50 protein-coding genes and 2 tRNA genes (2 of these 52 running past the window's edge) are annotated in these 56,631 nt (G+C 72.4%); 28 read left to right on the top strand and 24 right to left on the bottom strand.

Going from position 1 to position 56,631, the window contains the following annotated elements; translation table 11 throughout:
• Together MJ604_RS03565 and MJ604_RS03570 are read right to left on the bottom strand one after the other, a co-directional pair.
• Positions 1-199 carry the start of a benzoate/H(+) symporter BenE family transporter gene (locus MJ604_RS03565; protein ID WP_243057376.1) on the bottom strand. Its footprint begins 968 nt before the window's first position, so the window shows 199 of its 1,167 coding nt (coding positions 1-199); its start codon is at positions 197-199; its stop codon lies beyond the left edge, outside the window.
• Complete coding sequence (locus MJ604_RS03570; protein ID WP_243056921.1) at positions 196-3,582, bottom strand: pyruvate carboxylase; 3,387 nt, start codon at positions 3,580-3,582, stop codon at positions 196-198. The genes MJ604_RS03565 and MJ604_RS03570 overlap by 4 nt, the downstream gene beginning before the upstream one ends.
• A gap of 259 nt (positions 3,583-3,841) precedes the next feature.
• Here MJ604_RS03570 and MJ604_RS03575 point away from each other — a divergent pair, with 259 nt between their 5' ends.
• The gene (locus MJ604_RS03575; protein WP_243056922.1) at positions 3,842-5,302 is read left to right on the top strand and encodes a hypothetical protein; all 1,461 of its coding nucleotides are present in this window, start codon (positions 3,842-3,844) and stop codon (positions 5,300-5,302) included.
• Here MJ604_RS03575 and MJ604_RS03580 read toward each other — a convergent pair.
• The 4 genes from MJ604_RS03580 to MJ604_RS03595 are packed head-to-tail and all read right to left on the bottom strand — an operon-like array spanning position 5,292 to position 9,363.
• Positions 5,292-7,013, bottom strand: coding sequence for a serine/threonine-protein kinase (locus tag MJ604_RS03580; RefSeq protein WP_243056923.1), 1,722 nt, complete (start codon positions 7,011-7,013; stop codon positions 5,292-5,294). The genes MJ604_RS03575 and MJ604_RS03580 overlap by 11 nt on opposite strands.
• 46 nt (positions 7,014-7,059) lie before the next feature.
• On the bottom strand, positions 7,060-7,368 hold the full coding sequence (locus MJ604_RS03585; RefSeq protein ID WP_243056924.1) for a PASTA domain-containing protein: 309 nt from the start codon (positions 7,366-7,368) through the stop codon (positions 7,060-7,062).
• A gap of 28 nt (positions 7,369-7,396) precedes the next feature.
• Complete coding sequence (locus MJ604_RS03590) at positions 7,397-8,887, bottom strand: PH domain-containing protein (protein ID WP_243056925.1); 1,491 nt, start codon at positions 8,885-8,887, stop codon at positions 7,397-7,399.
• On the bottom strand, positions 8,884-9,363 hold the full coding sequence (locus MJ604_RS03595) for a PH domain-containing protein (RefSeq protein ID WP_243056926.1): 480 nt from the start codon (positions 9,361-9,363) through the stop codon (positions 8,884-8,886). Before MJ604_RS03595 ends, MJ604_RS03590 begins: the two co-directional genes overlap by 4 nt.
• 34 nt (positions 9,364-9,397) lie before the next feature.
• Between MJ604_RS03595 and MJ604_RS03600 the strand changes: the two genes are divergently transcribed.
• Positions 9,398-10,687, top strand: coding sequence for a calcium-binding protein (locus MJ604_RS03600; protein WP_243056927.1), 1,290 nt, complete (start codon positions 9,398-9,400; stop codon positions 10,685-10,687).
• Here MJ604_RS03600 and MJ604_RS03605 read toward each other — a convergent pair.
• Positions 10,677-12,458 (bottom strand): biotin carboxylase N-terminal domain-containing protein, encoded by a 1,782-nt coding sequence (locus MJ604_RS03605; protein WP_243056928.1) that lies wholly within the window; start codon positions 12,456-12,458, stop codon positions 10,677-10,679. The genes MJ604_RS03600 and MJ604_RS03605 overlap by 11 nt on opposite strands.
• A 190-nt stretch (positions 12,459-12,648) precedes the next feature.
• On the opposite strand from MJ604_RS03605, the gene MJ604_RS03610 reads away from it, so the two are divergent.
• The 5 genes from MJ604_RS03610 to MJ604_RS03630 all read left to right on the top strand — a co-directional run bounded on the left by MJ604_RS03610 (position 12,649) and on the right by MJ604_RS03630 (position 18,646).
• Positions 12,649-14,373 (top strand): PAS domain-containing methyl-accepting chemotaxis protein, encoded by a 1,725-nt coding sequence (locus MJ604_RS03610; RefSeq protein WP_243056929.1) that lies wholly within the window; start codon positions 12,649-12,651, stop codon positions 14,371-14,373.
• Positions 14,374-14,377: 4 nt separating this feature from the next.
• Positions 14,378-15,814, top strand: coding sequence for a chemotaxis protein CheW (locus MJ604_RS24145; RefSeq protein ID WP_243056930.1), 1,437 nt, complete (start codon positions 14,378-14,380; stop codon positions 15,812-15,814).
• Positions 15,815-15,836: 22 nt separating this feature from the next.
• Entirely contained in the window at positions 15,837-16,697 is an 861-nt protein-coding gene (locus MJ604_RS03620; RefSeq protein WP_243056931.1) for a GAF domain-containing protein, read from the top strand.
• Between the two features lie 149 nt (positions 16,698-16,846).
• Positions 16,847-18,019 carry an acyl-CoA dehydrogenase family protein gene (locus tag MJ604_RS03625; RefSeq protein ID WP_243056932.1) on the top strand — a complete coding sequence of 391 codons (1,173 nt, stop codon included), beginning with the start codon at positions 16,847-16,849 and terminating at the stop codon, positions 18,017-18,019.
• Between the two features lie 42 nt (positions 18,020-18,061).
• Positions 18,062-18,646, top strand: coding sequence for a GtrA family protein (locus MJ604_RS03630; protein WP_243056933.1), 585 nt, complete (start codon positions 18,062-18,064; stop codon positions 18,644-18,646).
• On the opposite strand, the gene MJ604_RS03635 is transcribed toward MJ604_RS03630, so the two are convergent.
• Together MJ604_RS03635 and MJ604_RS03640 are read right to left on the bottom strand one after the other, a co-directional pair.
• Positions 18,588-19,187 (bottom strand): nucleoside triphosphate pyrophosphatase, encoded by a 600-nt coding sequence (locus MJ604_RS03635; RefSeq protein ID WP_243056934.1) that lies wholly within the window; start codon positions 19,185-19,187, stop codon positions 18,588-18,590. The two genes, MJ604_RS03630 and MJ604_RS03635, sit on opposite strands and share 59 nt — an antisense overlap.
• Positions 19,184-19,777, bottom strand: a complete 594-nt coding sequence (locus MJ604_RS03640) for a TetR/AcrR family transcriptional regulator (protein WP_243056935.1) — start codon at positions 19,775-19,777, stop codon at positions 19,184-19,186. Before MJ604_RS03640 ends, MJ604_RS03635 begins: the two co-directional genes overlap by 4 nt.
• 75 nt (positions 19,778-19,852) lie before the next feature.
• Between MJ604_RS03640 and MJ604_RS03645 the strand changes: the two genes are divergently transcribed.
• The 3 genes from MJ604_RS03645 (at position 19,853) to MJ604_RS03655 (ending at position 23,438) form a co-directional block, all read left to right on the top strand.
• Entirely contained in the window at positions 19,853-21,289 is a 1,437-nt protein-coding gene (locus MJ604_RS03645; protein WP_243056936.1) for a DHA2 family efflux MFS transporter permease subunit, read from the top strand.
• A gap of 7 nt (positions 21,290-21,296) precedes the next feature.
• Positions 21,297-22,295, top strand: coding sequence for a glycoside hydrolase family 6 protein (locus MJ604_RS03650; protein ID WP_243056937.1), 999 nt, complete (start codon positions 21,297-21,299; stop codon positions 22,293-22,295).
• 87 nt (positions 22,296-22,382) lie between these two features.
• Positions 22,383-23,438 carry a response regulator transcription factor gene (locus MJ604_RS03655; protein WP_243056938.1) on the top strand — a complete coding sequence of 352 codons (1,056 nt, stop codon included), beginning with the start codon at positions 22,383-22,385 and terminating at the stop codon, positions 23,436-23,438.
• 319 nt (positions 23,439-23,757) lie between these two features.
• Here the strand turns inward: MJ604_RS03655 and MJ604_RS03660 are convergent, their stop codons facing one another.
• The 4 genes from MJ604_RS03660 to MJ604_RS03675 all read right to left on the bottom strand — a co-directional run bounded on the left by MJ604_RS03660 (position 23,758) and on the right by MJ604_RS03675 (position 27,930).
• Positions 23,758-24,480 (bottom strand): hypothetical protein, encoded by a 723-nt coding sequence (locus tag MJ604_RS03660; protein ID WP_243056939.1) that lies wholly within the window; start codon positions 24,478-24,480, stop codon positions 23,758-23,760.
• Positions 24,481-24,510: 30 nt separating this feature from the next.
• On the bottom strand, positions 24,511-25,938 hold the full coding sequence (locus MJ604_RS03665; protein ID WP_243056940.1) for a glycosyltransferase: 1,428 nt from the start codon (positions 25,936-25,938) through the stop codon (positions 24,511-24,513).
• 178 nt (positions 25,939-26,116) lie between these two features.
• Entirely contained in the window at positions 26,117-26,350 is a 234-nt protein-coding gene (locus tag MJ604_RS03670) for an acyl-CoA carboxylase subunit epsilon (RefSeq protein ID WP_243056941.1), read from the bottom strand.
• The gene (locus tag MJ604_RS03675; RefSeq protein WP_243057377.1) at positions 26,347-27,930 is read right to left on the bottom strand and encodes an acyl-CoA carboxylase subunit beta; all 1,584 of its coding nucleotides are present in this window, start codon (positions 27,928-27,930) and stop codon (positions 26,347-26,349) included. Before MJ604_RS03675 ends, MJ604_RS03670 begins: the two co-directional genes overlap by 4 nt.
• A 105-nt stretch (positions 27,931-28,035) precedes the next feature.
• Between MJ604_RS03675 and MJ604_RS03680 the strand changes: the two genes are divergently transcribed.
• The 7 genes from MJ604_RS03680 (at position 28,036) to MJ604_RS03710 (ending at position 33,152) form a co-directional block, all read left to right on the top strand.
• Positions 28,036-28,836, top strand: a complete 801-nt coding sequence (locus MJ604_RS03680; RefSeq protein ID WP_243057378.1) for a biotin--[acetyl-CoA-carboxylase] ligase — start codon at positions 28,036-28,038, stop codon at positions 28,834-28,836.
• A gap of 25 nt (positions 28,837-28,861) precedes the next feature.
• Entirely contained in the window at positions 28,862-29,365 is a 504-nt protein-coding gene (locus tag MJ604_RS03685) for a PH domain-containing protein (RefSeq protein ID WP_243056942.1), read from the top strand.
• On the top strand, positions 29,352-30,311 hold the full coding sequence (locus MJ604_RS03690; protein WP_243056943.1) for an adenylate/guanylate cyclase domain-containing protein: 960 nt from the start codon (positions 29,352-29,354) through the stop codon (positions 30,309-30,311). Before MJ604_RS03685 ends, MJ604_RS03690 begins: the two co-directional genes overlap by 14 nt.
• 74 nt (positions 30,312-30,385) lie before the next feature.
• Positions 30,386-30,697, top strand: coding sequence for a winged helix-turn-helix domain-containing protein (locus tag MJ604_RS03695; RefSeq protein WP_243056944.1), 312 nt, complete (start codon positions 30,386-30,388; stop codon positions 30,695-30,697).
• Complete coding sequence (locus MJ604_RS03700; RefSeq protein WP_243056945.1) at positions 30,660-31,850, top strand: 5-(carboxyamino)imidazole ribonucleotide synthase; 1,191 nt, start codon at positions 30,660-30,662, stop codon at positions 31,848-31,850. The genes MJ604_RS03695 and MJ604_RS03700 overlap by 38 nt, the downstream gene beginning before the upstream one ends.
• A 1-nt stretch (position 31,851) precedes the next feature.
• A complete protein-coding gene (gene purE / locus MJ604_RS03705; RefSeq protein ID WP_243056946.1) occupies positions 31,852-32,361 on the top strand; it encodes a 5-(carboxyamino)imidazole ribonucleotide mutase in 510 nt (169 codons plus the stop codon).
• Positions 32,362-32,585: 224 nt separating this feature from the next.
• Positions 32,586-33,152 (top strand): histidine phosphatase family protein, encoded by a 567-nt coding sequence (locus MJ604_RS03710; protein ID WP_243056947.1) that lies wholly within the window; start codon positions 32,586-32,588, stop codon positions 33,150-33,152.
• Here the strand turns inward: MJ604_RS03710 and MJ604_RS03715 are convergent.
• Complete coding sequence (locus MJ604_RS03715) at positions 33,133-33,390, bottom strand: hypothetical protein (protein WP_243056948.1); 258 nt, start codon at positions 33,388-33,390, stop codon at positions 33,133-33,135. The two genes, MJ604_RS03710 and MJ604_RS03715, sit on opposite strands and share 20 nt — an antisense overlap.
• A 30-nt stretch (positions 33,391-33,420) precedes the next feature.
• Entirely contained in the window at positions 33,421-33,759 is a 339-nt protein-coding gene (locus tag MJ604_RS03720) for a DUF2568 domain-containing protein (protein ID WP_243056949.1), read from the bottom strand.
• A gap of 23 nt (positions 33,760-33,782) precedes the next feature.
• On the opposite strand from MJ604_RS03720, the gene MJ604_RS03725 reads away from it, so the two are divergent.
• The 8 genes from MJ604_RS03725 to MJ604_RS03760 all read left to right on the top strand — a co-directional run bounded on the left by MJ604_RS03725 (position 33,783) and on the right by MJ604_RS03760 (position 40,426).
• A complete protein-coding gene (locus MJ604_RS03725) occupies positions 33,783-34,649 on the top strand; it encodes an alpha/beta hydrolase (RefSeq protein ID WP_243056950.1) in 867 nt (288 codons plus the stop codon).
• Between the two features lie 12 nt (positions 34,650-34,661).
• The gene (locus MJ604_RS03730; protein WP_243056951.1) at positions 34,662-35,159 is read left to right on the top strand and encodes a ribose-5-phosphate isomerase; all 498 of its coding nucleotides are present in this window, start codon (positions 34,662-34,664) and stop codon (positions 35,157-35,159) included.
• Positions 35,152-35,988, top strand: a complete 837-nt coding sequence (locus MJ604_RS03735) for an Fpg/Nei family DNA glycosylase (protein ID WP_243056952.1) — start codon at positions 35,152-35,154, stop codon at positions 35,986-35,988. Before MJ604_RS03730 ends, MJ604_RS03735 begins: the two co-directional genes overlap by 8 nt.
• 28 nt (positions 35,989-36,016) lie before the next feature.
• Positions 36,017-37,078, top strand: coding sequence for a PP2C family protein-serine/threonine phosphatase (locus MJ604_RS03740; protein ID WP_243056953.1), 1,062 nt, complete (start codon positions 36,017-36,019; stop codon positions 37,076-37,078).
• 38 nt (positions 37,079-37,116) lie between these two features.
• Positions 37,117-37,190, top strand: a tRNA-Gly gene (locus MJ604_RS03745).
• A gap of 45 nt (positions 37,191-37,235) precedes the next feature.
• Positions 37,236-37,311 (top strand) — tRNA-Pro (locus tag MJ604_RS03750).
• 139 nt (positions 37,312-37,450) lie between these two features.
• Complete coding sequence (tig, locus tag MJ604_RS03755) at positions 37,451-38,812, top strand: trigger factor (RefSeq protein WP_243056954.1); 1,362 nt, start codon at positions 37,451-37,453, stop codon at positions 38,810-38,812.
• 78 nt (positions 38,813-38,890) lie between these two features.
• A complete protein-coding gene (locus MJ604_RS03760) occupies positions 38,891-40,426 on the top strand; it encodes a serine/threonine-protein kinase (RefSeq protein ID WP_243056955.1) in 1,536 nt (511 codons plus the stop codon).
• A gap of 22 nt (positions 40,427-40,448) precedes the next feature.
• Here the strand turns inward: MJ604_RS03760 and MJ604_RS03765 are convergent, their stop codons facing one another.
• The 9 genes from MJ604_RS03765 to MJ604_RS03805 all read right to left on the bottom strand — a co-directional run bounded on the left by MJ604_RS03765 (position 40,449) and on the right by MJ604_RS03805 (position 54,410).
• A complete protein-coding gene (locus tag MJ604_RS03765) occupies positions 40,449-42,497 on the bottom strand; it encodes a transglutaminase domain-containing protein (RefSeq protein WP_243056956.1) in 2,049 nt (682 codons plus the stop codon).
• Entirely contained in the window at positions 42,494-43,642 is a 1,149-nt protein-coding gene (locus MJ604_RS03770) for a DUF58 domain-containing protein (protein ID WP_243056957.1), read from the bottom strand. Before MJ604_RS03770 ends, MJ604_RS03765 begins: the two co-directional genes overlap by 4 nt.
• Before the next feature lies 1 nt (position 43,643).
• Positions 43,644-44,633 (bottom strand): MoxR family ATPase, encoded by a 990-nt coding sequence (locus tag MJ604_RS03775; RefSeq protein ID WP_243056958.1) that lies wholly within the window; start codon positions 44,631-44,633, stop codon positions 43,644-43,646.
• 14 nt (positions 44,634-44,647) lie between these two features.
• A complete protein-coding gene (locus MJ604_RS03780; RefSeq protein ID WP_243056959.1) occupies positions 44,648-46,897 on the bottom strand; it encodes a fibronectin type III domain-containing protein in 2,250 nt (749 codons plus the stop codon).
• Positions 46,894-51,195 carry an FtsK/SpoIIIE domain-containing protein gene (locus MJ604_RS03785; RefSeq protein WP_243056960.1) on the bottom strand — a complete coding sequence of 1,434 codons (4,302 nt, stop codon included), beginning with the start codon at positions 51,193-51,195 and terminating at the stop codon, positions 46,894-46,896. The genes MJ604_RS03780 and MJ604_RS03785 overlap by 4 nt, the downstream gene beginning before the upstream one ends.
• A 39-nt stretch (positions 51,196-51,234) precedes the next feature.
• On the bottom strand, positions 51,235-51,498 hold the full coding sequence (locus MJ604_RS03790) for a hypothetical protein (RefSeq protein WP_243056961.1): 264 nt from the start codon (positions 51,496-51,498) through the stop codon (positions 51,235-51,237).
• 52 nt (positions 51,499-51,550) lie between these two features.
• Positions 51,551-53,146, bottom strand: a complete 1,596-nt coding sequence (locus MJ604_RS03795; protein ID WP_243056962.1) for a peptidoglycan-binding domain-containing protein — start codon at positions 53,144-53,146, stop codon at positions 51,551-51,553.
• Positions 53,147-53,240: 94 nt separating this feature from the next.
• Complete coding sequence (locus MJ604_RS03800) at positions 53,241-53,510, bottom strand: hypothetical protein (RefSeq protein WP_243056963.1); 270 nt, start codon at positions 53,508-53,510, stop codon at positions 53,241-53,243.
• 66 nt (positions 53,511-53,576) lie between these two features.
• Positions 53,577-54,410 (bottom strand): hypothetical protein, encoded by an 834-nt coding sequence (locus tag MJ604_RS03805; RefSeq protein WP_243056964.1) that lies wholly within the window; start codon positions 54,408-54,410, stop codon positions 53,577-53,579.
• Positions 54,411-54,472: 62 nt separating this feature from the next.
• Here MJ604_RS03805 and MJ604_RS03810 point away from each other — a divergent pair, with 62 nt between their 5' ends.
• The 3 genes from MJ604_RS03810 to MJ604_RS03820 all read left to right on the top strand — a co-directional run.
• Entirely contained in the window at positions 54,473-55,615 is a 1,143-nt protein-coding gene (locus tag MJ604_RS03810; RefSeq protein ID WP_243056965.1) for a GPI inositol-deacylase, read from the top strand.
• Positions 55,612-56,076: an SRPBCC family protein gene (locus tag MJ604_RS03815; RefSeq protein WP_243056966.1), complete on the top strand. Its 465-nt coding sequence runs from the start codon at positions 55,612-55,614 to the stop codon at positions 56,074-56,076. Before MJ604_RS03810 ends, MJ604_RS03815 begins: the two co-directional genes overlap by 4 nt.
• Positions 56,077-56,186: 110 nt before the next feature.
• Positions 56,187-56,631, top strand: the 5' portion of a protein-coding gene (locus MJ604_RS03820) for an ATP-dependent Clp protease proteolytic subunit (protein WP_243057379.1). The gene runs 143 nt beyond the window's last position; the window shows 445 of its 588 coding nt (coding positions 1-445); it begins with the start codon at positions 56,187-56,189; its stop codon lies beyond the right edge, outside the window.

Here is a 56,631-nt window from a genome sequence, read left to right on the forward strand (position 1 = left end):
TCGGGGTGCGGTACCGGAGCGCGAGCCACAGCATGCCGAGGGCCTGCGAGACGAAGACCGTCAGCAGGCCGGACGCCGCCTGGGCGGGCGTGGCGCCCACCGCGGTGAAGCCGGCGAGGACGACGACGAACGAGCTGCTGGAGCCGACGATCGCAGCGACGATCCCCGCAGCGACCGGGGTGCCCTCGTGCTCGCTCAGGACAGCACCAGCACCAGGTCGCCGCCCTCCACCGCCTGGGTGCCGGACAGCGCGAGCCGCTCGACGGTGCCGCCCACCGGTGCGGTGATCGAGGCCTCCATCTTCATCGCCTCGATCGTCGCGACCGTGTCACCGGTCGCGACCGTGTCGCCCTCGGCGACCAGGATCGTCACCACGCCCTGGAACGGTGCCGCGACCTGGCCGGGCTTGGAGGTGTCGGCCTTCTCCGCGACGGCGACCTCGGACGCGACGCTGTGGTCGCGCACGTTGACCGGCCGCAGCTGGCCGTTGAGCGTCGCCATCACGGTGCGGATGCCGCGCTCGTCGGGCTCGCCGATCGCCTGCACGCCGAGGATGAGCGTCTTGCCCTCCTCGATCTCGACCTCGTGCTCCTCGCCGTTGCGCAGCCCGTAGAGGTAGTCGCGCGTCGGCAGCACCGAGATGTCGCCGTACTTGGCGCGCGACTCGGTGAACTCGCGCGTCGGGCCGGGGAACAGCAGCTCGTTGAGCGTACGGCGACGGGTCGGGCTGCCGCCCGCGAGCCCGTCGCGCTGCTCCTCGGTGAGCTCCTCGGCCGGCGGCTTGTGGGTGCGGCCCTCGAGGGCCTTGGAGCGGAACGGCTCGGGCCAGCCACCCGGCGGGTCGCCGAGGTCGCCGCTGAGGAAGCCGATCACGGAGTCCGGGATGTCGAACTTCCCGGGGTTCTCCGCGAACTCCTCCGGGTCGGCGCCGACCGCGACGAGGTGCAGCGCCAGGTCGCCGACGACCTTCGAGGAGGGCGTCACCTTCACGATGTTGCCGAGGATGTCGTTCGCCGCGGCGTACATGTCCTCGATCTGCTCGAACTTCTCGCCGAGGCCGAGCGCGATCGCCTGCTGGCGCAGGTTCGACAGCTGGCCGCCCGGGATCTCGTGGCGGTAGACGCGACCGGTGGGCGAGGGCAGGCCGGACTCGAACGGCGCGTACACCCGGCGGGTCGCCTCCCAGTAGGGCTCGAGCGCGGAGACCGCGGCCAGCGACAGCCCGGTCTCGCGCGGGCCGTGGTCGGTCGCGGAGACCAGCGCGGAGAGCGACGGCTGGGAGGTGGTGCCGGCCATCGGCGCGGTGGCGGCGTCGACCGCGTCCACGCCGGCGTCGATCGCGGCCAGCAGCGTCGCGAGCTGGCCGCCCGGGGTGTCGTGGGTGTGCAGGTGCACCGGCAGGTCGAAGTTCTCCCGCAGCGCGGTCACGAGGGTGCGCGCGGCCGGGACCCGCAGGAGGCCGGCCATGTCCTTGATCGCCAGCACGTGCGCCCCGGCCTCGACGACCTTCTCGGCCATCCGCAGGTAGTAGTCGAGGTCGTAGAGCTTCTCGTCGGGGTTCGACAGGTCGCCGGTGTAGCAGAGCGCCACCTCGGCGATCGTCGAACCGGTCGCGCGGACCGCCTCGATCGCGGGCCGCATCTGCTCGACGTCGTTGAGCGCGTCGAAGATGCGGAACACGTCGATGCCGGTGGCCGCGGCCTCCTCGACGAACGCGTTCGTCACGTCGGTCGGGTACGGCGTGTAGCCGACCGTGTTGCGGCCGCGCAGCAGCATCTGGAGACAGATGTTCGGCACGGCCTGGCGGAGCGCGGCCAGCCGCTCCCACGGGTCCTCGGCCAGGAAGCGCAGCGCGACGTCGTACGTCGCTCCGCCCCAGGCCTCGACCGACCACAGCTCGGGCGTCGTACGCGAGACGTGGCCGGCGACCGCGAGCAGGTCGCGGGTGCGGACCCGGGTCGCGAGCAGGCTCTGGTGCGCGTCGCGGAACGTCGTGTCGGTGACCGCGACGTCCTTGCGCTCGCGCAGCCGCCGCGCGAACTCCTCCGGCCCGACCTCCAGCAGCAGCTGGCGGGTGCCGTCCGGTGCGGGCACGGTGAGGTCGACCGAGGGCAGCTTGCCGGCCGGGTCGAGGCTGACCGGCGCGGCGCCGTGCGGCTGGTTGACCGTGACGTCGGCGAGGTAGCTCAGCAGCTTGCTGCCGCGGTCGCCGGTGCCGCGGGCGAGCAGCAGCTGCGGGTGGGTCTCGATGAAGGACGTGGTGACCCGGCCCGCGGTGAAGTCGGGATCTGCCAGCACCGCCTGGAGGAACGGGATGTTCGTGGAGACGCCACGGATGCGGAACTCCGCGACCGCGCGCCGCGCCTTCTCGACGGCCTTGTCGAACGTGCGCGCCCGGCAGGTGAGCTTGGCGAGCATCGAGTCGAAGTGCGCCGACACCTCGGCGCCGGTGTAGGTCGTACCGCCGTCGAGGCGGACGCCGCCGCCACCGGGGGAGCGGTACGTCGTGATCACGCCGGTGTCGGGGCGGAAGTTGTTGGCCGGGTCCTCGGTGGTGATCCGGCACTGCAGCGCGGCGCCGCGCAGCTGCACGGTGTCCTGGGAGAGGCCGAGGTCGTCGAGCGTCTCGCCGGCGGCGATCCGCAGCTGCGACTGGACGAGGTCGACGTCGGTGACCTCCTCGGTCACGGTGTGCTCGACCTGGATCCGCGGGTTCATCTCGATGAAGACGTAGTTGCCGTGGGGGTCGAGAAGGAACTCGACGGTGCCGGCGTTGCGGTAGCCGATCTCCTTCGCGAAGCGGACGGCGTCGGCGCACATCCGGTCGCGCAGCTCGGGGTCGAGGTTCGGAGCGGGCGCGATCTCGACGACCTTCTGGTGCCGCCGCTGCACCGAGCAGTCGCGCTCGAACAGGTGCATCACGTTGCCATCGCCGTCGGCGAGGATCTGCACCTCGATGTGCCGCGGGTCCACGACGGCCTGCTCGATGAAGACCGTCGGGTCACCGAACGCGCCGTCGGCCTCGCGCATGCACGTCTCGATGGCCTCGCGCAGACCCGCGGGGTCGTCGACGCGGCGCATGCCACGACCGCCACCACCGGCGACCGCCTTCACGAACAGCGGGTACGGCAGCTCCGTCGACGCCTCGAGCAGCGCCTCCACGTCGGTCGACGGGTCGACGCTCGCAAGGGTCGGTACGCCGGCCGCCTTCGCCGCCGCGATCGCCCGCGCCTTGTTGCCGGTCAGCGTCAGCACGTCGGCGCTCGGGCCGACGAACGTGATGCCGGCGTTCGCGCACGCCTCGGCGAGCGCGGGGTTCTCCGACAGGAACCCGTACCCCGGGTAGACCGCGTCCGCCCCGGCGCGCAGCGCCACGGCCACGATCGCCTCGGGGTCCAGGTAGGCCCGGACCGGGTGGCCGAGCTCGCCGATCTGGTAGGCCTCGTCGGCCTTCAGCCGGTGCTCGGACCAGCGGTCCTCGTACGGGAACACCGCGACCGAGCGGGCGTCGAGCTCGTACACAGCGCGGAACGCTCGGATCGCGATCTCGCCACGGTTGGCGACGAGCACCTTGGAGAACATGGGGCCACGCTATAAGGAGCCCGCGTCGGGCCCGCGCGGCCGCTGCCCCGCGAGACGAGACCCGACGTACCGGCCCGCTCCCGGAGCCGCGAGGTTAGGCTGGCCGCCGGGTTGACGCGTGCGGTGCACGCCGAAGGGGAGGAAGTCGAGGATGCGCCGTTCTCGGGTTGTGCCGGGCATCGTCATCGGTCTGCTGGTCGCGGTACTGCCGGCGGCGGGTGCCGCGGGACAGGCGGCAGTGCAGACAGCGGAGCCGGTCGTGACGGACTACTCGCTGTACGGTCCACCGGACGTCACGGCAGCGAAGCAGCCGGTCAGCGGCGTCGCGTCCGCGTTCGCGGCCTCGAAGGCCGACTGCTCGGCCAAGGCGGCGCCGGTCGGTGGCGCGAACGCGTCGACCGTGGAGACCTACGTTCCCCCGGTGGGCCTGTTCCCGGGGCTCGACGAGCCGCAGGTGTTCCGGTACCGCATCGGCAGCAGCAACGGCGCGGCCGCGACGCACGGCCAGGGCCCGCGGGTCACGGTCGCCAACCCGGAGACGCTGACGCAGCTGTCGATGGACATGGCCGTCCAGAACGTCGACTCCATGGACGTCAACGTGCTGGCGTGGGTCCCGGTCGGTCCCGACCACTACTGGCTCGGCATCGGGCGCAGCTGGATCGGCACGCCCGTCCAGGGTTGGCGCACGGTGGACTTCTCCGGCCACGTGTACGACTGGACGGAGATGGTGAACGGGAGCGAGGGCGCCCACTACGTCGGCGCCAGCCTGCAGAACTTCGCCACCGCGCACCCGAGCCTCGGATCGGCGACCCTCCAGATCCAGCTCGGCTGCTACAACACCGACTCCGATGCGGTGGTCATCGCCGACCACCTCCGTGTCGGGACGGCCGCCAAGGCCGTGGACTTCGACTTCGAGGGCTACTACCTGCGGATGACGTCGGGCGCGGCCCGGTTCAACGGGAGGGTCGGAACCCGCGCGACCGTGTACGCCGACCTCCAGGTCGCCTACCTGGCGAAGGGGATGGGCGCACCGGACCCCGCCCGCACGTTCGGTCTCCTCCGCTGCCGGAGCAACGGCAAGCGCCTGGTCCGCTGCGAGGACACCGGCAGGCAGGCGCGGATGAACGTCGACGGCACCCGCGTGTCGTTCAACCTGATCCCGCAGCCGAAGTACTTCTACGTGCCGCGCTACGACGGCGACGCCGCGTTCGTTCCCTCGGAGGCGGCCCGCGGCTGGACCTTCTACGTGCACCCGACCCTGACGCTCCAGGCATCGAGGGCGAAGCCGATGGTCGGTGACACCGTCACCATCTCCGGTCTGGCCCGGCCGTGCATGGGCAAGGTGAGGGTGGACCTGCAGGTGCTGGTGCAGAAGAAGTGGCGCAAGATCGCGTCCGTGAAGACGGGCTGCAAGATCCGCGGCCTGCAGCAGGGCCGCTGGGAGTACGGCTTCCGCTACCGGCCGAACGTCCCCGGCACGCACACGCTGCGGGTCTTCGTCCACCCGGGCGGCGGCTACGTCGCAGGCGCGTCCGGCAAGGTCGTGCTGAAGGCCCAGAAGCGACCGGTGCGGAACGAGTCGCCGATCGACTCCACGCCGCAGGAGGACCCGCCGGGCACGCCGACGACCGGTGGCGGGAACGGCGGCGGGCCGCCGGGACCGCACGGCCGACAGGGCGTCACGGCCCGGAACGTCGGGTCGTTGCTGCTCAGGGGCTGACGGTCGCGCTCTGCGAGCCGATGCGGATCGTGGCGCTGGTCGCCTCGTAGACCGACAGGCCGTCCTGCAGGCGGCCGCGGCCGTCGTCGTCGACCTCGACCTTCTTGGTGCAGCGGGCGGTGCACGGGTTGGGAGAGCCGGTGAGCTTCGCGGTCAGGGTGCTGCCGGGTCGGTAGCCGGACACGACGATCGCGTAGGTGTGGCAGCTGTAGCTGCCGTAGGCCGGGCACCCCTCGGGCGTCTCGGGCAGGTCGAGCGTCGTGGGCCTGCTCGTGTCGCACAGCCTGGTGGCCGGGCCCGTCGTGCTGCCACCCTCGCCGTCGGCCACCAGGCGGACCCGGGCGCAGGCCTTCGCCCCGCCGAGCTCCTGGTCGCCGATCGGCACCGTGAACCTCTGGGCCGCGGTCTCCCAGCCGGCGTCGGTCTGCACCTGCCGGGTGTACTCGACGCCCTCCTCCGCCCGGAAGCCCGAGGGCGCCTGCATCTGGAAGGTGACCGCGCGGTACGCCGGTGCCGAGCTCAGCTTCATGGCCGGTGGAGCCGGCGGCGGGTCGACGGGAGCAGCGGACGGGGTCTCGGACACGCTCGGGGTGGCGGCGGCATCAGCGACGTCGGCCTCGACGTCGTCGCCGCTCGGACGCATGATCACGAAGAGGATCGCTGCCAGGGCGGCGATGCCGACCAGGGCCGCGATCAGCGGCTTGCGGGAGCGACGCTCGGCCTCGTCCGGTGAGGCGGGCGGCTGCGCCGGGTCGGCCGGCGGCGGCGCCTTGAGGACGGTCTCCGTGTCGGTCACCGACGGGGGTGCGGGCTCCGGGGCATGGGCCCTGGTGTGCTCACCGGCCGGCACCTTGATCACGGTCGCGTCGCTCTCCGGGTGCTCCCGGAGAACCGCTCGGAGACGCTGCTCGAGCTGGCGCGGGGTGGGGATCCGCTGCGCGGGGTCCTTCGCGAGCGCGTCGGTCAGGATGGCGTCGATGGCTCGGTCGAGAGGGTCGTCGGTGCCGAGCTGCGGGATCGGCCCGGACTTGTGCGCGGACATCACCTGGAAGTCCGTGCCGGAGTACGGCGCCTTCCCGGTCAGGCACGCCCAGAGCAGGCAGCCGATCGAGTAGACGTCTCCGGCGACGGTCGCGGGCAGTCCGTCGTGCCGCTCCGGCGCCATGTACGCGAGGCTGCCGATCAGGGACCCGGTCACGGTGTGCCCGCCCGTCCCGTCGGTGGCGATGCCGAAGTCACACATGTAGGGGAGGAGGGCGTCGCCGCGCTTCCAGAGCAGCACGTTGCTGGGCTTGACGTCACGGTGGAGGACTCCGGCGTCGTGTGCGTCCTGGATGCCCTCCGACACCTGGGCGATGAGCCGCACGGCGGCGGTCCGCGACAGGGGCCCGTGCTGCGTGAGGTGCGCGCTCAGGTCACCGTCCTTGAAGAACTCGGTCACGAGGAAGGCGCTGTCGCGCTCGCTGCCGTAGTCGTGGACCTTGACGATGTGCTGCGACCGCACCTTGGCGAGCAGCGAGGCCTCGCGCTCGAAGCGCGCCCGGTAGTCGTCGGCGTCGGCCAGGCCAGGTCGGACGATCTTCAGAGCGACCGAGCGGCCGAGGCGCTCGTCGTGGGCTTCGTAGACCACGCCCATGCCGCCGTGACCGATCCTGCGCACGATCCGGTACCGGCCGAAGTGCTCGCCGGTATGCGGATTCTCGTCCAACACGCCCTCCCGTGCCGTGGCTTCCCAACGACCCTGAGGTTAGTGGACGTCAACGACCGATGGTCACGCCGACCGGGTGGAACGCCGGACGGACCCGACCCGCGGGCGGTGACTGCGACAGCACCTTGCCGCGCTTGTCGGGCGTGGTCGTCTTGCGGTGGACGTTGCCGAGACTGCAGTTCGCCCACTCGAGCTCGACCCGGACGGCGGGGAGCCGGAGGCCACGCAGGTACGGCACCAGGCAGCCGGTCTCGTCGCCGCTCTCGGCCTGCGCGCTCGGGACGGAGAGCAGGGTGACGGCGAGGACGAGAGCCAGGGTCAGCCCGGACCTGCGACTCGATGCGCTGCGCTCGGACATGCCTGCCCCCTCTCGGATGTGCCGGAGGCTACGCCCAAGTCGCGGTTTCCGCAGGCGACTCGACCAGGAACTGCGCGATCAGGTCCGGGTCGGCCGAGTGGGCCAGACCGGTCGCCATCGGCTCCGGTACGTCGAGCGCGGTCACCGCCTGCCGGCCGCCCGAGGTGGTGGCGACCAGCGTCGCGAGCCCGGCGCGTCGTTGGAACCACGTCGAGCGCAGGTTCCACCCGATCACGCCGTCGGTCTCCAGCGCGTCGCGGCGCCGGTTCAGGCTGCCCGAGCGGACCACGACGTGGCCGGCCACGAGCGCGTGCCCGAGAGCACGGGCGCGGTCGGCCGCGAGCGCGACCGCGACGGGCAGGCCGAGGGCGGCCACGGCCGGCGCCCAGAGGGGGAGGTCGGCGAGCGGCACCAGGATGGCGGCGACCACCAGCACCAGGACGGCGGGTCCGACGGCGCGGGTGTAGCGCCGGGTCCGTGCACGCGGGCCGTGCGCGAGCAACGGGGCCTCGAGCGGGTCGGGAGTGTGCAGGACCTCGCCGGCCGCACGGTGCACGACGGCCCGCGGCGCGGGCGGGACCAGCAGCGCGCTGCCCGAGGTGTTCTGCTCCAGGCCGGTGACGATCGCCCACGCGCGGCCGCCGCCGGCCAGCCGGAGGCCGAGGGGCTCGCCGACCGAGACGCCGCGGACCCGCTCGTCGTCGAGCGTGGTCTCGCGGGTGGTGAGCAGCCCTCGGGTCAGGTGCCACGCGCCGCCGCGGATCGATCCGGTGTGGCTCAGCCGGAAGCCCCAGTTGTTCACGACGTACCCGCCGATCGACAGTCCCGACACCACCACGGCCAGGCCGATCACCGCGACCGGGATCGCGATCCACACCGACCACCCGGCGGCGTCGTCCGCGAACCGCTCGGGGTGCAGCCGCTCGAACCCGTTGAACGTGTTGAGGACCTGGGCGGCCACGCCGAGGACACCGGCGGTGATCACCAGGCCGGTGCTGGTGAGCGGGGCGAACCGCACCCACGACGGGTCGAACACCAGCACCGCCTCAGCGCTCTCGACCTCGGGCGTCGTGTGCTCGCCACCGAGGTGCAGCAGGTCCGCCCGCAGCCGTCGCGCCTGCTCGACCGGGAGCCCGTCGAGGTCGATCCGGTCCTCGTCGCCGCCGGACGTCGTACCGGTCCCGATGCGGACGCTGGTCAGCCCGAGCAGCCGGTGGACGGGCGGCGCGGTGATGTCGACGGTGCGGACCCGGTCGAGCGGCGTGGAGAGCACGTGCCGGTTCAGCAGCCCGCGGCGCAGCTCGATCCGGCCGGTGGTGATCCGGTAGCCGGTGGTGAAGTAGCGCAGCACACCGAGCGCGACGGGCACGGCGATGCCGATGATCTGCCACCAGTCGCGTCCGCCGTTGGTGGCGCTGCCCGCGATGAACAGGGCGATCAGCGCGGGGAGGAACCGGACGAACTCCCGGACCGGGTAGATCAGCAGCATCCGCGGATCGAGGCGCTGCCAGTCCTTCACGTGGCGTCCCCGGGCGCGCTGTCGGCCATCAGCGTGAGCTCGTCGACCAGCTGCAGCGCGCGGTTGCGGTCGAGACCCTCGATCTCGAGGGCGCCGGCGGCCGAGGCCGTCGTGACGGTCACGGTCGACAGCCCGAACAGCCGCGCGATCGCCCCCTCGGCGTGGTCGACGGTCTGGATCCGCGACATCGGCGCGATCCGGCGCTCGCGGGCCCACCAGCCGGTCTGCGTGTAGACCGCGGTGCCGGTGACCTCCCAGCGGTGCACGGCGTAGCGCCACTGGGGTACGACGGCGACGTACGCCGCCGACACGAGCGCGAGGAGCGCTACCGCCCACCACGGCACCGGCAGCCAGTCGGTGACCGGCCCGGCGACGGCCACGGCGACGGTCGTGACCAGACCCTCGACCGCGGCGACCGTGGCCCACATGAGCCGAGCCTTCGGGCTGACCCGCTGGCTCGGTTCGCGCATCTGCATGCAACCGACCCTAGGGTCTGGGCGTCTAGGAGGTATGAGCGCACTCGGCCCGATGTCCGCTGCCCTCCTCGTGGCTGCCCTCCTCCCCGCCCACGCGGCGCACGCGGCGCACGCGGCGCACGCGGCGCCCACGCCCACCTGTCAGGGAGAGGCGGCCACGATCGTCGGCACCGGCGGCGACGACTCGCTCCGCGGGACACCCGGCGACGACGTGATCGTCGCGCTGGGCGGCGACGACGTCGTCGTCGCCCGTGGTGGAGACGACCTGGTCTGCGGGGGCGACGGCTCGGACACGTTGCGCGGCGGCCGCGGCGCCGACCGGCTCCACGGCGAGCGCGAGGCTCTGCACGTCGATCGGGGCGGCCGCTGGCTCGAGCCGGACCTCCTGGACGGTGGTCCCGGTGACGACCACCTCGACGTGGGCGGCGACGACCGGTCCGCCGGCGTCACCTACGGCGGCAACGGCATCCTCGACTACCGCGACGGTCGGGCCGCGATCACGCTCGACCTGGACGCCGGGACGTCGTCCGGGCAGGGCGACGACACGCTCGTGGCCGCGGCGGGGTCGGGCTGCGACGGCCCGGACTGCTTCGGGGTGGCGGTCTACGGCTCGGCCTCGGACGACGTCCTGCTCGGCAGCGTGGCCAACGACGTCCTGCTCGGCAACGAGGGCGATGACGTGATCGACGGCCGCGGCGGTGCCGACGAGCTGCGCGCCGGGATGGACGGCGTCGAAGGCCCTGCCGACGCCGACGTCGTGAACGGCGGCGACGGCGACGACGTCCTCGCCTCCTTCATCGGGCGCGACGTGCTGAACGGCGACGCGGGGGACGACCAGGTGCTGGCGATCGGCGGTGGGCCTGCGGAGGCGTACGGCGGTCCGGGTGACGACGAGCTCGTCGTCGAGCTCTCGCGGCGCCCGGGCTTCGCGATCGACGGCGGGGCGGGTGCCGACGACGGGCAGGTCTGGGGACCGGGCCGGATCGGCGGTGGCGGGCGGCCCGGTGCCGCCCGGGTGCTGATGGCCGAGGAGAGGGTGGTCGCCGCGGGCGTCGAGTGGGGCGCGATCGCCGGGCTCGAGAGGCTCCTGCTCGGCGCGAACGTCGCGTGGGACTACCGCGGCACCGACGCGCGCGACGTGGTGGACTCGGCCGGCACGTCGCTGCGGGCGTGGACCTACGGCGGCGCCGACGTGGTCCAGGGGACGCCCGGATCCGATCGGATCGATGCCGGTGCCGGCACGGACCGCGTCTCCGGCGGCAACGGGCGCGACCGCTGTCTGCACGCCGAGCGCGTGCAGGGATGCGAGCGGATCAGTCCTTGAGCTCGCAGATGACCGCGCCGTTGCCGACGGTCTGGCCGACCTCGGCCTGCAGGCCGGTGACGGTGCCGGCCTTGTGGGCCTTGAGCGGCTGCTCCATCTTCATGGCCTCGATGACGACCACGGTGTCGCCCTCGGCGACGGTCTGGCCCTCCTCGACGACGACCTTGACGACGGTGCCCTGCATCGGGCTGGTGACGGCGTCGCCGGACGCGGCCGCGCCCGCCTTCTTGCCGCCGGCGCGCTTGGCCTTCCCCTTCGACCCCGCGCCCGCGGCCGTCCCGGCGGCTAGGCCACCGAGTCCGCCGGGCAGCACGACCTCGAGCCGCTTGCCGCCGACCTCGACGACGACCTTCTGCCGCTCGCCGGCCTCCTCCGCCTCGGCGGTCTCGCCGCCGTACGGCGTGATCTGGTTGTCGAAGTCGGTCTCGATCCACTGCGTGTAGACGTCGAACGACGTGCCGTCGCCGATGTAGGCCGGGTCGCGGACCACGGCCTGGTGGAACGGGATGACCGTCGGCATGCCGTCGACGACGAACTCGTCGAGCGCGCGGCGCGAGCGCTCCAGCGCCTGCGTGCGGTCACGGCCGGTGACGATCAGCTTGGCGATGAGGGAGTCGAACGAGCCGGGGACGGTCTCGCCGTTCTCGTAGCCACCGTCGACGCGGATGCCCGGGCCCTGCGGCGGGCTCCAGGCGGACAGGGTGCCGGGGGCGGGCATGAAGTTGCGGCCGCCGTCCTCCGCGTTGATGCGGTACTCGATCGAGTGGCCGCGGATCTCCGGGTCGTCGTACCCGAGCTCCTCGCCGGCGGCGATGCGGAACATCTCGCGCACCAGGTCGATGCCGGTGACCTCCTCGGACACGCAGTGCTCGACCTGGAGGCGGGTGTTGACCTCGAGGAACGAGATCGTGCCGTCCTGGGCGACGAGGAACTCGCAGGTGCCGGCGCCGTAGTAGCCGGCCTCGCGCAGGATCGACTTCGACGACTCGTAGAGCCGGTTGATCTGGTCGTCGGTCAGGAACGGCGCGGGCGCCTCCTCGACGAGCTTCTGGTTGCGGCGCTGCAGCGAGCAGTCGCGGGTGGAGACCACCACGACGTTGCCGTGCTGGTCGGCCAGGCACTGGGTCTCGACGTGGCGCGGCTTGTCGAGGAACTTCTCGACCAGGCACTCGCCGCGGCCGAAGGCGGTGACCGCCTCGCGGACGGCGGACTCGAACGCGTCCGGGATCTCCTCGATCGTGCGGGCGACCTTGAGGCCGCGGCCGCCACCACCGAAGACGGCCTTGATCGCGACCGGCAGGCCGTTGGCCTCGGCGAACCGCACGACCTCGTCGGCGTCGGCGACCGGGTCCTTGGTGCCGGGGGCGAGCGGCGCCTGGGCCCGCTCGGCGATGTGCTTGGCCTTGGCCTTGTCGCCCAGCGCCTCGATCGCGGCCGGCGGCGGGCCGATCCAGATCAGGCCGGCGTCGATCACGGCCTGCGCGAAGTCGGCGTTCTCGGCGAGGAAGCCGTAGCCCGGGTGCACGGAGTCGGCGCCGGACTTCTCGGCGACCGCGATGATCTTGGCGATGTCCAGGTAGGAGTCGGCCGGGGTGGCCCCGCCCAGGGAGTGGGCCTCGTCGGCGAGCCGCACGAACAGCGCGTCGCGGTCGGGCTCGGCGTAGACCGCCACGCTGCCGATCCCGGCGTCCTTGCAGGCGCGGATCACCCGGACGGCGATCTCACCTCGGTTGGCGATCAGGACCTTCTGCAACGGCTTGCTCTCGGGCACTACCCCTCCTGCTTCCAGACGTGACGGATCATCGCGACCCGCCCGGCAGGGTATCGCCAGCGGGCGTCGCACGGGCCCCGGTGTCCGTGTGGCCCATCTCGCACCAAGCAGATGTTTGGTCACCTCACCCTTTCGGACCGATCCTCGGCCAACGCTCAGGTCGGGCGCGGAACCGGCCGATCGGCGGGGTGTGACCCGTGCAACTGACACCTCGACCGCCGGTGAGGCCCGTGACCTCGATGCCCTCGCCGAGGCGGTGGACCGATCGTTCGCCGTCATCGAGTTCCAGCTCGACGGGACGGTCATCACCGCCAACCAGAACTTCCTCGACCTGATGGGCTACCCGCTGGCCGGGGTCCGTGGGAAGCACCACCGGACGTTCTGCACGCCGGAGTACGCCGAGTCCTCGTCGTACGACGAGCTGTGGGCGCGGCTGCGCTCGGGCGCGTTCGTGCAGGACCAGTTCCTCCGGGTCACCCGCGAGGGACGCGAGGTGTGGCTGCAGGCGACGTACAACCCGGTCCTGGACGACGAGGGCAACCCGGTCAAGGTCGTCAAGATCGCCCAGGACGTCACCGAGGCGAAGCGCATCGGAGCCGAGCACGTCGGCAAGATGGCGGCGATCGAGCGCGCCCAGGCGGTCATCGAGTTCGACCTCGAGGGCCGGATCCTCACGGCGAACCGCAACTTCCTCGACGTCGTCGGCTACTCGCTGCCCGACCTCCAGGGCAAGCACCACAAGATGTTCGTCGACCCGGAGTTCGCGCAGACCCAGGAGTACGCCGACTTCTGGGAGCGACTCGGCGCCGGGCAGTTCGAGGCGGGGGAGTACCGCCGCTTCGGCAAGGGCGGCCGCGAGGTCTGGCTGCAGGCGACGTACAACCCGATCCTCGACGCCAAGGGCGCTCCGATGAAGGTGGTCAAGTTCGCCACCGACGTCACCGCGACCAAGCTCGCGAGCGCCGAGGTCCAGGCCCGGGTGGACGCGGTCGACCGCGCGCAGGCCGTGATCGAGTTCGACCTCGACGGCCTGGTCGTCCACGCGAACGAGAACTTCCTGCGGACCCTCGGCTTCTCGCTGCGCGAGATCGTCGGCCAGCACCACAGCACCTTCTGCGACGACGAGTACACCCGCTCGGTGGAGTACCGCGACTTCTGGATGCGCCTGGGCAAGGGCGAGGTCATCGCCGGCCGCTTCCACCGCAAGGGCAAGTACGGCCGCGACGTCTACATCCAGGCCACCTACAACCCGGTGCTCGACCTGGCCGGCAACGTCGTCAAGGTCATCAAGTACGCGTACGACGTGACCATCGAGGTCGACCGGGAGCAGCGCATCGACGTCGGCACCCGCGACATGACCGAGTCGGTCCGTGAGCTCGCGGGCTCGATCACCGAGATCGCGACCCAGTCGAACACGGCGACCGAGCTGGCCGCCGAGACGCACGCGAACGCCGAGCAGGGTGTCGAGGCGCTGCGCGCCTCCATCGAGGCGATCACGCTGATCCAGAAGTCCTCGGCCTCGATCAGCGACATCGTCAAGGTGATCGGCGAGATCGCCGGCCAGACGAACCTGCTGGCGTTCAACGCCTCGATCGAGGCCGCCCGCGCCGGCGAGCACGGCGTCGGCTTCTCGATCGTCGCGGGTGAGGTCCGCAAGCTGGCCGAGCGCTCGTTCGAGGCCGCCCAGCAGATCGGCCGCCTCATCGAGGAGTCCGCGGAGCGGGTCGACCAGGGCTCGAAGGTCTCCCAGCGCGCGGAGGTCGCCTTCGAGCGCATCGTCACGAGCGTCTCGCGCACCAACGAGGCGATCCGCACGATCTCCGCCTCCACGCGGGTTCAGCAGGAGGCCTCTGCGAACGTGAACTCGCTGATCGACCAGCTCGCCTCCGTCACCAGCGGCGCCGACGGCAGGTGACCCCGTGACGGACGCCGTCTACGGCCTCCTCGGCCTCGGCGAGCTCGATCTCGCGCTGCCGCTCTCGGCGCTGCGCGAGGTGGTGCCGCGACCCGCCGCCCTGGCACCCCTGCCCGTCTCGGCCCCCGGGCTGGCCGGTGCGATGGCACTGCGCTCGATCGTGCTCCCCGTGGTCGACCTGCGCCCGCTGCTCGGCGCTGCCGACCAGGCGCCCGCCGACCAGGTCGTGGTCGTCGTCAGGCACGAGCACCGCGTGATCGGCCTCGTCGTCGACCAGGTGCGGGGTGTGGCTCGCGTCCCGGACGCCGACCTGGTGCCCTTCGCCACCGCCTCCGGCGACCTGCTGGTCTCGCACGCCTTCCTGCTGGGCGAGGAGCGTCAGCCGGTCAGCGTCCTCGACGCGGCCCAGCTGCTCGGCCTCCCCGGGGTGCCCAGCGTCTCCGACGAGCCCGCCGCGGCGGCGGTGGAGGACGCGCGGGCCACCGGCTCGGCGCCGAGCCTCACCCTCGTCCGGTGCGGCGACCAGGTGCTGGCGCTCGACGTCGACGCGATCCACACCACGCTCCCACTCATCGAGCTCCGCCCGTCCGTGCTGACCGCCGGCGACTGTCTCGGAACCACGGCGTTCGGTGGCCGCGAGGTCCCCGTCGTGGATCCGATGACGCTGGTCGGGCTGCCGGCACTCGGGGCCGACGACGTCCGCGCGGGCGTGGTGCTCGACCTCGGGGTCGGGCAGGTGGTCCTGGCCGTCACCGACCTGGTCGAGCTGCGCGCGGCCGGGTCCGAGGTCCTCCCGGTCCCGCGGTTCGCGGCGTCCCGCCCGGACCTCGTGAGCGGCATGCTCGCCCTCGACGACGGCGCCTGCCTCGTGCTCGACGGGCCCGGGCTGCGGAGCGACCGCAGCCTGCTCGCCCTGGCGGCGGTCAACACCGACCTCGACATCGGCTCCGGCGCCGGCGACAGCGCGGACGGGGTCGACCTCACGCGTGCACCGGCGTACGTGACGTACTCCGCGGGCATCGGGCTCGCGACGCCGCTCGATCAGGTCGTCGAGATCCTTCCGCCGCCGACCTCGCTGACCCCGTCCGCCGTCGCCGACGTGCTCGGCACGGTCGTGCACCGCGGCCACGCGGTCCCGGTGCTGTCTCTCGCCCGCCTCCTCGGGCACGAGCCGGCCGAGCCCGGCCCGTCGTCGTGCCTGCTCCTCGTCGAGCTCGGCGACGAGCAGGTCGGGTTCGCGGTCGACGCCCTCGTGGGCATCGAGCCGCGCTCCTGGTCCGACCCGGAGCACGACGGCCGCGGGCTCGTCGAGGCGCGGCGCGCGGTGCAGGACTCGCCCCTGATCCGGCTGGCGGGCGGCACCCGTCTCGTCCCCGACCTCGACCTGCGCGCCCTCGCCCGCGTCGTCGGCCTGACGGACCTCGAGGAGGCCGCGGCATGACGATCCGACAGAAGAAGGAACGATGACCATCGCACCCCTCGGCCGCTCGCTCGCGAAGCTGCGCAGCCACGGCCTGCACGCCCCGACCCGCGAGGACGTACGTCGCGCCCTCGGGCTGGGCGCCACGGAGGACGTCGAGGTCCTCTGGGACCGGGTCTGTGCCGACGCCGAGGTCTCCGCGCACGAGCCCGTCCTCGATCTCGACGAGCTCGACCGGATCACCCGGGCGCTCGTGGACATGGGCGGCCGGCCCGCACTGGTCGGGCGCGCCCAGGCGGTGCGCGTGGCGTCGTACCGCGAGATCGCAGCGCGGGGCAGCGACGCTCCGGCCCCCGGTTGGGACTGGGCGCGCGCGGCCATGGACACGCTGCTGAAGGGCCGGACGCCGCGGCGTGAGCGGCTCGACGAGCTGGTCTCCCTCGACCCGTTCGCCGCGGAGCTGCGCGTGGAGCTGAACCAGGCGGCCGCGCGGATCGCGCAACGCCTCGGTACCGCCATCGGTGGCGTGAGCATCGTGCTGGACGGAGCGCAGTGCTACGTCGGCCGCTACGGCGGCGACCACAGCTGGAGTGCCGACGCCGGTGGCACCCCCATCGAGTGGTCCTACTGCGCGACCAGCGTGCGCACCCGTGCGCCGTACGTCGTCCCCGACGCCGCCGCCGACGTGCTCCACCGGATCAACCCGACCGCCGCCCGCGACGGGGTGCGCGCGTACGCCGGCGCCCCGCTGATCACCTCCAGCGGCGAGGTGCTGGGCAACTGCTGCGTGATCGACGTGGTGCCCCGCGACTTCACCGAGGCCGACATCGCCGTGCTCCAGGAGGAGGCGGCGGCTGTCGTGGCCGACCTCGAGCGGCGGCGCGCGGAGTGCGAGCGCGCCTGAGAGCTGGTGGCGTCGGTGGACGGTGCTGTCGCCGTCGGGCAGGTACGTGACCTTCGAGGCTCGCTCCGCTCGCCTTCCTCCACTACCGATCCCTCCCTTCGTCACCCCGCTGGTTAACAAACGCTAACCAAACCGGTTAGGGTGCGGCCATGACGTACGAGCTGTCGCGAGAGCACGAGGAGTTCCGCCGTTCGGTCCGCGAGTTCGCGGAGGCCGAGATCGCGCCGCACGCGGCGCAGTGGGACCGCGAGCACCACTTCCCGGTCGACGTCGTGCAGAAGATGGGTGCTCTCGGGCTGTTCGGCCTCACCGCGCCCGAGGAGTACGGCGGCATGGGGGAGGACGGTGACTTCACCAGCCTCTGCGTCGCGATCGAGGAGATCGGCCGCGTCGACCAGTCGATCGGCATCACGCTCGAGGCCGCGGTCGGTCTCGGCATCAACCCGATCCTCGAGTACGGCACCGACGAGCAGAAGCAGGCGTGGCTGCCCGACCTGGTCGCCGGCAGCGCCCTCGCCGGCTTCGGCCTCACCGAGCCCGGCGCCGGCTCCGACGCCGGAGCGACCAAGACCAAGGCGGTCCTCGAGAACGGCGAGTGGGTCGTCGACGGTGCGAAGCAGTTCATCACCAACTCCGGCTCCTCGATCACCAGCCTGGTCACCGTCACCGCCCGCACCGGCACCCGCGAGAACGGCACCGCCGAGATCAGCACGATCATCGTGCCGAGCGGCACGCCCGGCTTCACCGCCGAGAAGGCGTACGACAAGCTCGGCTGGCACGCCTCCGACACGCACCCGCTGACGTTCGAGGGCGTGCGCGTCCCCGAGGCCAACCTCCTCGGTGCGCGTGGCCGCGGCTACGCCCAGTTCCTCGCCACCCTCGACGACGGCCGGGTCGCGATCGCGGCCCTCGCCGTCGGCTGCATCCAGGCATGTCTGGAGATGAGCGTCGCGTACGCCGGCGACCGGCAGACGTTCGGCGGCCCGATCGGGCGCAAGCAGGGTGTCGCCTTCCAGATCGCCGACCTCGAGGTGATGCTGCACGCCAGCCGGCTGCTGACCTACCGGGCCGCGGCGATGAAGGACAGGGGCGCGCCGATGAAGGACTTCAAGCAGGCCGCCGCCGTCGCCAAGCTCTACGCCACCGAGTCCGCGGTCACCGCGACCCGGATCGCGACGCAGGTCTTCGGCGGCTACGGCTTCATGGAGGAGTACCCCGTCGCCCGGTTCTACCGCGACGCCAAGGTGCTCGAGATCGGCGAGGGCACGTCGGAGGTCCAGCGGATGCTCATCGCGCGGGGCCTCGGTCTGCCGGTCGAGTAGCCGCGGCGCGGACCGGTCATGGCGAGCGGATAGCCTCTCCCCATGTCCAACCGGTGGCGTCGCGTCTTCACCGAGGCGTACCGGTTCCTCGCCGTCGGTGGCGTCGCGACCATCGTCGCGGTCCTTCTCTTCAACTTCCTGGTGCACGGGTTCCACACCGGCTGGGAGGCGCCGTTGGCCGGGCAGCCGTACTTCGCGTTCGTGATCGCGAACCTGGTCGGGATGGCGATCAGCTATCGCGGCAGCCGCAGCTGGGTGTTCAAGGACCGCCCGCCGCGCACCGCCGACGGCGGCCGGCTGATGTTCGTGGTGATCAACCTGGCCACGATGCTGATCCCGATCGCGTGCCTGTGGATCAGCCGCAACGTGTTCGGGCTCGACGACCCGTACTCCGACAACGTCGCGGCCAACGTGATCGGGCTGTTCCTCGGGATGGTGGCGCGGTTCTACCTGTTCCGCACCCTGGTGTTCCAGAAGCCGGTGGTGCTGGCGGAGCTCAAGCAGCACCCGCTGCAGGTCTTCGAGCTCGCCGAGCTCGACCTCGAGCCGCTGGACCCGCCGGTGGACCTCAGCGGGGAGCCCACAGCTCCGTCCACGAGTGACCCAGCTCGGCCACCAGCTCCCTGACCAGCGGCAGGCTCACGCCCACCACGTTGTGGTGGTCGCCCTCGATCCCGGTCACGAACGCGCCGCCCAGGCCGTCGACGGTGAACGCCCCGGCGACGACCAGCGGCTCGCCGGTCGCGACGTACGCCGCCACCTCGTCGTCGGACACGTCCGCGAAGTGCACCGTGGTCGACGCGGTCGCGGCGGCGACGCGGCCGGTCGCGGTGTCGCGCAGCGAGTGACCGGTCCGCAGCACCCCGGAGCGCCCGCGCATCTGCTGCCAGCGGCGTACCGCCTCCTCGGCGTCGTCCGGCTTGCCGAGCGCGACGCCGTCGAGGTCGAGGACGGAGTCGCACCCGAGCACGAGGGCGCCCTGCGGGATGTCGTCGCGCGCGGCGACCGCGGCGCACTTGAGCTCGGCGAGCTGGAGGGCGAGCTCGGCCGGCGGCAGCCCGTCGAGCTGCGACTCGTCGACGCCGGACACGATCACGACCGGCTCGATGCCGGCGTTGCGCAGGGTCTGCAGGCGGGCGGGGGAGGCGGAGGCCAGGACGAGGGTCACGCGGTCGATTCAAGCAGGGGGAGCGCGTCGCCGAAGGCGCAGGTCGTGAGACTCGCGAGCGGGTGCTCGGGCTCGAGGTGCTCGAGGGCCCGCATCGACATCATCACGTTGAGCAGCATGCCGTGCGCGATGAAGTCGCGGACCTCGTCGTCGGGCCAGCCGGTGCGCTGGATGGTCGTGAAGACCTTGCCCATGCAGGTGCGCGCGGCGGCCGCGATCTCGTCGGTCCCGCCGGCGGAGAAGCCGTGCATCATCACCTGCAGGAAGTCGTTGTCCTGGAGCAGCTCGGTGTAGGCGATCCCCATCCGGTCCTTGTCGTCCTCGCTGGTGGCGTCGAACGGCCCGGCGTCGAGCACCCCCTCGAACGCCGCGTTGATGCGGTCGGCCGCGCGCTCGAAGACCGCGAGGAACAGGTCGAGCTTGGTGCCGAACATGCGCACGACGTACGGCTGGGAGACGCCGGCCTCCTTGGCGACCGCGTCGGTGCTGGTGCCGTGGTAGCCGCCCTGGGCGAACGCCCGCGTCGCCGCCTGCAGGATCAGCTCCCGGCGCTCGTCGGCGGACATCCGGGTGGCCTTCTCGGCATTCATGGTTGACATGTTATCAGTCGATTACTTAATGTCCTTCAGGTAAGTAATCATTCGATGCCTTCTTCTGGAGTTCCGATGACCACACTCGATGCGCCCCGTGCCCCGGAGGTTGACGTCGCCGCTCCCCGACCCCGCCGGGTGCCGGTGTGGCTGGCGATCGTGGCGGCCTCGCTCCCGATGTTCATGGCCACCCTCGACAACCTCGTGATGACCAGCGCGCTGCCGGTCATCCAGCTCGACCTCGGCTCGTCGGTGAGCGAGCTGTCCTGGTTCATGAACGCCTACACGCTCGCGTTCGCGACGTTCATGCTCCCGGCGGCCACCCTCGGCGACCGCCTCGGCCGGCGCCGGGTGATGCTCGCCGGCATCACGGTCTTCACGCTCGCCTCGATCGCGTCGGCCCTGAGCACCACGTCCGAGGCGCTCATCGCCGCCCGCGCGGTCCAGGGCGTCGGCGCCGCGGCGATCATGCCGCTGTCGCTGACCCTGCTCGCCGCCGCCGTCCCGCCAGCGATGCGGGCCGCGGCGATCGGCATCTGGGGCGGGGTCAGCGGCCTCGGCGTCGCGCTCGGCCCGGTGATCGGCGGCGCGGTGGTCGAGGGCGTCAGCTGGGAGGCGATCTTCTGGCTCAACGTCCCGGTCGCGCTGGTCGCCGTCCCGCTGCTCATCGTCGCCGTCCCCGAGTCGCGCGGCGCCTGGCAGCGCCTCGACCCGGTCGGCACGCTGCTGCTCGGCGGCGCCGTCTTCCTCGGCATCTGGGGGATCGTGCACGGCAACGACGACGGCTGGAGCGACCCGCGGGTGCTCGGCCCGCTCGTGCTCTCGGCGGTGCTGGTGCCGGCGTACGTCCTCTGGGCGCGGCGCCGGGAGTACGCCGTCCTCCCGCTGCGGCTGTTCCGGTCGCGGAGCTTCTCGGTCTCGAACGTCATCGCGCTGTTCTTCACGCTCGGCATGTTCGGCACGGTGTTCCTGCTGTCGCAGTACCTGCAGATCGTCCAGGGCTACAGCCCGCTCGATGCCGGGCTGCGGACGCTCCCGTGGACGGCGGCCCCGATGGTGGTCGCCCCGATCGCCGGTCTGCTCGCACCCCGCGTCGGACTGCGGCCGCTGCTGTTCGTCGGCCTGGTGCTGCAGACGGTGTCACTGGTGTGGTTCGCGGTCCTCACCGAGAGCGCCGCGGGATACCCGTCGTTCGTGGTGCCGCTGCTGATGGCCGGCGTGGGCATGGGTCTCACGTTCGCGCCGATGGCGACCGGCGTCCTGGAGGGCCTGCCCGAGGACGACTTCGCGATGGCGAGCTCGGCCAACTCCACGATCCGCGAGTTCGGCGTCGCGCTCGGGATCGCGCTGCTGGTGGCGGTTTTCCTCGCCAACGGCGGCGCCCTCAGCCCGACCGGGTACGACGGGGCCGTCGGGCCGGCGATCCTCACCGGCGCCGCCGCCGTGGCGGTCGCCGCGGTCGCCGCGCTGTTCGCGCCCGGTCGCGGAAGGAGCCACGCGCCTCGGGCATGATGGCGCGGTGCCTGCGCCGTCTCGTCCACGACTCCTGACCGCCGGCGTCCTCGTCGCCCTCGCCCTCGGCCCGTTGGCCGGGTGCTCGGGCGACGAGCCGGCGGGGGACGAGCCGCCGGCCGACGCGCAGGCGATCAACCCGTTCGCGGACCGGGCCGGCTACGCCGACCCCGACTCCCACGCGGCGCAGGCGGCGGCCGCCGCCGACGAGTCGTCGAAGCCGGTGTTCGCCCGGCTCTCGAACGTCCCTCAGGGCATCTGGCTCACGCCGGAGGAGTACCCGGCCGGCTCCGTCGGCCCGTTCGTCGCCGGGATCGTGGCCGCGGCCGACGAGGCCGACCAGGTGCCGACGTTCGTGATCTACGGGATCCCGGACCGCGACTGCAGCGGCCAGTTCTCCGCCGGCGGCCTGCCCGCCGCGCAGTACACCCCGTGGGTGGCGGAGATCGCCGCCGCGGCCGGCGCGGGCGAGCGCGCGGTCGCGGTCGTCGAGCCGGACGCGCTCGCCTCCGCGCTCGAGTGCGACAACCGCGGCGAGCGGGTGCGGCTGATCGGCGACGCGGTCGCCGAGCTCAAGGAGGCGAACGTGACGACGTACGTCGACGGCGGCCACTCGAACTGGATCGCGCCGGCCGACCTCGCCGACCTGCTCGAGCAGGTCGGCGTCCGCGACGTGCGCGGGTTCGCCACCAACGTCTCGAACTTCCAGACCGACCAGGACGAGCAGGCGTTCGCCGAGGAGCTCAGCGCGATCCTCGGCAGCGCGCACTACGTGATCGACTCGGGACGCAACGGGGTGGGCGCCACCGACGAGTGGTGCAACCCGCCCGGTCGCGCGTTCGGCACCGAGCCGGTCGCGGCGGGCGAGAACGATCCCGAGCACCAGGACGCCTACCTGTGGGTGAAGCCGCCGGGCGAGAGCGACGGCGATTGCGGTGGTGGACCGCCGGCCGGCGACTTCTGGCCGGAGCGGGCTCTGGAGATGGCCACGACGTCCGGTTGGTGAGACAAACGGATGGATCGGGTCCGGTAGCGGCGCGCTGGGGTGGTCGGTGCAACGCGACTGACACACGTCGTTGTTAACATCTGCCACATGCAACCTGGCAGCGACTGGGTGGCCGTCATCATCGAGGACGACCCCGACGTGCGCGATCTCATCGACATCGTGCTGACCCAGTCCGGATTCCGTACTGTCGTGACCGAGAACGGTCCCGCCGGTGTGGAAGCCGTTCGTGAGCACAACCCGCTGGTCACCACGCTCGACGTGAACATGCCCGGGATGGACGGCTTCGCGGTCGCCAAGCGGCTGCGGGAGTTCAGCAGCACGTACCTGATCATGATCACCGCGCTCGCCGACGAGATCGACGTCGTGCAGGGCTTCGAGGCCGGCGCGGACGACTACCTGGTCAAGCCGTTCCGGCCGCGCGAGCTGCGCGCCCGGGCCGACTCGATGCTGCGCCGCCCGCGTGCTCGCTACGACTCGCCGACCGGCTGGGTCGAGACCGACGAGCCGCAGCCGATGCAGGAGGAGCCTCGCGAGGAGTCGTGGGCCGCGGTCGCCGCACGCGACCTGGCCGCGAACGCGCCGGTCGCGCCCCTGCACGCCGAGCCCCGGTACGCCGAGCCGCAGTACCAGCAGCCTCCGCCGCCCGTGCCGCAGCCGGCGCAGTCGATCCAGCAGCCGGTCCAGCCCATCCAGCAGCCCGCGCCGGTTGCCCAGCCGGTGGCCCAGCCGGTGGCCCAGCCCGCGCCGCAGCCGGTGGTCCCGTCGCAGCCCGTGTACGTCGACCACGCGGCGCCCGGTGCGCCCGAGGTCCAGGGCGGCTGGGTCCGCTTCAACGGCCTGGCGCTCAACGGCGAGACCCGGATGGTCACCGTCAACGGCGCCGCCGTCGACCTCACCCGCACCGAGTTCGACCTGCTCGCGTCGCTGCTCAGCACCGGCCGCCGCGTGCGCAGCAAGGCCGACCTGGTGCTGACGATGCGCGGTCAGCAGTACGTCACGTCGTACTTCGTCAACGAGGCCGACAAGCGGTCCGTCGAGGTGCACATCGCGAACCTGCGTCGCAAGATCGGTGACGACGCTGGCACCCCGAAGTTCATCGAGACGGTGCGCGGCGTCGGCTACCGGCTCGCCGACGCCGCCTAGCTCGGCCTCGGTGGCCGAGTAGCGAGCGCCAGCGAGCGTTGTCCTCGGTGGTCGAGCAGCGAGCGCCAGCGAGCGTCTCCTCGGTGGTCGTCTCCTCGGTGGTCGAGTAGCGAGCGCCAGCGAGCGTATCGAGACCACCGTTGCGATCTCGATACGCCGGTCGCGAGCTCGTTCCTCGCTCGCGCGGCTACTCGAGACCCACTGTTGCGATCTCGATACGCCGGTCGCGAGCTCGTCCCTCGCTCGCGCGGCTACTCGATCTGGCTGCCGGGTCCCGGCCTTCGCAAGCTCAGGCCGGGGCAGCTCAGGCCGGGGCAGCTCAGTTCGCGTTGACCGGGATCGACTCGGCCACCGTGGGCGTGTCGCTCGGGAAGATCGCGATCGGGACCGTCTGCTTGATGACCTTCTTGTAGTACTTGTTCGACCCGGCGCGCTCCTCGATCCACACGGTGGCCGCGAAGTGCAGGTCGATGCCCTTGGTGTCCTTCGAGGTCGGCCGGATCGCCTGGTTGCGCAGCTCGAAGGCACCCTTCGGCGAGGTGATGAGCATGCCGTACTTGTTCGACAGCGGCTCCGGGTCGAAGGTGACGTTCTTGGCGATCGCGTCCAGCGCGTAGGGCTCCTCGGAGCTCGTGCCGCCGCCGACCAGCTTCACCGTCGAGGTGACCTGCATGCGGTCCAGCCACACCTTGCGCTTGGTCTTGAACGGGTCGCGGATCTCCTGGTCCAGGTCGTAGGCCTGGAACGTGAAGGAGAAGTACTTCTTGCCCTTCGGGTACCACTCGTTGGTCCGCGGCGTCGACTTCGTCGGGTACAGCGTGTAGACGAAGTCCATCCCGTTGACGTCGATGTGCGACTGGAACGTGCCGTCGCGGGTGAACTGCGACTCGTACGGCGTGGGTGCCGCGCTCGGCGTCGCCGAGGACGACGCCGACGGTTCGTCGGAGCTGCTGGTCAGGTTGTCGATGGCCGAGCAGCCGGTGAGGGCCGTCATCGCGGCGATCAGGGCAGCCGTCGCCACGGCGACGCGAGTGCGGATCATGGGTCTTCTCCTGGGGAAGGGACGTGAGGGTCAGGCCTTGAAGCCGCGGTAGCGGCGCATGACCTTGATCAGCATCCACGCGGTCTGGAGCACGGTGATGACGCCGAGGATCGGCCAGCCGACGGCCAGCAGGTCCGACTGGAGCGAGATGGGCAGCTGGACCCAGATCGCGGCGGACGCGGCGAACGCGATCGCCAGGGCGAGGAAGGGGTACATCCACGCGATGCCCTTGCCGCGCTCGGCCTTGGCCTGGGCCGCCCAGTTGTCGGTCTGCTGGCGGCTGAAGAACTTCAGCCAGGCGCGCACGAAGTGGCCCATCCGGATCCACATGTACAGCTCGGCGGGGAACAGCAGCAGCGCGAACAGGTAGTCGCGCTTGTTCACGAACTCCATCGATCTCGCGACCCGGAAGTTCAGCAGGATCGCCGCGGCCGGCGGGATCAGCCACCAGCCGCTGAACACGAACGCGCTGATGCTCAGCGAGCCGGCGAGCAGCAGCAGGAACATGAAGCGGGTGATGATGTTGATGACCATCGACATGTGCTCGAACCAGCGCAGGCGCAGGTTCGGGTGGAACGGCTGGCCCTTGGTGTCGCCGCGCTGGCCCGGCCACATCAGGTCGATGGCGCCGAAGTTCCACTTCACCTGCTGGGCGTCCAGCGAGCGGAGCGTGGTCATGCCACCGACGTGGGCGCGGGCCCGCGCGCTGATCTTGGTGAGGTAGCCGGCGCTCTTGATCTGCAGCGAGAGCAGGGAGTCCTCGACCTCGCTGTCGTTGACCCACGGCGTGCGCTGGTGGCTGTCGCGCAGCACGTCGCGCAGCGCCTTGGTCGAGAAGATCGAGAACTGGCCACCGAGGACCGCCATGTTGCGGCCCTTCAGCAGGTTCTGCATGTTGAACGCGGAGAACTGCGCGCGCTGACCGGCGATCAGGAACTTCGGCACGACGCCGTCGAGGGCACTGTCGTCGATCGAGTAGATCGCGGAGATGCCGCCGATCCGGTCGTCGCTCGAGATCTCGCCGACGAGGTGCTCGACGGCGTCCGGCTCCGGCGTGGTGTCGCCGTCGACGCCGAGCAGGTAGTCCATGTGCTCGACGAGGGAGTAGCCGTAGTTGAGCGCGCCGACCTTCTTGTCGGGGTTCTTGCCGATGTCGTGGACGTAGACGATCGTGCTCTGCTCACCGGTCGCGGTCATCCGCGTGTGCGGGCCGGCGTAGTGGCTGGCGATCTCGACCGAGTCGTCGGAGGTGTTGTTGACGATCAGGTGGATGACGTCGGGCAGGCGCGTCTGCTGCAGCAGCGAGTCGAGCACGCCGGCGATGGTCTCCGCCTCGTTGTACGCGGGGATGATGCACCCGACGGTGGGGCGGTACGTCGGCAGGGCCTCGATCTCGTCGTAGGGCTCCGGCGCGTACTGATCCGCAGTGCGGATGAACTCCTCGCGATTGGTGTCCATGTGCTGCGCTGTCACCAACTTCTCCCATCAGGGGTGCGTCAACTGATACGCACCAGCCTGGGCGAGTGGGATCAAGCCGACACACCGAGAACGCCAAAGATTCCCCAAAGATCTTGCGGGGTGAAGTCTAGACCACCGGTGCTGTTACGCCTGTGACAGGAGTCGATTCTTGAGGCTTCTAGCGAGGAAGCCCGCTGGAGCGCCAGCCGCCCGGTCCGTGGGGAAGCGTCCGCCGCACCTTGCGGTGGTGCGCGCTCCACTCGGCGGTACGCCGCGGCGGCGCCTCCTCGGCCGGCCTCAGGGAGCCGAGCACGGCCACCAGTGCCGCGACCTCCTCCGGGGTCGCGTCGCCGCGGACCACCCGGAGGAACGGCTTCCCCTGCTCGCTGGGCTGGTTCTCGGCGTCGCTCACAGCGGGATGTTCCCGTGCTTCTTGGCCGGCAGGATCTCGCGCTTGGAGCGCAGCAGCCGCAGGGAGCGGACCACCTCGACGCGGGTCTCGTGCGGCGAGATCACCGCGTCGACGTACCCGCGCTCGGCGGCGATGTAGGGGTTGGCGAGCGTGGTCTCGTACTGGTCGATCAGCTCGGCGCGGCGGGACTCGACGTCACCACCGTCGTCCTGGATCGCCTTCAGCTCCTTGCGGTACACGATGTTCGCCGCGCCCTGCGCGCCCATCACCGCGATCTGCGCGGTCGGCCACGCGACGTTGATGTCGGCGCCGAGGTGCTTGGAGCCCATCACGTCGTACGCGCCGCCGTACGCCTTGCGGGTGATGACGGTGATCAGCGGGACGGTGGCCTCGGCGTAGGCGTAGATGAGCTTCGCGCCGCGGCGGATGATGCCGTTCCACTCCTGGTCGGTGCCGGGCAGGAAGCCGGGGACGTCGACGAACGTCAGGACCGGGATGTTGAAGGCGTCGCAGAAGCGGACGAAGCGCGCGGCCTTCTCGGAGGCGTCGATGTCGAGGGTGCCGGCGAACTGCATCGGCTGGTTGGCCACGACGCCGACCGAGCGGCCCTCGACGCGGCCGAAGCCGACGATGATGTTCGGCGCGAACAGCTCCTGGACCTCGAGGAACTCCTGGTCGTCCAGCACGGTCGTGATCACGTCGTGCATGTCGTAGGGCTGGTTCGGCGAGTCCGGGATGATCGTGTCCAGCGCCCGGTCGAGGTCCGAGAAGTCGGTGTCCGCCGGGTCGTCGTACGTCGGCGACTCGTCGAGGTTGTTCTGCGGGAGGTACGACAGCAGCGCCTTGACGTACTCGATCGCGTCCTCCTCGTCCGAGCCCATGTAGTGGGCGTTGCCGGACTTGGTGTTGTGCGTACGCGCGCCGCCGAGGTCCTCCATCGAGACGTCCTCGCCGGTGACGGTCTTGATGACGTCGGGGCCGGTGATGAACATGTTCGAGGTGCCGTCGACCATCACGGTGAAGTCGGTGACCGCGGGGGAGTAGACGTGGCCGCCCGCGCAGGAGCCCATGATCATCGAGATCTGCGGGATCACGCCGGAGGCGTGGACGTTGCGGCGGAAGATCTCGCCGTACAGGCCGAGCGAGACGACGCCCTCCTGGATGCGGGCGCCGGCGCCCTCGTTGATGCCGATGATCGGGCAGCCGGTCTTGATCGCGAGGTCCATGACCTTGGTGATCTTCTCGCCGTAGACCTCGCCCAGCGAGCCGCCGAAGACCGTGAAGTCCTGGGAGAACACGCAGACCTGACGGCCGTCGATGGTGCCGTAGCCGGTCACCACGCCGTCGCCGTACGGGCGGTTCTTCTCCAGGCCGAACGCCGTGGAGCGGTGCCGCGCGAGCTCGTCGAGCTCGACGAACGAGCCCTCGTCGAAGAGCAGCTCGATGCGCTCGCGGGCGGTCTTGCGGCCCTTGGCGTGCTGCTTCTCGACCGCCTTGGCGGAGCCGGCGTGCACTGCCTCGTCCAGTCGCCGGTCCAGGTCGGCGAGCTTGCCCGCCGTCGTGTGGATGTCTGCCGGAATCTGGGGGGCCTGCGGAACTTCGGTTCCCTCGCCGGGCTGCGCACTCATTCAGGGGCTCCTTGCTGGCACTTGTCTGGACCGTGGGTCAATGTAGTCCCCGTGATCATGGATCTCTCGCGGCGCCCAGCACTCGACCGCCCCGCCCTCGCCGCGCTCGCCCCCGACCTGCAGGTCGAGGTGCTCGACACGACGACCTCGACGAACGCCGTCGCCGCCGAGCGCGCCCGCGCCGGTGCGCCCGAGGGACTCGTCGTGGTGGCCGAGCACCAGACGGCCGGCCGGGGCCGGCTGAACCGCACGTGGGAGACGCCGGCGCGCTCGGCGCTGACGTTCTCCCTGGTGCTCCGCCCGGAGGTCGCGCCGGCGGACTGGCCGTGGCTGCCGCTGCTGACCGGCCACGTCGTCGCGAAGACGCTGCGCGCGGCGGGGTACGACGCGGGCGTGAAGTGGCCCAACGACGTGCTGCTCGGCGACCAGAAGATCGCCGGCATCCTGCTCGAGCGGGTGGAGACCGACACCGGGCCCGCCGCGGTGGTCGGGGTCGGGCTCAACGTCTCGCTGACCGCCGAGGAGCTCCCGGTGCCGACCGGGACGTCGCTGCTGCTGGCCTCCGGTGCCGCGCCGGACCGCACCGCGCTGCTCGTCTCCCTGCTCGGCTCGCTGCGCGAGGCGTACGACGCCTGGCAGGCGGGCGGCCCCGACGCGACGGCCCGGCTGCGGTCGTCGTACGTCGCCGCCTGCGTGACGATCGGGCGCGAGGTGCGCGTCGAGATGCCGAGCGGCGAACCGCTGACCGGGCGCGCCGCCGGCGTCGACGCGAGCGGGCGGCTGGTGGTCGCCGGGGCGACCGGGGAGACGGTCGTGGGCGCGGGCGACGTCGTGCACGTCCGAGCGACCGATCAGTGACCTGATTTAGTGTCATAGTTCACCCGTGGCCATCTCCAACAAGCTCCTGAACCCGGGCGAGAAAGTCATCATCGACACCCGGACGCACGTCAAGGCCCTCCTGTGGCCCCTGGTCTGCCTGGTCGTGCTGCTCGCGGTGGGCACCTACTCGGAGGTGTCGCTCGACAACCGCACGTTCAAGTGGGTGATCTGGGCGGTGCTCGCCGTCGGCATCGTCTGGTTCGTGCTGAAGCCGCTGGTGATGTGGGCGACCGCGACGTACACGTTCACCGACCGCCGGCTCATCACGCGCAGCGGCGTGATCGTCCGGCGTGGCCACGACATGCCGCTGGCCCGGATCAGCGACATCGCCTACGAGTTCGGTCCGATCGACCGGCTGCTCGGCTGCGGGACGCTGGTGATCTCCGACGCCAGCACCCACGGCCAGATCGAGCTGCACGACATCCCGCAGGTCGAGGACGTCCAGCGCAAGGTCAACGAGCTCCTGCTGCAGTCGCACGGCACCCCAGGCGGACATGAAGGGGTCTGACACCCCGGACGAATCGGAGCCCGCGGTCCTCGGCGAGCCCCCGGTCTTCAACGCCTTCGACATCTCGGAGAAGACTGGCGTGGACATCGACGAGGCGCGCCGGCTCTGGCGCGCTCTCGGCTTCCCGACGACCGGGCTCGAGGCGGCGTTCTCGCCGGCCGACGCCGAGGCGCTGACGACGATCCACGAGATCGTCGACTCCGGCCTGATCGACCTCGACACCGCGGTGAACCTGACCCGCGGCGTCGGGCAGACGATGGCCCGGCTCGCCGACTGGGAGGTCGCGTCGCTGTCGCAGGTCATCGACGAGCAGGACGCCACCGCGACCGGTGACCTGCTGCGGGTGCTCGACGAGATGGGCCGGCCGTTCGAGCGGCTGCTGATCTACGCCTGGCGCCGGCACCTGGCCGCCGCGGCCGCCCGTGTCCAGGCGCTGCGCGCCAACGAGGAGGACCTCAACACCGTCCAGCTGACCGTCGGGTTCGCCGACATCGTCAGCTTCACCGCGCTGTCGAACCGGCTCAGCGAGGAGCGGATCGGCGACCTCGTCGAGCTGTTCGAGTCGCGCTGCTCCGACGTGGTGTCGTCCCAGCACGGGCGGGTGATCAAGAGCATCGGGGACTCGGTGCTGTTCGTGAACGACGACCCGATCCGCGCCTACGACACCGCCGACGGGATCATCAACGTCGTCGGCCGCGACTCGCGGATGCCCGACGTCCGCGTCGGCCTGGCCAGCGGTTCGGTCGTGATGCGTCTCGGCGACGTGTTCGGGCCTCCGGTGAACCTCGCGGCCCGCCTCACCGCGGTCGCGCGGCGCAACCGGATGATCATCGACGCGGCGACCGCGGAGCTGCTTCCGTCGGACGAGTTCGAGACCCGGCGACTGCCCGGGCGCCCGGTCCGCGGCTTCGGCGTGGTCGAGCCCGTCGCCGTACGCAGGATTTAGTATCCGCTGCCCCCGAAAGTAAAATTCCTGCCGGTAGTTCACCACGAGGTGCCTCGCGTTCCTACCTTGTGAAGATGATCGAGGTGCAGGACGTACGGCTCGATCCCGAGACACGCCGGACGTGGCGGGGCTCGGAGGAGGTCGTCCTGTCTCGGAAGGAGTTCGACCTCGTCCAGGCTCTGATGGAACGAGCCGGCGACATCGTGAGCCGTGACGAGCTGATGAGGGACGTGTGGCACACGTCGTTCTGGACGTCGTCGAAGACCATCGACGTCCATCTGGGCTGGGTCCGCCGCAAGCTCGGCGACGACAGCAGGCACCCGCGGCTGATCACCACGATCCGTGGTCATGGGCTGCGGTTCGAGACCGAGGACCACACCACCTAGAGTCTGCGTCGTGCTTGCACCGACTCTCGCCGTCATCGGCGGCGGCCAGCTGGCCCGGATGATGGCGGAGCCCGCTGCCGCCCTGGGGCTCCCGCTGCGCCTGCTCGCCGAGGCCGACGGCGTGTCCGCGGCCCAGGTGATCCCCGACCAGCTGGTCGGCGACTACCGCTCGCTCGACCTGCTGCGTGAGGTCACCGCCGGTTGCGCGGTGGTGACGTTCGACCACGAGCACGTGCCGACCGAGCACCTGCACGCGCTGGAGGCCGACGGCATCGCCGTACGCCCCGGGCCGGACGCGCTGGTGCACGCCCAGGACAAGGGCGTCATGCGCGCGCGGCTGGCGGAGCTCGGCGTCCCGTGCCCGCGCAACGCGATCGTCTCGTCGGTCGCCGACGTCGAGGAGTTCGGCTTCCCGTGCGTCCTCAAGACCACGCGCGGCGGGTACGACGGCAAGGGCGTGTGGTTCGTGCGCTCGGCGTCCGACTGTGCCGACGCCTTCGCGTCCGGCGTCGCGGTGCTCGCCGAGGAGCTCGTCGACTTCCGCCGCGAGCTCTCGGCGCTCGTCGCCCGCTCACCGAGCGGCCAGGCGGCGGCGTACCCCGTCGTCGCCTCGACCCAGAAGGACGGCATCTGCCACGAGGTGATCGCGCCGGCGCCGGACCTGTCGCCGGACCTGGCCGGCGAGGCCCAGGAGATCGCGCTGCGGATCGCCGGCGCGCTCGACGTCACCGGGATCCTCGCGGTCGAGCTGTTCGAGACCAACGACGGACGGATCCTGGTCAACGAGCTCGCGATGCGGCCGCACAACACGGGCCACTGGACGCAGGACGGCGCGGTGACCTCGCAGTTCGAGAACCACCTGCGCGCGGTCCTCGACCTGCCGCTCGGCTCGCCGGCGCCGCGGGCTCGCTGGACCGTGATGGTCAACATCCTCGGCGGTCCTGACGCCTCCGTCGGCAGGCTGTACGACGGCTACCCGCACGCGCTCGCCCGCGATCCGTTCCTGCGCGTGCACCTGTACGGCAAGGAGCTGCGCCCCGGCCGCAAGGTCGGGCACGTGAACGCCTACGGCGACGACCTCGACGACTGCCTCGAGCGCGCGCGGCACGCCGCCGCGTGGTTCCGCGGCGACCTGGGAAACGAGAGTGAGTGACATGACCTCTGTCGGCATCGTGATGGGGTCGGACTCCGACTGGCCGGTGATGAAGGCCGCGTCCGAGGCGCTGGCCGAGTTCGACGTGTCGTTCGAGGCGGACGTCGTCTCGGCGCACCGGATGCCCGAGGAGATGCTGGAGTACGGCCGCACCGCTGCCGACCGTGGGCTGTCGGTGATCATCGCCGGCGCCGGGGGAGCGGCCCACCTGCCCGGCATGCTCGCCGCCGTGACCCCGCTGCCCGTCATCGGCGTACCCGTGCCGTTGAAGTACCTCGACGGCATGGACTCGCTGCTCTCCATCGTCCAGATGCCCGCCGGCGTCCCCGTCGCCACCGTCGCCGTCGGCGGTGCCCGCAACGCCGGCCTCCTCGCCGTCCGCATCCTCGCCGCGACGGATCCTTCGCTGCAGCAACGGATGGTCGAGTTCCAGGCCGCGCTCAAGGCCGCCGCCCAGGAGAAGGGCTCCGTCGTCCGCAACGACTCGGCGGGGCGGCGCGTCGGGTTCTAGGGGTATTCCGACCGAAGTCCGGCAGCAGGACGACCGGCAACACCGACCACGACGGTCGACCACGGCGGACCCGACCACCGCAACCACCTCGCCAGGACCACAGCTTGCGGCGACCCCGGATCCGAGAACCCAGGAACCGGCACCGCCCACGAGCCCACAGGCCGCCAGGTCAACGCGATCCGCTCGGACCGTCGGGCGCCACGTGATGCAGCGGACCGGGTTCAATGGGCAGCGTGAACGAGCTCTGGCTGGTGCGGCACGGCAGGACCGAGTGGAGTGCGGCGGGCAAGCACACGTCGCGGACAGACGTGCCGCTGCTGCCGGAGGGGGAGGACGTCGCGCGGTCGTTGGGACCGCGGCTGGCGGACGTGGGGTTCGTGCAGGTGCTGACCAGCCCCCGGGCCAGGGCGCGGCGGACGGCGGAGCTCGCCGGGTTCGCGGACGCCACCGTCGACGGGGACCTGGTCGAGTGGGACTACGGGGAGTACGAAGGCATCACGACGCCGGAGATCCGGGAGACCGTTCCGGGGTGGACGATCTGGAGCCACCCGGCGCCGGGCGGGGAGACCAGCGATCAGGTGCGGGTGCGGCTCGACCGGGTGGTCGAGAGGGCGCGGAGCGCGGCCGGGCCGACGCTGGCGTTCGGGCACGGCCACGCGCTCCGGGCGCTGGCCGCGCGCTGGCTGGAGCTGCCGGTGGCCGAGGGCCAGCACTTCCAGCTCGACACCGCGACGGTCTCGGTGCTCGGGTGGGAGCACGAGGCGCCGACGATCAGACGCTGGAACGCGTGAGGAACGTCGCGACAGCGGCGGCCGCGGCGGAGGCCGCGGAGAAGACGCTCAGCGTCACCGCGACGCCGAGCCAGAGGCCGACCGACGTCGGCACCGTGCTCGCCTCGACCACGCAGTTCGCGCCACAGGACGTCGACAGGCTCTCCGCGAACCCGTCCGCGTAGAAGTACCAGGCGCCGAGGGCGGGCACGAGGAGCATGACGGAGATGACGGCGTACAGCGCGGCCTTCGTTTCCATGCGCGCACTCTGCCCACGCCGGCCGCCGGGTCAACCCAGCTCGTCGACCAGTCCGGACACGCTCGGCAGCAGCGCGAGTGCGTTGACGACGACGGACAGCACGAGGACGACGACGGCCAGGGTCGGGTAGCCCGCCACCCAGTAGCCGTACGACCCCAGCCCGAAGACCAGGACCTTCACCACCGGCCGGCCGACCGGGTGGCCGAAGCGCGCCTTGGGGGAGGCGAAGAAGTTCCACGCGAGCAGCCCGGCGGCGCCGAGCAGGAAGGACCACAGCAGGCTCGGCAGGCCCCAGACGAAGAGCCCGCCGATGGCGAGCAGCTCGGAGACGAACACGAGCGCGAGAACCGTCCAGCCGAACACCTTCACGGGGGCGACGCTAGCCTGCGCCCATGCTGTTCCCCGAAGCGCGCCGCGCACTGGAGATGTACGCCGCCGAAACCCCGGTGTTCGCCGAGGGCTACGACATCGACGCCGCCCGAGAGCAGGCCCGCGCGATGGCCGCCCAGGAGCCGCGCGAGGACGTCGCCGAGGTCGCGGACGTCGACGCCGACGGCGTACCGGCCCGTCTCTACATCCCGGACGGGGCAGGGGAGACGACGATCGTGCACGCGCACGGCGGCGGCTTCGTGTTCAACGACGTCGAGGTGCACGACGCCAGCGCCCGGCGGCTGGCCAACCGCAGCGGCATGCGGGTGCTGAGCGTCGACTACCGCCGCCCGCCCGAGCACCGGTTCCCGGCCGCGATCGACGACGTCGGCGCGGCGGCCGGCTGGGCCGCGCGCACCCTCGGCGGGCCGCTGCTGGCGCACGGTGACAGCGCCGGCGGCAACCTGGCGCTGGTCGACGCGCTCCGCCACCCGGGGAGGTACGCCGCGGTCGCGCTGATCTACCCGTTCCTCGACCCGACCGCCGGCTTCGACTCGTACCGCACCCACGCCGACGGCTTCGACCCCCGCGAGGGCGCGTGGTACTGGGAGCAGTACGCGACCCCCGCCGACCACACCGACCCCGACCTCGCCCCGCTGCTGTCCGACCGGCTCGGCACCCTGCCGCCGACGCTCGTCGTCACCGCCGAGCACGACCCGCTGCACGGCGAGGGCGAGGAGCTCGCCCGGCGGATGGCGGAGGCGGGCGTCGAGGTCGTGGCGACCCGCTACCTCGGTCAGCTCCACGGCTTCTGGCGGCACCCGCGGGTGTTCCCGTCCGCCGAGCCGCTGATGCGACAGGTCGCCGGGTTCCTGCGGATGTACTGCTGAGAGGATGACGCCATGCGCGTGCACCTCGGCTGCGACCATGCCGGCCTCGATCTCAAGGACCACCTGACCCGCTGGCTCACCGACCACGGCTACGAGCCGGTCGACCACGGCCCGTTCCAGTACGACGCGCTCGACGACTACCCGGTCTTCTGCCTGCGCGCGGCCGAGGGCGTCGCGAAGGACCGCGCCGAAGGCCTCGACAGCCTCGGCGTCGTCATCGGCGGCTCGGGCAACGGCGAGCAGATGGCGGCCAACAAGGTCATCGGCATCCGCTCCGCGCTGGTGTGGTCCGACGAGACCGCGAAGCTCGCCCGCGACCACAACGACGCGAACGTCATCGCGGTCGGCGGCCGGATGCACTCGCTCGAGGACATGACCCGCTTCGTCGAGATCTTCCTCGCCGAGCCGTTCAGCAACGACGAGCGGCACGTGCGTCGCATCGGCCTGATGTCGGACTACGAGCTGACCCGCGTCCTGCCGCCGCTGCCGGCGTCGGCGACCGATGCCTGAGGGACACACCCTTCACCGGCTCGCGGACCAGCTGACCGCCACCTTCGGTGGCCGGCCGGTGCGCGCCGGAAGTCCGCAGGGTCGGTTCGCCGACTCCGCGGCGCTCGTCGACGGCCAGGTGCTGCTCGGTGCCGAGGCCTGGGGCAAGCAGCTGTTCATCGCGTTCGACGGCGGCCGGTTCGTGCACGTCCACCTGGGCCTGTACGGCAAGTTCGACGTGTACGACGCTGTCGCCGACGTACCGCCGCCGGTCGGCCAGGTCCGGCTCCGCCTCATCGGGGAGCGCGCCTACGCCGACCTGCGCGGCGCGACGACCTGCGCCCTGGTGACCCGCGAGCAGCGGGACGCGGTGGTCGCCCGCTCGGGGCCGGACCCGCTGCGCGACGACGCCGACCCGGACCTGGCGTGGCAGCGGATCCGCCGCAGCCGCGCCCCGATCGGCGGGCTGTTGATGCAGCAGGAGGTGCTGGCCGGCGTCGGGAACGTGTATCGGGCCGAGCTGCTGTTCCGGCACCGGATCGACCCGATGCGGCCCGGCAGCACCCTGCGGGTCGGCCAGTGGCAGGCGATGTGGGACGACCTCGTCGTCCTGATGCGCGAGGGCGTGCGCACCGGTCGGATCGACACCGTCCGTCCCGAGCACCTGCCCGAGGCGATGGGCCGGCCCCCGCGCCGCGACGACCACGGTGGCGAGGTGTACGTGTACCGCCGCAACGGGCAGGCCTGCCACGTCTGCGGCACCACGATCAGGACGACCGAGCTCCAGGCGCGAAACCTGTTCTGGTGCCCCCGATGTCAACGTCGGTTCCGGTCGCGAGCACTACAGTGAGCGGACCCGAGCCCGAGGACCGACCCCGATGAGTGCACGCCCCATCCGCCGGTTGACCGGTCACCGGATGTCGCCACAGCAGCGCACGCTGCTGTGGCTCTGCGTGCTCACGGTCGCGCTCACCGCCCTGGTGCTGATCTGGCCGGCGACCGCGCCGCTCACCGTGCTGATGGTGCCGCTGCTGCTCGGCAGCCTGCTGCTCGGGCCGCGTGAGCTGCCGTGGTTCGTGGTGCTGGTGATGGTCTGCCTGATGGCGAGCATCACCGCCCAGGACAGGATCACCTCCCGGACCGTGCTCGCGATCAGCGTGCTGTTCCTGCTCTGCTTCATCGTGCTGGTCACGTCGTTCCGCCGATCGAGGCTCGGCGTCGGCGGCGTGATGGGCGAGTCGATGTTCATCGACCTGCGCGACCGGATCCTCAGCCAGGGCGCCGTACCCGACCTCGGTGACGGGTGGATGGTCCAGGGCGCCCTGCGCTCGGCGGGAGGCACGCCGTTCGCCGGCGACTTCGTGGTCTCCACGCGACCTCGGCACCGCAACAGCTACGAGCTCGTCGTCGTCGACGTCTCCGGCAAGGGCGAGCAGGCCGGGACGCGCGCCCTCCTGCTGTCCGGTGCGTTCGGCGGCCTGATCGGCGCGCTGGCGCCGGGGGAGTTCCTGCCCGCCGCGAACGACTACCTGCTGCGCCAGGACTGGGACGAGGGCTTCGCGACCGCGATCCACCTCTCCCTGGACCTGGACACCGGGGCGTTCGAGCTCCGGATGGCCGGGCACCCGCCGGCCGCCCAGCGCGACGCCGGCTCCGGTCGCTGGACCGTCCACGAGGGCGAGGGCCCGGTGCTCGGGCTGATCGAGGACGCCGAGTTCCGGACGGTGTCCGGGGTGCTGCGGCGCGGTGACGCGCTGATGCTCTACACCGACGGGATGGTCGAGACCCCGCGACGTGACATCGGCCTCGGCATCGACCGGATGCTCGGCCAGGCGGAGGGGCTGCTGCGCGGCGACTTCGACGGCGGCGCGGACCGGCTCGTCGACGCGCTCGGGTCGGAGAACGACGACCGTGCGCTGGTGCTGGTGCATCGCCGCTGACCTGCTTGTGGCACCATGACACCCGCGCTTCGGCGCACGCGGATGTAGCTCAATGGTAGAGCCCCAGTCTTCCAAACTGGCTACGCGGGTTCGATTCCCGTCATCCGCTCCAAGCAGGGTCCGGGCCGCGCGCCGCGCGGGCCGGCACCCCGTTTGGCGGGGCGTAGCGTAGTGGCTAGCGCGCCTGCTTTGGGAGCAGGAGATCGCAGGTTCGAGTCCTGTCGCCCCGACCACCGTTCTCCCACGGTCGAGAGCGATTGTGAGTGCGTGTCGGGCGGGAAGTAGGCTGCCCTGAGGCTTCCGGGACGGATCGCGTTCTCGCGTCCGGGCCCCGATCCACCCACCATCATCTCGAACAGTAGGAGAAGACCTGTGAAGAGCGCCGTCGAGACCTTGAGCCCGACCCGGGCCAAGCTGACCGTCGAGGTGCCCTTCGAGGAGCTCAAGCCGAGCCTCGACGCGGCGTACAAGAAGATTGCCCAGCAGATCAACGTCCCCGGCTTCCGCCGCGGCAAGGTCCCGCCGGCGGTCATCGACCGCCAGGTCGGTCGCCCCGTCGTCCTCGACGAGGCGGTGAACGAGGTCATCCCGAAGAAGTACGTCGAGGCGCTCCAGGAGCACTCCCTGACCCCGCTGGCCCAGCCGGACATCGAGGTCACGAAGTTCGAGGACAACGAGACCCTCGAGTTCACCGCCGAGGTCGAGATCCGTCCCGAGGTCACGCTGCCGTCGTACGAGGGCGTCGAGGCCAAGGTCGACGACATCGAGCTGAGCGACGCGGACGTCGAGGAGCAGGTCGAGGCGCTGCGTGAGCGGTTCGCCACCCTGAGCGACGTCGAGCGCGCCGCCGCCGACGGCGACTTCGTCGTGCTGGACCTCAAGGCCACCCGCGACGGCGAGGCCATCGACGGCGCCGAGGTCGCGGGCATGTCCTACAAGGTCGGCCGCGGCGGCATGCTCGACGGTCTCGACGAGGCGCTGGTCGGCATGTCGGCCGGCGAGGAGAAGACCTTCACCTCGCAGCTGGTGGGCGGCGACCTGGTCGGCGAGGACGTCGAAGTCGTCGTCAGCGTCAGCCAGGTCCAGGAGCAGGAGCTCCCCGCGCTGGACGACGAGTTCGCGCAGATGGCCTCGGAGTTCGACACCGTCGGCGAGCTGACCGACGACGTGCGCGAGCGCCTCGGCCGGGGCAAGCGCCTCGAGCAGGCCGCGGCCGCCCGTGACGCCGTTCTCGAGGTGCTCCTCGAGAAGGTCGAGATCCCGCTGCCCGAGACCGTCGTCACCGACGAGCTCAACGCCCGCCGCCAGAACATCGAGCAGCAGCTCATGTACGCCGGCCTCACCATGGACAAGTACCTCGAGGACGAGGGCCAGACCCTGGAGGAGTTCGAGGCCGACCTCGAGCGCCGGGTCCGCGACGCCGTCGCGGCGCAGTTCATCCTCGACGAGGTCGCCAAGGTCGAGGAGTTCGGCATCGACCAGGCCGAGCTCTCCGAGCACCTCGTGCGCCGCGCCCAGCAGTCCGGTCAGGACCCGCAGGAGTTCGCGAACCACATGTTCGAGCACAACCACATCCCGGACCTGGTCCAGGAGATCCTGCGTGGCAAGGCGCTGGCGAAGATCGTCGAGTCGGCCGTCGTCAAGGACGCGTCGGGCAACGTGGTCGAGCTGAAGAACCTGCGCCCCGACGGCACCATCGGTGAGCCCGAGGCCGAGGAGAAGACCGAGGAGTGATCCCCTGGTCCTGGGTAGGGCTACTGCCCAGGACCAGATCAGGAGTGATCCGCCCTGGTCCTGGGTAGTAGCCCAGGCATGACCAGGCACTCCGGGGTGGTCGGCAGCGAGGACGCTGCCTGGCGACCGCATCCGGAACCACACAACGAGCCCACGGAGTCGCTCGCCGGGTACGACCACCTCACGGAGGTCGGCCGTGGCGGCGACTCCGTGGTGTTTCGTGCCCGGGACGTCGCGATGCGCCGCGACGTCGCGATCAAGGTGCTGCAGACCGACGACCCGCGGGCCGTCGCCCGGTTCCGCCGGGAGATCGAGATCACCGTCCAGCTCGGCCGGCAGCACCCGAACATCGTCAACATCCTGACCACCGGGACGACCGACTCCGGTCACCCCGCGATCGTCATGGACTTCTACGAGAGCGGGTCGCTGCACGACCGGCTCCGGTCCCACGGCCCCCTGCCGGTCGACGAGGTCGCGACGATCGGCGAGGTGCTCGCCGACGCGCTCGCCTTCGCCCACCGCCACGGCGTCCTGCACCGCGACGTGAAGCCGCAGAACGTGCTGGTCCTGCCCACGTCGTGGGTGCTGGCGGACTTCGGAATCGCCAGGCTCGTGGACTCCGAGCACACCTCGACCGTCGAGACGTTCACCTACCGGCACGCGTCGCCGCAGATCCTCGACGGCCAGCCGCCGACCGAGGCCGACGACCTGTGGTCGCTGGGGTCCACGCTCTACACGCTGGTCGACGGGCGCCCGCCGTTCGCGAGCGACGACCCGGACGACGACTCGGCGCTGGCCTACCTGCGCCGGGCCCGCACCGAGCCGCACCGGCCGCTGACGGGTGCGGACCGGCTCGCGGAGGTCGTCGACCGCTGCCTCACCAAGGACGTCGAGTCCCGCTGGTCGTCGGCCGCCGAGCTCCGCGACGCGCTGGCCGCCCTCCGGGTGACCGCCTGGCAGCCGGGCGAGCCGCAGCCGGAGCTGCCGCCGGTGCAGCCCGACCCGGTCGCGCTGTCGGTGCTGGCGCACGCGCCGCGCGAGGTCCCCGACGAGGCGCCGACCGGCACCCGCCCGCCGGAGCCGCTCGAGCCGCCGCCGACACCCCCGCCGCCGGTCGCGCCGGTCGCCGAGCCCGAGGAGCGCGGCGGCGGTCGCCGCAAGGCGGTGCTGATCGGGCTGGGCTGCGTCGCACTCCTGGCCGGGTCGGTCCTCGGCATCGCGGGCGCCGCGCTCCGCGGGGACGACGACCCCGCCGCGGACCCGCCTGCCGCCGACCTCGGTGGCGCGATCGACTCGCTCCCGGCGATGCCGCGCGAGTCCGGTGATCCGCAGCTGGACCGCACCGACCCCCAGCTGGCCTTCGACCTGCTGTCGTTGCGCAGCGACGGGACATCGGTCGCGGTGAAGTGGAACGACCTGGCCGACGGCGAGGTGAAGTACGTCCTGGCGCAGACCCGGCCGGCCAAGACCTGGGTCGACGAGTTCCCGGCCGACACGACCGAGGCGACCGTGCCGTTCGTCGTGCACAGCGGGGAGCGGTCCTGCTTCGTGATGACCGTGGTGATGCCGGACCTCAGCATCGGGATGACGAGGCCGCGTTGCGTCACGGGCTAGGCGCTCGCCAGTCACCGGCACGTCAGCGGCGCAGCACCCGCGGGTCGAAGTGCCACCACCAGCGGCGCCACCGTGGGACGGTCGCGCGGGCGGCCCGCCGGACCTCACGCACCTCGGTGGCCGGGCGGTCCAGCACCGCCGTACCCGCCGGGCCGAAGGCCGCGCGCTCGGCGCGGGAGGCCACCTCGGACGCGCCGGTGGTGCCGAACCACTGGTCGGCGCGGGCCGCGACCTGGGGCGCGGTCGCCCACGACGGCGGCGGCTCGCCGGCCAGGACCAGCGCGTCGTAGACCTCGGCCCAGGCCCCGGTCGCGCCGCGGCGGCGGTGCCGCAGGGTGCGGGCCAGGCGGGCACACCCCAGCAGGAGCAGGGGTACGGCGACCAGCGCGACCCCTGACGCCACCAGCACCCAGGTCGGCAGGCCGAGGCCGGCGTCGGCGGCCCGTTCGACGGGCGGCGGCTCGGCGACCGGGGCCGGCTCGGCGGAGGACTCGGCGGGTGCGGGCTCCACGTCCGGCGCCTCCGCGAGCTGCGGTCGGCCCTGGGTGAACGTGTCGTCGTTCGGCGTCGGCGCGAACGGCACCCAGCCGAGCCGCTGGAAGTAGACCTCCGGCCAGGCGAGCGCGTCGCGGCCGCGGATCACGCGGGTGCTGCCATCGGGCTCCCGGTCGCCCGGCCGGAACCCGACCACCAGCCGCGTCGGCAGACCGGCGCGGCGGGCGAGCAGCGCGAACGCGGTCGCGAACTGCTCCGAGGTGCCGACCTGGTCGCCGGGCTCGGTGCCGACGAGGAACCGCTCGATCCGCCAGAACGCCGAGCCCGAGATCGCGCGCGGCGAGAGCCGCCGGCCCTCGCGCACCGCGGCCTCGATCGCCAGCGCCCGCACGTACGGTCCGCCGTCGGGGGTCACGCGGTCGGCGTACGCCGCGAGCTCGCCGGTCAGCTGGGGCTGGTCGAGGTAGTCCAGCGCGGGGCCGCTGGTCGGCACCGTCGCGCCGACCAGGTCGGCCGGGTCGGGCTCGTCCGCGACGCCGGTGACCTCGTAGGTCGTGTCCGGCTCGGGGTCCGGGTCGTGCAGGGTGCCGGTCGAGACGTCGACGAGGGCGTCCGGCTCGGTGACCTCGACCGGGTCGCCGGGCGAGGGCAGCCAGCTGCCGCCGAGGCCGGCGAACGTCACCTCGACGGTCGCGGTGCGCCGCCGGTCGCCGGTGAGCGGGGTGTCGACCGCGGTGCCGAACGGCGCGTAGCGGGTGGCCGCGCGCCACTGCGCGCCGTCGTACTCGTCGAGGGTGACCAGCCGCAGGGGGACGGCGTCGCCGCGCACCAGGAGCAGCTCGTCGTCGGGGTTGGCGGCCCAGGCGCCGAGCTGCGGCAGGGGGCTCGAGGTCTCGATCACGGTGACGGGCGGGTCGACGACCGTGCGCGGGTCGAACGCGCTGTTCGCGGGCACCAGCGCGACCGATGCCAGCCCGCCGACGAGCACGACCAGGGCCGGCGCGGCGACGAGCAGCCGGCGTCGCGACGGCTCGGTGTGCTCGTCGAGCAGCACCCAACCGAGCACGGCGAGCACGACCAGCAGCACCGCGAGGATGCCCCACGGATCGCCGTCGCCGGTCGTGAGCAGCGCGGCCGCGACGTACAGGACGACGGCGGCGGCCACCGGACCGACGCGGGTGCGGCTCTCGGCGCGCAGGCCCGCGAAGAGCGAGACCAGGCCGGTGAGCAGGACGACCGGGGCGAGGAGGTCGGCGCGCAGGGCGTACGGCTGCGGCGCGGTCAGCAACAGCGGCACCGAGTCGGTGACGGTGCCGCGCAGCGACGTGTCGCTGCGCGCGGACATGAGGTACGCCGTCAGCACCAGCAGCAGCGCCAGGACCGTGGACGCGGCCCAGCGGGAGACGCCGAGCGCGACCACGCTGCGCAGCAGCAGCATCGGGACCAGGGCCGCGACGAGCAGCAGCACGACCGGTTGCCAGCCGCCCCAGGCCGCGGCCAGCGAGATCGCTCCGATCGAGACCAGCCCGGCGGCCCAGGCGGTGAGCAGCCAGGGGTTCCGGGACGTCGAGCTCATCGGGCCGCCGCTTCGTCCCAGGCCGCGGCGAGGGACAGCGACCCGGCGCCGCGCAGCAGCAGCACGCCCGCGCGCTGCTCGGCCGCGACCAGCGGCAGCGGGTCGACGACCGCGACCACGCGGGTGGCGGCCTCGCCGAGCAGCAGGCCCAGCTCGTGCCGGTCGGCCTCGGCGCCGGTGACCACGACCGCGATGTCCTGGCCGGGCGGCAGGTCGTGCGGCGCGGGGCCGGGGCCGGTCTCGTCGATCTCGGCGAGCAGCCACTCCAGGTCGTGCGCCTCGCGCTGGGGCAGGCGGGTCGGAGACCCGGGCACCACCACGCCGTGCCGGCCGCTGACGGTGCGGAACCGCAGCGGGTAGCCGCTGTCGACGGTCACCCGGCACAGCGCGGCGGCGAGCTCGACGGCCTCCTCGAACGGCTCGCCCGGCCCCGCGTAGCTCGCGGCCCGGTCGTCGAGCAGCACGCACACCTGGGGCTCGGCCGGGTCGGCGTCCTCGCGGACCATCAGCGTGCCGGTGCGGGCGCTGGTCGGCCAGTGCAGCCGGCGCAGGTCGTCGCCCATGGCGTACTCGTGGAGACCGACCAGGTCGGTGCCGCCGTACTCCAGGCTGAGATCGCTGCCGGCCGGTGCGTGCCGGTGGCCGGCCATCAGGCTGCCCAGCGGGATCCGGCGCGGCAGCACGCGGACCTGCTCGACCCGGCCCGTCTCGGTCGAGGAGGCAGCCATGCCGGCGAGGCCGTAGCGGCGCAGGTGCACCGGGCCGACCGGCAGCAGGCCCCGGCGCGGGGTGGGGATCGGGTAGGTCACCGCGACGGTCGCGGAGCCCGGCGTCTCCGGGAGCTCGACCGGGACCAGCATGCCGTCGACCTCGTCCATCGCGTCGAAGCGGACCAGCCCGCGGCGCCGGCGGCCGGTGAGCGTGAGGGTGCCCGTGCACGGCTCGTGGCGTACGACGACCGTCGGGCTGACCTCGCGGAGCACGGCGACGTCGGACGTGGCGAGCACCGAGACGACCTCGGCCACCACGATCACGAGCAGCGCGCCACCCAGGCCGGCCACCAGCGGGTAGTGCCAGGCCAGGCCGGCGACGACGAGGAGGACGCCGAGGAGCGAGGTCGCCCACCCGCGCGCGGTCAGGGGCATGTCAGCCCTCGTCGGGCTGCGGCGGCGCGACGGTCTCCAGCACGTCGTGGACGACCGAGCCGGGGGTGTGGCCGGCGAGGATCGAGTCGCGGGTGAGCACGGTGCGGTGGGCGAGCACCGCCTCCGCGAGCCGCTGCACGTCGCTGGGCACGACGTAGTTGCGGCCCTGTGCGGCGGCGTACACCTGCGCGCAGCGCACGAGCGACTTCAGCCCGCGGGTGCTGGCGCCGAGCCGGACCCGCGGGTCGTTGCGGATGGCGACGCCGAGGTCGCGGATGTAGCGCAGCAGCAGGTCGGCGACGTGCAGGCCGGCGAGCCGCTCGGCCAGGGCCGCCACCTCGCCCGGCGTGGTGACGACGGGTACGTCGGCGACGCGGCCGGCGGTGCCGCCGGGACGGAGCACCTCGATCTCGTGCTCGGCGTCGGGGTAGCCCAGCGAGGTGCGCACGAGGAACCGGTCGAGCTGCGCCTCGGGGAGCCGATAGGTGCCGTCGAGGTCGACGGGGTTCTGCGTCGCGATCACCACGAACGGGTCGGGCACCAGGTGTGCGGTGCCGTCGACGGTGACCGTGCGCTCCTCCATCACCTCGAGCAGCGCCGACTGGGTCTTGGCCGACGCGCGGTTGATCTCGTCGGCGAGCACGACGTTCGCGAACACCGGGCCGGGCCGGAAGCTCACCTGGCCGTCGCGCGGGTCGAAGACGGTGGTGCCGGTGACGTCGCTCGGCAGCAGGTCGGGCGTGAACTGGATCCGGCGTACCTGCCCGCCGAGGGCGCGGGCGACCGCGCGGGCCAGCGTGGTCTTGCCGGTGCCGGGGACGTCCTCGAGCAGCACGTGGCCGCCGGCGAACATCGCGACCAGCACCAGGTCGACGACGCCGCGCTTGCCGTGGACAGCGGACTCGACGGCGTCACCGATCCGGTGGTGCAGCTTTCGGAACTCGGCGATGTCGTCCTCGGTCGGGCTGAAGGGTGAGACGACGGTGGTCACGGGGTCTCCTCTGGTCACGAGCACCGGACGCAGGAGGGTGCCTGCTCGGTGGTCCACTCGAAGCGCTCGCTGGTCACCGACTCGGTCCCGTTGGAGGCCGTGAACACGATCGAGTGGTGGCGCACGCCGTTGTCCTGCTTGCGGGTCATACCCGTGGCGATCGGGACCGACACGTTCGTCGCGTCGCACCGGAACTCGACGGGGTCCTGGGCGGTCTGGTTGCCCTCGTGGGTCCAGGTGCAGGTGCCCGGGAACTCCCGCCAGGACTCCGGCGGCGACAGCGTGAGCCTGGTGGTGCCCTGGCCGTACCAGGAGAGGCCCTGCCAGGTGTGGCTGGCGCCGGTCACCAGCTGGCGGTCGGCCGCGGGCAGGGTCGGGACCTCGGGTCCGTCGTACGCCAGCGTCGCCTTGGCGGCCGGTCCACGGCCCTTGGCGTTCGTCGCGGTGATCGAGACGGTGACCGGGCTCGGGTTGCAGTAGGTCGTCGCGCAGACGGACGTGAACGCCGTGCTGGTGGTGGGCCCGACCTCGTTGGTCTGGGTGCCGTTCGCGTCGGTCATCGTGACGGTGTAGCCGGCGATCGGGGACCCGTTGCCCTCGGCCGCGGACCAGCGCACGCTGATCGTCGCGGTCGTGTCGTCGGGGTTGCCGGCCACCTGGCCGAGGATGCCGGTGACCGCGCCCGGCAGGCCGGACGTGCTGACCGGGTTCGACGGCGCAGACGTCTCGGTGGGCTCGCCGTCGCGGACCGCGGTGACCGTGTAGCGGTGCGTGCCGGCCTGGGCGGGCACCGACGTCTGCCGCTCGACACCGGAGACGGTGTAGAGCACCGGGCCGCCCTCCTCCTGCACGGTGAACTCGTCGGCGGGGTCGCCTCCGTGGTGCCACGTGACCTCGACGCGGCCGGACGGCAGCTCGGCGGCGATCACGTGCGTCGGCGGCTCGAGGGGCTGGGGCTGGTCCGGGTCGTACGGCGGCTGCCCGGTCGGCTCCGGGTCGGGGTCGGTCGTGGGGTCGGGGGTGGGCTCCGGGTCGGGGTCGGGCACCGGGTGCGACGGGCCGGGGCCGGGGGCCGGGCCGACCGGGTCGGCGACCGGGTTGACCGGCCGGACCGGGATCGGCGGTGCGACCGCCTGGCCGGTGCCGCCGGACTGCTTGAGGGAGCTGACGTAGCGCTCGATCGTGGTGACCGAGCCGTCGGCATGCACCACGGCGCCGTGGGTGGCGCCCGGGACGTTGATGAGCAGGCTGCCGTCGTCGAGCACGAGGTCCGGGTCGCCCGCGTCCTCGGTGACCTCGATGTCGTTGCCGGCGCGCTGGCCGTCGGCGGTCAGCCGGACCACGCGTCCGGCGCCGGTGCACGGCACGTAGACCAGCCCCTCGAACACCTCGGGCCGCCCGGGCTCCGCGCAGCCGATCGTGGCGACGTCGACGATGCGGACCCCGCCGTCGCCGACGATCGCGACGCGGCCGGTGTCGGGGGAGGAGGCCGGGACCAGGTCCGACGGCGCGGACGTGGGGACGGCGAGCTCGCCGCCGAGGCCGACCGCGTCGGCTACGACGTCGTCGTCGGTGCCGACCTGGACCACGATGCCCTCGTCGGCCCCGAACACCGTGACGCCGCGGTCGTGGCCGACCAGCGCCGAGCGCGCGCCGCTGTGGTCGATCTGGCGGGTGTCCTCGACGACGAACGTGAGGCTGGAGGTCGACCAGCGGAGCTCGGTGAGCAGGCCCTCGGGGTCGATCGCCCAGACCCGGCCGGCGCCGTCGATGGCGGCGTCGGCGATGCCCTCCGGCGAGCTCCACATCTCGCCGATCGGGTCGGTGGTGACCGGGTCGATGGAGGCGACGGTGCCGCGCTCGCGGTCGACGAGGAAGACGTCGCCGTCGAGGTGCAGCACGTCGGTGGCGACGCCCGGCGCGACCTGGCGGGCGCCTGAGGTGAGCAGGCTGGTGAGGTCGAACGACGAGAGCTCGCCGGTCGTGCGGTTGGTGACGATCAGCCGGCCGTCGTACTGCGCGAGGTCGAGGTCGTCGCCCTCGTCGCCGACGTCGAGCTGGGCCTCGGGCCGGCCGGTGGCGGGGTTGACCTCGATGACCTGGCCGGTCGGGTCGTCGGTGAACCAGGTGAGCCCGTCGGCGATGTCGACGGCGGTGCGGGTGACGCCGTTGCCGAACAGCACGCCGGCGACCAGCGACGCGGCGACGACGACCACGGAGAGCTCCGCGGTGCCGCGGGCCGAGCGCCCGTGCTGCCGCTTCATTCCGCCTCCCGAGTGTGCGGTGTGGTGCCGACTTCGATGCCTGCGTGGGTCACGAGCTGCGCCACCCACGCCGACCCGGACTCGCACCACAGACCCCGGCCGGGGCCCGTCAGCGGCTCGGTCGTCTTGCTGGGCACCGTCACCCCGAGGACATCGCCATCGTTCCACTCGGGTTGGAGGATGAAACCCCGGCGACCCTGGCGGGCGGCGCTCACCAGACCGTCCGGTCCACCGCGCTGCTTGGCCATCGTCATGTCGGCCGTGACGACCGCTCCGAGCCGGCTGGCCGGGTCGGCCATCACCCGTTGCAACGAGGCGACGGCGGTCCGGGCCGCGTCGTCGGTGGCAGCGTGCGCGTCCCACTGGTGGGCGTCGTCGACCAGCAGCAGCGCCCAGTCCCGCGGGTCCCGCTCGGCGGTGCGCCAGGCGTCCACCTCGGCGGCCGCGGTCGCCGGGTCGCTGGTGCGGATCACCCGGGGCGGACGCTCCGCCCGGCCGACCAGCGCCGCGATCCCGTCGAGGGCGCTGGTGCGGCCCGAGCGGGACCGGCCGGCGATGACGACCGGCGGCCCGAGCAGGTCCACCTCGACGACCGCGACGGCGTCGGCGTCGACCGCCAGCGCGACGCGGGTCCCGGCCGGGACGGGCAGCGCCTGCTGGTCGAGCCGCGCCGGCATCGAGGGGACCGGCGCGGCGCCGCGACCGGCGACCGCCGGGGCGAGGAGGTTCCCGATCGCCTTGACCCGCTCGGCCTGGACGGGCGTACCGGCCCCTCCGGTGGTGGCGATCTGCACGCCGCTGCGGTTCAGGAGACCGGCGCCCGGCGCGCTGTCGGCGTCGAGGACGTCGGCCCGGACCCCGAGCATCAGGTAGTCGTCGGTGGTGGTCATCCGCAGCACGATCCGGCGGCCGAACGTCGCCGCCAGCGCGGTGGGGACGCCGGTGCGTCCGGGGGCGGTCGCGATCACGTGGATGCCCACGCGGCGGCCGTTCTGCAGCACGTTCTGGATGTGCTCGAGGTGCTCGCGGGCGACCCCGCCGGAGGACTCGAGGCTGTCGACGAGCGACGGCAGGTTGTCGATCACGACGTAGACCCGCGGCAGCGCCGTGCCCATCCGCGCCAGGTCGTCGAGGTCGGAGCAGCCGTGCGAGGCGAGCGCCGAGGTGCGCTCGGCGACGGTACGCCGCAGCAGCCGCAGCAGCCGGAGCACGCGGCCCTGGTGGCTCTCCGGCACGACCGCCTCGACGGTGGGCAGGCCCGCGATCGCGGCCAGGCCGCCGCCGGCGTAGTCGATGCCGTAGACGTACGGCGCGACGCTCTGCGCTCCGAACGCGTCGCCGAGCGACGCCGACAGCACCGTGGTGCGCAGCAGCTCGGTCTTGCCGGAGCCGGAGGCGCCGTACACGAGCACGTGCCCGACGGACGCGAAGTCGATGAGCAGCTCGGGCTGCGTCTGCTCGCTCGGCTCGTCGATCCGGCCGAGCACGACGCGTCCGGTCGCGCGCTCGGTGGCGCCGGCCATCAGCTGGTCGGGCTCGAGCAGCAGCTCGGCCGGAAGCGGCGGCAGCCACGGGCGCTTCGGCGGCGCGGCCTCGGTGCGGGCGAACGCCGTACGGATCGTGGTCACGCAGCGCACCAGGTCGGTGCGCGGGTCGAGCCGGACCTCCTCCCCGAGGCCGGTCTCGAGCGAGCCGGCGGCCGAGAACGCCTGCACGCGCACCTTGTTCTCGCTCGCGTCGACCGGCTGACGCGCGCCGGTCCACGCCGACTGCACGAGCTCCGCCGTCCCGTGGCCGGTACGCCGGATCCACGCACGGCCGGGCGTGCGCCGGGAGATGCGGGCGGCCTCCGGGGAGTCGATCACGTCGCGGGAGTCGTCGGCGGAGGAGACCCGGAGCGCGATGCGCAGGTCGGTGTTCGCGCGGATCGGCCCGGTGACGACGCCGGCCGGGCGCTGGGTCGCGAGCAGCACGTGCATGCCGAGCGAGCGGCCGCGCTGGGCGAGGTTGACCATGCCGTCGACGAAGTCCGGAACCTCGCTCGTCAGCGCCGCGAACTCGTCGACGCAGATGAGCAGGGAGGGGACGGCGGCCTCGGGGTGCTCGCGCTCGAGCTGCACGAGGTCCTTCACGCCGTACTCGCCGAGCAGGTGCTCGCGCGCGGTGATCTCGGCGCCGAGGGAGGTGAGCGCGCGCTGCACGAGGGCGGGGGTGAGGTCGGTGATGTAGCCGACCGTGTGCGGCAGGTCGGCGCACTCGCGGAACGCGGCGCCGCCCTTGTAGTCGACGAGCAGGAAGTTCATCCGGCTCGGCGGGTTGTTCAGCGCCAGCGAGCAGATCAGCGACTGCAGCAGCTCGCTCTTGCCGGAGCCGGTGGTGCCGGCGACCAGGCCGTGCGGGCCGTCCTCGCGCAGGTCGATGGTGACGGTGCCGTCGATGCCGGCGCCGATCTGCGCGCGCAGCCCCGACGACTGGCTCCACCGGCGCAGCACCGCGACGATGTCGTCGAGGTCCTCGAAGTCGCTGCTCACCTCGGGCAGCCGCACCACCGCGGGGATCGCGGTCGACGCGGGCAGCACCGCGGCCTCGTCGACGTACCCCGTCATCGAGCGGGCGCTGCGCCAGGCGTGGTCGAGCGTGACGACGTCGGCGGTGTCGATCCGGCTGATGCCGCCGCGGTCGCGGACGCCGACCTCGCCGCTCGCCAGGTCGATGCGCAGGCCGGTGGCGGCCGGGACCTCGTCGGGGTCGGCGCCGAGCCAGACCAGGTGCAGGTTGCGCTCAGGCGCGGCCGCGGCGACCGCCTCGACCGTACGGCGCGGGATGCCGGCGCGCTCGTCGACGAAGCAGATCGTGTGCCCGGAGTTGCCGTCCTCGGCGACCAGGCTCTCCAGCAGGGCGGTCGCCGGCCGGGCGCCGATCGCGACCGGCGGCTGGCCACCGATGCGCGTGGTGGCGTGGGGCAGCCAGCGCAACCAGGCCTCGTGCTGCTTGCGGCCGCGGCCGAAGCAGCCGGCGACGCTGACCTCGGACGGCGAGTGGTCGAAGCCGATGCGCAGCAGCATCGAGCGGGCCAGCGCATCGACCTGCTCGTCCGGCCCGGTGAGCGCGACGACCGTGTGCTGGGCGAGGTCGGCGAGCACCGGCATGTCCTCGAGCTCGTCGCGCTCGAGCAGCTCGGCGGCGACCTCGCGCCGCGAGGGCCGGTCGCCACCGTCCTTGATCGAGCCGCGCAGCATCGCGGGCACGGTGCCGATGCCGAGCCGGGTCACGAGGAACGCGTGCCGGTCCTCGGCCCGGGCCCAGAGGTACTTGTCGCGCGACGCCGCCCGGGCGCGCACGGTCTCCGCGTCCGGGTAGTCGTCGTGGAACTGCTGGCGCTGCCGCACCGCGTGGTCGTCGAGGACGGTCAACAGCCCGTCGACGTCCTCACGCCACTCGGCCTTCTCCTCCTCGAACTGCTTGCGGGCGCTGCGCTTCTGCTGCCACCAGCCCGCGGCGCCGAGGATCGGCCAGGCCAGCATGTAGACCACGGCGTACGGCGTCTGCGAGCGCATGAAGATCGCGACGCCCATCACCATCGGCAGCATGAGCATCGCCCAGGGCAGCGGGGACGGGCGGTTCTTGCTCGGCGGCGACGGGAAGTCGAGGACCTCGTCGAGCAGCGGGTCGCCGAAGCGCGGTGGCCGGAAGACCGAGACCGCGGCCTCGTCGCCGGGCACCTCGCCGGGCTCGATGACCAGCGTGCTCCGGCCGAGCTGGATCGGCGTGCCCCAGTCGATCTCCCGGGCGCTGGTGACCCGCTCGCCCGCCACGCTGGTGCCGTTGGCCGAGCCCTCGTCGTACACGGTCGGGCGGGCGCCGAGGATGATCCGGGCGTGCTGCTGGGAGACCAGCGGGTCGGTGAGCCGCAGCGTGCAGGTGGCCGCGCGGCCGAGCGTGAGGGACGTCGACCGGACGTGCAGCCGCTGGCCGCGGTCCGGTCCGTCGGTGACGCGGAGCACCGCGCGGGGACGGGCGCTGGTGTTCACGCGGGTGAGCCAGGAGGCCGGCGCGGACACGACGTCGACGAGGTCGCCGGTGCGCAGCCCGCACTCGTCGAGCGGGCGGTCCGCGGGCCAGGGGAGGTTGCCGTCGAGCGGGACCAGGTGGAGGTTCTGCTGGTCGGGGGCGACGTGCCTGCCGAACGCGCGGGCCAGGTCGGCGACGGTCGCTCCCGGCCGGGCCTGGACGTGCACGTCGACCGACGGGAGGCCCGACTCCGGAGCTGGTCGCAGCGACAGGATCCAGCTCTGCATGGTCGGGCCTCCCGGAATTGGCTCGGTCGACGGGTCAGGTCAGTTGGAGACCTGCTCCTGCTCCTGGGCCTGGTTGTTGATCAGCGTCGAGAACTCCTGCAGCGAGTTCACGACCTGCGTGAGCATCGTGCGGTAGTCCGACTGCCACGCCTGGCGGGTGCGCTCGGCGTCGGGGCCGATCCACTCGAAGCCCTCGATGACCTGGGTGAGGCGGCCGGTGAGCTGCTCGAGCTCGCCCGCGCCCTGCGTGATCTGCTGGGCCGACTGACGACCGGCCTCGACGTCCATTCCCTTCATGGGCATGGGATATCTCCTTCTCTGTTAGGTGATGCCTGTGGGGCGATTCGTGGGGTGATCAGGGCATCCGGCGACGGACCGCGGTGGTCGCCTCGTCGGTGGTGATCCGGCCGTCGTGGTTGAAGTCGAGGCCGGAGTTCTGGGAGTACGCCGCGGTGCCCTGGCTGAACAACGTCTCGCCTGCGGCGTGCGGGTGGCCGGCGAGGATCGACGTGTAGACGCTCTCCAGGTCGCCGAGCCGGCCGCGGAAGGGCTCGAAGTAGCGCTCGACGTAGGTGAGCTGCTCGATCGGCGTCATCGCGGCGAGGGCCGCCGTCGACGTGCCCATGCCCCGCGCGGTGCTGGGCATGAACTGGATCAGTCCGGTCGCGCCGGAGCCGGCGGCGTTGGGGGTGGACGAGCTGAACGCGCCCCCGGTCTCGAAGCTCATCGCCGCCATCAGGTGCTCGGGCTGCGCGCCGACCCGGCCCGCCACCCCCTCGACGGCCCGCAGGAACTCCGGCGTCACGTTCGCGTTGCCGGTCACCCCGGTGATCTGGTTGTAGTCGTAGCCGCTCGGGGAGGTGTAGCCGCTGCCCTGGGCGACCTGCAGCGGGTGGTCGGCGCGGTAGGCGTCGTACGCCGCCTGCGTGTTGGAGCCCCACTGGCCGTCGACGCCACGGGTGTCGTAGCCCGCGTCGGTGAGCCGCTGCTGGAGGTCGCGCACCTCGGGCCCGCTGCTGCCGCGGCCGTTGGTGCTCGACAGCCGGTCGATCGTCGGGTCGCCGCTGCCGGAGCGGGCCGCGAGCGCCGCGCCGCCGACACCCGCGGCGGCCGCGCCACCGGCGATCGCCGCGGCGGCGCCGTACGACGGCGAGGAGCTGTCGCCGGACGCGACCGGGTCGCCGCTGCCGGTGTGCCCGACCGTGCCGAGCGTGTCGGCGCCGGGAGAGGTCCCGCCGAAGCCGCCGGCGGTCGAGGCGGAGCCGGTGGAGTCCGGGTTGCCGCCGATGGTGCTGCTGCCGATCCCGGTGTCACCCCTACCGACGGAGCCGCCGCCCGAGGTGCCGCCGCCACCGGCGGAACCGCCGCCGCCGGCCGGGGCCTGGGCCACGTCGGCGCGCTGGTGGGCGCCCCCGTCGAGGCCGTGCTGGCCGCCGATGGTGGTCGCGGTGCCGACGCCGCGGGCGTCGCCCGAGGCCGTCGTACCGGTGTCGCTATCGCCCTCGCCGTCGACCGCGTCGGCGATCGCGTTCACGATCGCGATGCCCTGCAGGGCGTCGCCGATGATCGTGCCCGCGAACGGCTGGACGCTGCTGTCCCCGCTCACCTGCGGCGTGTAGGTCGGCAGCGAGCCGAAGTCGACGGTGTTGCCCTGGCTGACCTGGTCCTGCGCGTCGGCGTTGGCGTTGAGGACCTGCGCGAACAGGCCGAGGGCCATCGAGATCTTCTGCAGCCAGGGGACCACGACCGTCTCGAGGTACGTCGCGTAAGCGGCGCTGGCGCCGCCGCTGAAGAACGACGCTGCCCGGAGGATCGCGATCAGCGCCTTGAGGTAGGCGATGACCTGGTCGGTGGTCTCCTTGCCGTCCTGGCACACCTGGCCGGCGTCGCGGAGTTCGTCGGTGTCTGCGCCGAGGAACGACATCGGCTGCTCCTTCTGTCTACTGGTCACCGCCCGATCGGTGACCCCCGAAAACGTAGGCACGCCACGTCGGTGGCGTCGATGGCCGGCGGGGCGGAACGTTCCGCCCGGTCCGGCGTGGGAGTCAGCTGCTGGCGGCGTCCTGGCGGTCCGCGTGGCAGCAGAGGATGCGGCCCTGCTCCTCGAGGGACTGCGAGGCGTTGTTGGCCTGCGGCGCGAAGCTGCCGTGCCAGTCGCTGGAGAAGTTCTCGCGGTCCGGGCCCTGCCACTTCAGGCCCTGGATCATCGCGCTGATGTTGGCGACCATCCCGGCCACCTGGCCCGCCTGGGAGCCCATGTTCTGGCCGACCTCGCGGCCGTACTCGGTGTCCATGCCCTGCATCCGCTGGGTCATCGCTGTCTCCTGTCTCGTGCTGTGGGTCCGGGGACCGTAGGCACGGCGGGGGAGCAGGGGCCAGGGCTAGGTGGGTGGAACGTTCCGCTTCGTCGCGGCCCTCTCGGCGGCCTCGAGGTCCTCGACGGTGACCAGTCGGACCTCCGCCGTACGCCGGCCGATCGCGAAGCGGACGTTCTGCGCGCGGCCGGCGCCGGCCCGGAACGGGTCGTCCTTCGGGCCGAACGCGAGCGCCGAGATCGAGTGGATCGCGTCGTCGACCCGCTGGGCGCGCTCGAGGTTCCAGGCGTAGCCGTGCCAGTGCAGGACGCGCTCGTAGATCTCGCGGTTCGACGGGGGCCGGGGGTAGTCGTCGGTGCCCGACAGCCAGGGCTCGGCCAGGGCGAGGGCGACGTACCACTCCCGCGACTCGCGCGGCAGGTGCGGCGCCGGCGCGGTGACGTTGGCGATCCCGTCGTCGGGCGGTGCCGGACGGGGCGCCGGCTCGGAGACCGAGGGGGTCACCTCGACGACGATCGAGAGGTCGTCGAACGTGTCGGGCCCGGTCTGCCGCCCGCGCATCACGACCAGCTGGTTCTCGCCCTCGTCGAGCAGCAGCGACATGCCCTCGGCCAGCGTCACCCGGCGGGCGCCACCCGGCGCGTCGAACAGGCTCGACACCTGGGTCTCGCCCGAGCCGTGCCAGCGCAGCCGCGCGATCTCCTCGCCGACCACGAGCTCACCGAGCAGCCGGGAGACGTGCGGGGCGCAACGGGGGAGCGCGATCGCGGTGGTGCGCAGGTCAGCCTCGAGGTCGTCCTCGGGCAGCGCGTGGTGCGGCGAACGGCCGAAGAGCAGCGTCTCGCCCGAACCGAGAGTCACCGTGGGGAGTCCCGATCCGCGCAGCGTCACCCGGAGCACGTCTGGATCCAATCACAGAGACGTGGTGTACGAGTGTTCACTGAGTCGATAGGGTCGTCAGCATGGGCTCGACCTGCTCGCCGACGTACCCCCCGGCCTACGCCCCGACCTACCCCCCGACCTATTGGGACGCGCTCTCGCTGGTCTCCGAGGTCGCCGACGAGCTCGTCCTGCGCAGCGTGCGCGACACCCACGACGCCTGGGCCGACCGCGTCGGCGGCTACCCGGGGCGCGCGATCACCTCGGCGGTGTACGCCGGCGCCGGCCTCGGGCTGCGCGCCGCGTCGTACGGCCTCGACAAGGTCGGTGCGCGCGGACCGCTGCTCGAGGACGGCCCGCGCGGCCGGTTCGTGAGCTCCGCGGTGAACGGACTCATCGGCGACCGGCTCGCCGCCGACCGGCCGCGGATGGCGATCACGATGGCGGTGCGCTCCGGCGGCCGCGACGTGGACCTGGGCGCGCTCTCCGAGACGTTCCCGGACGCGACCGGCCGGGTCGTGGTGTTCCTGCACGGGCTGTGCGAGACCGAGGCGTACTGGGACCGCGGCCCGGCTCCGACGTACGGCGAGGCGCTGGCCGGCGAGGGCTGGACTCCGGTGTTCCTGCGCGCGAACACGGGACTGGGGCTGCGGCCGAACGGCGTCGCGCTGTCCGCGCTGATGCAGCGGCTGGTCGAGGCGTGGCCGGTGCCGGTGACCCGTGTGGCGCTGGTCGGGCACTCGATGGGCGGGCTGGTGCTGCGGGCCGCCGGCGCGGTCGCCGCGGACGTCGAGTCGCCGTGGACCGACCTCGTGTCGGACGTCGTGACGCTCGGGACGCCGCACCTCGGCGCGCCGATCGCGCGCGGCATCGGGCACGGCAGCCGCGGGCTCGCGCGACTGCCCGAGACCGCGGCGTTCGGGCGGATCCTCGACTGGCGCTCGGCCGGCGTGCACGACCTCGTCGCGGGGCTCGCCGAGGACGTCCCGCCGCTGCCGCACGCGCGCTACCGCCTGGTCGCGGCGACCATCACGACCAAGCCCCGGCACCCGGTCGGGCACGTCATCGGGGACTGGCTGGTGCGGGTGGAGTCGGCGTACGGCAGCCCCAGGCCCGGGGAGAGCCTGTTCCCCGGTGCCACCCGGCTGCACCTCGGGCGCACCGACCACTTCGGGCTGCTCAACCACCCGCGGGTCCACGAGGCTCTGCGAGAGTGGCTCGCATGAGCACTGCTGACCGCGAGCTCCGCGCCGAGGCCGACGTGGCCGCCCCGCCCGAGCGGGTGTGGGCACTGCTGACCGACTTCTCGCAGATGCCCGACTGGAGCCCCGAGCTGGTGAAGATGCTGCCGCTCAAGCCCGGCGGGCTGAGGCGGGGCCAGTGGTACCTCGGGATCAACCGGCGCAAGGCCGTGGTCTGGCCGACCCGCAGCGTGGTCGCGGAGCTCGATCCGGGCCGGTTGCTCGTGTGGGACACCACGTCGAGCGGCGCGCGGTGGATCTGGGAGCTGTCGCCGTCGGGCACCGGCACCCGCCTGGTGCACCGGCGGCCGGTCCCGAAGAAGCTGACCGGGCTCAGCAAGCTGTTCGCGGGCGCCTTCCTCGGCGGGGCCGAGGGGCACGCCGACGAGCTCGAGACCGGGATGGCCGAGACGGTCGCGCGGCTCCGGACCGCGGCGGAGTCGTAAATCTGCTGTCGGCGAACAGCGGGGTATTGGCCGTGGAACTGTCGATGCTTGCGGCTAGGGTCGCTCTCGTGACCCAGAACTCCAGTCCTCAGCTCAACGGTGGCGCGGGCATGAACGTCCTCGACGACCACATCTACCAGCGCCTGCTGCGCGAGCGGATCGTCTTCCTCGGCTCCGAGGTGCGCGACCAGAACGCCAACGCGATCTGCGCCCAGCTGCTGCTGCTCTCGGCGGAGGACCCCGAGGCCGACATCTTCCTGCACATCAACAGCCCGGGTGGCTCGGTCGACGCCGGCATGGCGATCTACGACACGATGAACTACATCCCGAACGACGTCGCGACCGTCGGCATGGGCCTGGCGGCCTCGATGGGCCAGTTCCTGCTCTGCGCCGGCACCAAGGGCAAGCGCTACGCCCTGCCCCACGCGCGGATCATGATGCACCAGCCGTCCTCCGGCATGGGTGGCTCCGCGTCCGACATCAAGATCCAGGCGCAGCAGTCGCTGCACATCAAGAAGGTGCTGCTCGAGCTGATCTCGGAGCACACCGGCCAGA

Origin of the sequence: Nocardioides sp. SR21 (assembly GCF_022761125.1) — a bacterium.
In the GTDB taxonomy this organism is placed as follows: Bacteria; Actinomycetota; Actinomycetes; order Propionibacteriales; family Nocardioidaceae; genus Nocardioides.

What these genes read in the sequence shown, in the direction of transcription:
- MJ604_RS03570 (WP_243056921.1), bottom strand. Translation starts at nt 3,582, where the DNA reads ATGTTCTCCAAGGTGCTCGTCGCCAACCGTGGCGAGATCGCGATCCGA.
- MJ604_RS03585 (WP_243056924.1), bottom strand. Translation starts at nt 7,368, where the DNA reads ATGTCCGAGCGCAGCGCATCGAGTCGCAGGTCCGGGCTGACCCTGGCT.
- MJ604_RS03595 (WP_243056926.1), bottom strand. Translation starts at nt 9,363, where the DNA reads ATGCAGATGCGCGAACCGAGCCAGCGGGTCAGCCCGAAGGCTCGGCTC.
- MJ604_RS03600 (WP_243056927.1), top strand. Translation starts at nt 9,398, where the DNA reads ATGAGCGCACTCGGCCCGATGTCCGCTGCCCTCCTCGTGGCTGCCCTC.
- MJ604_RS03620 (WP_243056931.1), top strand. Translation starts at nt 15,837, where the DNA reads ATGACCATCGCACCCCTCGGCCGCTCGCTCGCGAAGCTGCGCAGCCAC.
- MJ604_RS03625 (WP_243056932.1), top strand. Translation starts at nt 16,847, where the DNA reads ATGACGTACGAGCTGTCGCGAGAGCACGAGGAGTTCCGCCGTTCGGTC.
- MJ604_RS03630 (WP_243056933.1), top strand. Translation starts at nt 18,062, where the DNA reads ATGTCCAACCGGTGGCGTCGCGTCTTCACCGAGGCGTACCGGTTCCTC.
- MJ604_RS03640 (WP_243056935.1), bottom strand. Translation starts at nt 19,777, where the DNA reads ATGAATGCCGAGAAGGCCACCCGGATGTCCGCCGACGAGCGCCGGGAG.
- MJ604_RS03645 (WP_243056936.1), top strand. Translation starts at nt 19,853, where the DNA reads ATGACCACACTCGATGCGCCCCGTGCCCCGGAGGTTGACGTCGCCGCT.
- MJ604_RS03655 (WP_243056938.1), top strand. Translation starts at nt 22,383, where the DNA reads ATGCAACCTGGCAGCGACTGGGTGGCCGTCATCATCGAGGACGACCCC.
- MJ604_RS03660 (WP_243056939.1), bottom strand. Translation starts at nt 24,480, where the DNA reads ATGATCCGCACTCGCGTCGCCGTGGCGACGGCTGCCCTGATCGCCGCG.
- MJ604_RS03665 (WP_243056940.1), bottom strand. Translation starts at nt 25,938, where the DNA reads ATGGACACCAATCGCGAGGAGTTCATCCGCACTGCGGATCAGTACGCG.
- MJ604_RS03680 (WP_243057378.1), top strand. Translation starts at nt 28,036, where the DNA reads ATGGATCTCTCGCGGCGCCCAGCACTCGACCGCCCCGCCCTCGCCGCG.
- MJ604_RS03690 (WP_243056943.1), top strand. Translation starts at nt 29,352, where the DNA reads ATGAAGGGGTCTGACACCCCGGACGAATCGGAGCCCGCGGTCCTCGGC.
- MJ604_RS03695 (WP_243056944.1), top strand. Translation starts at nt 30,386, where the DNA reads ATGATCGAGGTGCAGGACGTACGGCTCGATCCCGAGACACGCCGGACG.
- MJ604_RS03700 (WP_243056945.1), top strand. Translation starts at nt 30,660, where the DNA reads ATGGGCTGCGGTTCGAGACCGAGGACCACACCACCTAGAGTCTGCGTC.
- purE (WP_243056946.1), top strand. Translation starts at nt 31,852, where the DNA reads ATGACCTCTGTCGGCATCGTGATGGGGTCGGACTCCGACTGGCCGGTG.
- MJ604_RS03710 (WP_243056947.1), top strand. Translation starts at nt 32,586, where the DNA reads ATGGGCAGCGTGAACGAGCTCTGGCTGGTGCGGCACGGCAGGACCGAG.
- MJ604_RS03715 (WP_243056948.1), bottom strand. Translation starts at nt 33,390, where the DNA reads ATGGAAACGAAGGCCGCGCTGTACGCCGTCATCTCCGTCATGCTCCTC.
- MJ604_RS03725 (WP_243056950.1), top strand. Translation starts at nt 33,783, where the DNA reads ATGCTGTTCCCCGAAGCGCGCCGCGCACTGGAGATGTACGCCGCCGAA.
- MJ604_RS03730 (WP_243056951.1), top strand. Translation starts at nt 34,662, where the DNA reads ATGCGCGTGCACCTCGGCTGCGACCATGCCGGCCTCGATCTCAAGGAC.
- MJ604_RS03735 (WP_243056952.1), top strand. Translation starts at nt 35,152, where the DNA reads ATGCCTGAGGGACACACCCTTCACCGGCTCGCGGACCAGCTGACCGCC.
- MJ604_RS03740 (WP_243056953.1), top strand. Translation starts at nt 36,017, where the DNA reads ATGAGTGCACGCCCCATCCGCCGGTTGACCGGTCACCGGATGTCGCCA.
- MJ604_RS03760 (WP_243056955.1), top strand. Translation starts at nt 38,891, where the DNA reads ATGACCAGGCACTCCGGGGTGGTCGGCAGCGAGGACGCTGCCTGGCGA.
- MJ604_RS03765 (WP_243056956.1), bottom strand. Translation starts at nt 42,497, where the DNA reads ATGAGCTCGACGTCCCGGAACCCCTGGCTGCTCACCGCCTGGGCCGCC.
- MJ604_RS03770 (WP_243056957.1), bottom strand. Translation starts at nt 43,642, where the DNA reads ATGCCCCTGACCGCGCGCGGGTGGGCGACCTCGCTCCTCGGCGTCCTC.
- MJ604_RS03780 (WP_243056959.1), bottom strand. Translation starts at nt 46,897, where the DNA reads ATGAAGCGGCAGCACGGGCGCTCGGCCCGCGGCACCGCGGAGCTCTCC.
- MJ604_RS03785 (WP_243056960.1), bottom strand. Translation starts at nt 51,195, where the DNA reads ATGCAGAGCTGGATCCTGTCGCTGCGACCAGCTCCGGAGTCGGGCCTC.
- MJ604_RS03790 (WP_243056961.1), bottom strand. Translation starts at nt 51,498, where the DNA reads ATGCCCATGAAGGGAATGGACGTCGAGGCCGGTCGTCAGTCGGCCCAG.
- MJ604_RS03800 (WP_243056963.1), bottom strand. Translation starts at nt 53,510, where the DNA reads ATGACCCAGCGGATGCAGGGCATGGACACCGAGTACGGCCGCGAGGTC.
- MJ604_RS03810 (WP_243056965.1), top strand. Translation starts at nt 54,473, where the DNA reads ATGGGCTCGACCTGCTCGCCGACGTACCCCCCGGCCTACGCCCCGACC.
- MJ604_RS03815 (WP_243056966.1), top strand. Translation starts at nt 55,612, where the DNA reads ATGAGCACTGCTGACCGCGAGCTCCGCGCCGAGGCCGACGTGGCCGCC.